This is a genomic window from Variovorax gossypii (genome assembly GCF_003965815.1).
GTDB lineage: Bacteria > Pseudomonadota > Gammaproteobacteria > Burkholderiales > Burkholderiaceae_C > Variovorax > Variovorax gossypii.
Map to the genome: position 1 here is coordinate 113276 of NZ_RXOE01000002.1, position 55486 is coordinate 168761.

Sequence of the window (55486 nt, forward strand, 5' to 3'; positions counted from 1 at the left end):
GGCTCGCGCGTCAACAGCGTCGTGATCTCCACGACGCAACCGGTGCGCGCCGCCACTGGCGAGGCGCCGGCCACCCGTTTCTGACGCCTTCCTGGCGCGCCGCAGTCGCGTGATCCCCGATCGATGCCGCAGGCGCCAAAACGCTAGGAAGCGCCGCCGCCCAGCACGCCGGCGAACATGCCGGTGTCGACATTGCCGCCGCTCACGCAAATGCCCACCGTCTTGCCGCGCCAGCGTTCCTGCTGCTGGAGCGCGGCGGCCAGCGCGGCCGCGCCGGCGCCCTCGGCCACGTTGTGCGTGTCGCTGAAGAGGATGCGCATGGCCTGCGCGATCTCGTCGTCGGTGACGGTGACCACGTCGTCGGCCTCGCGCAGGATCACCTCCACCGACTCGGGCACCGGTACGCGGCAGGCCATGCCGTCGGCCAGCCGCGTGGTGACGGGCGACTCGACCGGCTTGCCGGCGCGGAAGGAATCGCGGTACGCGGTGGCATGCGCCGACACCACGCCGATGAGCTTCGTCGACACGCCGCAGTACGCGCGCGCCGCTGCCGCCGCGGCAAAGCCGGAGCCCAGGCCGATGGGCACGAACAGCACGTCGGGCGGCGTGCCGTCCTTCAGTGCGTCGAAGAACTCGACGTAGGCCGTCGACACGCCGCGCACCAGCTCGCGATGGAACGAGGGCACGCGGTGCAGGCCGTCGCGCTCGGCCAGCGCGGCTGCGTGCTCGGAGGCCGCCTGGAAGTCGTCGCCGTGCTCGACGAGCGTGACGCCGAGCGCGCGCATCGCGGCGTTCTTCTCGGTCGAATTGCCGTGCGGCACGACGATGGTCGCGGCCAGCCCGTGGCGGCGCGTGGCGAAGCCGACCGACTGGCCGTGGTTGCCGCGCGTGGCGCTGATGGCGTGGCGCACGCCGGGCTGCTCGCGCGCCAGGGTCTCGAAGTAGGTCAGGCCCCCGCGGATCTTGAAGGCGCCGGCCGGCGTGTGGTTCTCGTGCTTGGCCCACACGGTGGCGCCCAGGCGCTGCGACAGCAGGGGCCAGGCGTACTGCGGCGTGGGTGGCATGGCCGCGTGCACGGTGCGCTGCGCGGCTTCGATCTCTTCGCGGGTGAACTTCATCGGATGTCTCTCTCTTCTTGTCTTACTTGCGTTCGGTCAGCGCCACGCGCACGGCCAGTGCCGCGAGCACGCTGCCCATGACGTAGCGCTGCGCGCGCAGCCAACCCGCGCTCTGCGAGAGCACGGCCGTGATGCTCGCGGCCCCGACGATCATCACGGTGTTGACCACCGCGCTGGCCGTCATCTGCGCGATGCCCAGCTGCATGCTCTGCAGCAGCACCGAGCCGCGCTCGGGGTGGATGAACTGCGGGAAGAACGAGAGATAGAACATCGCCACCTTCGGGTTCAGCAGGTTCGTGAGAAAGCCCATGCGGAACAGCTTGCCCGGCGGATCGGCCGGCAGCGCGCGTGCCTCGAAGGGCGCGCTGCCGCCGGGCTTCACTGCCTGCCAGGCGAGCCACATCAGGTAGGCCGCGCCGGCGATGCGGATCGCGTCGAAGGCGATCGGCACGGCCAGCAGCAGCGCGGTGAGGCCGAGCGCCGCGGCGAGCAGGTGCACCAGGAATGCGAGCAGCACGCCGCCCAGCGAGATCAGTCCGGCGCGGCGGCCCTGGATCAGCGTGCGCGAGACGCAATAGATCATGTTCGGCCCCGGCGTGAGCGCCAGCAGCAGCGAGGCGAGGGCGAACAGGGCGATTTCGGTGAGGCTGAGCATGGTCTTCTTCCGGTTCCGGGTGTCAGAGTCCCTGGGATTCGAGCGTGACGGTGCCGCGCGGCGTGCCGAGCACGGCGACGAGGTTGGGCGGGCCCGCCTCGATCTCCATGCCGGTCATGCCGATGGCGGAGAACGCGGCGGCCAGCGCCGGCGCGCGCGGGTGCACCGCGCGCAGCGAACGCAGCACGAGGCCCGATGCGGGCATGGAGTCGGTGGGATGCACCGCGCCCCACTGGATCAGCGTGGGCAACGTGCCGTAGAACAGCCGCTGGCCGTCGTCGCGCACCGTGATCTGCCATTCGAGCCGGCCGGCCGGCGTGTCGCGCGAGGCTTCGAGCAGCTGGCCTCGGTCGATGTGCGCGTGCTCCTCGCGTGCGAGTGCGCGGGTTGCCGCGTGCGCGTCGGGCACGCGGGCGGCGAAATGGATCAGCCTCGGGCCGTGCCTCGCGAGCCCGGCCTGCAGCGCGGCGTCGTCCAGGTCGAACCATCGGCGAGTTCTTGGGCGCGAGGGCTCCTTGCCAGGCTCGATCGCGATGATTTCGGCGTAGGCGGCAGGAAAGGCGTCGCCCGAGATGTTCAGCAGGCGGTTGTGCGTGCCCATCAGCGGATGCGAGCCGCCCGGCGCCGGGGTGACGCCGAGCGTCCTCTCGCACCAGGACACGCCCTCCGCGAGCGAGGTGGCGGCGATCACGAGATGGTCGAGCTGCGCGTGCATGGTGCGATGCCCTCCTTCAGGGTGTCAGAGCGTGACGCTGCCGTCCACGCAGGTCACGGCGTCGCCGCCGACCCAGATCCGGCCTTCGGCGTCGCGCTCGATGTAGACGCGGCCCGCGCGGCCCAGGCACTGGCCCTGCGCCGCGAGGTAGCGCTCGGGCATGTGGCCGTCGGCGATCAGCCATTCGGCCAGGCTGGCGTTGAGGCTGCCGGTGACCGGGTCTTCCTGCACGCCGATGGGCTCGGCGAAGGCGCGCACTTCCAGGTCGATGCGGGTGCCGTCCTCGTTCGGCACCGCGGGCCGGTTGCCGAAGGCGCGCGCCTCGCGGTTCGAGCGGCCGATGAGCAGCGAGGTGTCGTGCGCCGCGGGCACGCCCGCCACGCCGGCCTTCACGCCCAGTTCCTTCAGCGCGCGGTGGTCGGGCTGCAGCGCCAGCACGGCGTCGGCGTCGTTCACCAGCAGGCCGAACCAGACCGGGCCGTTGTCGAGCACCTGCGCCGCGATCACCTGCTGTGCCTTCAACCCCAGTGCGCCTGCCACCTTGGCAAGCAGGGCGGGGCTGGGCGCGCTGCGCTTGAGCGGCGGCGCGGCGAAGGCGAGACGACTGCCGTCGCGACGCAGCGGCACGAGGCCCGCGCCGCATTGCTGCACGACCATGCCGGCCGCCTTGGGCTTGCCGCCGGCCTGCAGCCAGGCATGGCAGCTGCCGATGGTCGGGTGGCCGGCAAAGGGCAGCTCGCCGCCGGGCGTGAAGATGCGCACGCGGTAGTCGGCGGCCGGGTCGGTGGGCGGCAGCAGGAAGGTCGTTTCAGACAGGTTGGTCCATTGCGCGAAGCGCTGCATGGCGGCGTCGTCGAGGTCCTGGCCGTCGATCACCACCGCGAGCGGGTTGCCGTAGTAGGCGGTGGCGGTGAAGACGTCGACTTGCTTGAAGGGGCGGGATTTCATCGGGTTCATTCGAGAGTGAGATCGAGCACGCCGCGCGTGCCCGGGCGGGAAAGCAGTTCCGAATACCAGCGCTCGACGTTCGGCCACACCGGCCGGCGGTATTCGGCGCCGGGCAGGCCGAACCAGCGGTGCGTTTCGCAGCCCACTGGAATGTCTGCCATGGTGAAGCGCTGGCCGGCCATGTAGGGCTGGCGCGCGAGGTGGGCGTCGAGCATCGCGAACAGCGCTTCGCTGGCGCGCACCGAGGCTTCGCTGAGCGCCGGCTGGCGCTCCGAGGGCGGCGTGCGCACCCACTGGATGAAGGCGTCGCGGCTCGCGCGGTTGAGCGTGGTCTGCTGCCAGTCCATCCAGCGCTCGGCATCGAAGCGCGCGGGCAGTTCGGCCGGATAGAGGTTGCCGTGCGAATGCTTCGCGCAGAGGTAGCGCACGATCACGTTCGATTCCCACAGCGTCACGCGCTCGGCGCCTTCGCCGTCGTCGATGGTGGGCACCATCGCGTTCGGATTGAGCGCGAGGTATTCGGGCGTCTGCACCACGCCGAACTTGCCGCCGGCCTCGGTGCGCTGGAAGTCGAGCCCGAGCTCCTGCGCGCACCACACCACCTTGCGGACGTTGATCGAGCTGATGCGGCCCCAGATGTTGAGCATGGTTTGGTTCTTTCTTTCCTTGGTTCTTCGGCGACTCAGGCCCGCATGATGCGCGCGGTGCCCGACACGCGGATCGAGCTGCCCGGCGCGGGCGAAATGTCGGCATGCAGGCGCGACAGCATGCCCATGTCCTCGCCCTGCACCACGTCGATGGCACCGCCGTGCGGCCAGTCGATGTCGCGCAGGTAGCCGGCCAGCGCGGCCGTTGCGGCGCCGGTGGCGGGGTCCTCGTACACGCCGCCGGACGCGAAGGGGTTGCGCGTGTGCAGTCGCTGCGCGGTTTCGGCGAAGACCAGCACGATGGTCGTGAGCCCGGCGCGGGCCATCAGCGCGCGGCCGGCTTCCAGCTCGTAGTGCATCGCCGACAGCGCCGCGCGGCTCGCCAGGGCCAGCACCAGATGGTCGGCGCCCGCATGGGCGACGGCCGGCGGGATGCGCGGGTCCAGGTCCTGCGGCGAATAGCCGAACAGGGCCCGCGCTTCGGACAGCAGCTCGGGCGATGCGGCGGCGCTGCGCGTGGGCGGCGACTGCAGCGCGGCCTCGACCACGCTGCCGTTGCGCCGGCCTTCCACGGTGATCCGTGCCTGGTTGAGCACGAGCGGGAACACGCCGTCGCCTTGCTGCATTGCCAGCGCGGCACCCAGCGCGATCGTCGCGTGGCCGCAGAAGGGCACTTCGGATTGCGGCGCGAAGTAGCGCACGCGCCAGCTGCCAGCATCATCGGCGGGAGCGGCGAACGCGGTTTCCGAAAAGCCGACTTCCGCGGCAACGCTCTGCATCTGCGCCGCGGGCGGCAGCGTATCGGCGATAACGACGCCGGCGGGGTTGCCGCCCGTCTCTCCATCAGAGAAGGCTGCGATCTTCAGGACATTCATGTGAAAGCCTCTTCAGCGGGGCGAGGGGCGGTCGAGGAGCAGCAGGCGCACGGCCAGCCCCAGCATCACGACCGCCAGCAGGCTGCTCTGGAAGCGCGCCGCGCCGGGGCGGCTGTGCAGCCAGCGCCCGATCTGGCCGCTGCACGCGCCCAGCAGCGTGTTGAAGGCCAGCGCCGCCATCGACAGCACCACGCCGAGTTGCACCAACTGCAGCGGCACGCTGCCGCGCGAAGGGTCGACGAACTGCGGCAGGAACACCATGAAGAACAGCAGCGCCTTCGGATTGACGAGGTTGTTCAGCAGCGCCATGCGCACGATGCGGCCGAAGCCGGCGGGCTGGGCCTGCGCATCCATGCGAAGGCCGCCGCTGCGCAGGGCCTGCACCGCGAGCCACACCAGGTACAGCGCGCCCGCATAGCGCAGCACGTCGAACGACGGCGGCCAGGCCGCCACCAGCGCGGTGACGCCGGTGGCGGCGAACAGCGTGTGCACGAGGTCGGCCGCCGAGATGCCGATGGCCGCCGCGAAACCGCCGCGCGGACCATGGGCCACGCCGTGCGAGAGCACGAAAGCCATGTTCGGGCCCGGCGACAGGAACAGCGCCAGTACCGCGAGCAGGAAGAGCGAGAGCGTCGCGAGGCCGATCAAGGAAGGCTCCCGGTTGGTTTCAGACCTGCGCCACGGCCGGCGTCCTGTCGCCGAGCAGCGCCAGCTCTTCGCGCAGCGTCTGTGCGAGCGCTGCGATGGCGGTGTCGATCTCATCGACGCTGGCCGTCACGAACGACAGGCGCAGCGTGCGCGGATCGCCTTCGCCGGCGTAGAAGGGCGCACCGGGCACGAAGGCCACGTTGCGCTCCACGGCCTTGGGCAGCAGCTTCACGGTGTCCACGCCCTCGGGCAGGCGCGCCCACAGGAACATGCCGCCCTTGGGAGCGTTGAACTTCACGTCCATGCCGGCCATCTCGCGCTTGAGCGCGGCGATCATCGCGTCGCGCTGGCGCTTGTAGAGGGCGCGGATGGTGGGCACGTGGGTGTCGAGGAACCTGTCCTTCATCACGGCCGAGACCATGCGCTGCGTGAAGATCGGCGTGTGCAGGTCGACGGCCTGCTTGGCCTGCAGCAGCTTCGGGTAGATGGACTTGGGCGCCACCAGGAAGCCCAGGCGCAGGCCGGGGGCCAGCACCTTCGAGAACGAGCCGAGGTAGATCACGCCCTCGGGGTTGCGCGCGGCCAGCGGCAGCGGAGGGGCTTCGTCGAACCAGAGTTCGCCGTAGGGGTTGTCTTCCACGATGGGCAGGCCGGCGGCGGCAGCGGCGGCCGAGACGGCGGCGCGGCGCTCTTCCGTCATGGTGCGGCCGGTGGGGTTCTGGAAGTTGGGCAGCAGGTAGATGAAGCGGGCGTCCTTCGCCTTGGCCACGAGGTCGTCGACGATCACGCCCTCGTCGTCGCTGGCCACGCCCACGGGGTGCGGTTCCATCGGGCCGAAGGCCTGCAGCGCGCCGAGGTAGGTGGGCGTTTCGACCAGCACCTTGCTGCCCGGATCGATCAGCACCTTGGCCACGAGGTCGAGGCCCTGCTGCGAGCCGGTGGTGATGAGCACCTGCGAGGCATCGACGTCCCACGGCAGCATGTCGGCCACCGCCTGGCGCAGCGGCGCGTAGCCTTCGCTGGCTGCGTACTGCAGCGCGGCCTGGCCGTCGTTGTGCAGCACCTCGGCGCAGGCGTCGGCGAAAGCCTGGATCGGGAAGGTCTTGGGCGAGGGCAGGCCGCCGGCCAGGCTGATGATGCCGGGGCGCTCGGTGACTTTGAGGATTTCACGCAGCACCGAGGGATTCATCTTGGCGGCGCGGGCGGCGAGTTTCCAGTTCATGGCTTTCTTCTTTCAGGCGGTGAGGTGATGTTCGGATGAATAGAGGGTACAGGCGGGGCGGGATTCAGTCCGCCCGGATGTCGCCACGGTATGCGACATGGATTTTGTTGCCGTCCGGGTCGCGCAGGTAGGCGCCGTAATAGCCATGGCCGTAGCGTGGGCGGGGGCCCGGCGCGCCTTCGTCGCGGCCGCCGTGGCGCAGGGCCGCCTCGTGGGCGGCATTCACGGCAACGGCCGAGGCCGCGCGGAACGCGACCATGCTGCCGTTGCCGGCGCCGGCGGGTTCGCCGTCCAGCGGGATGTACACATAGAAGCGCGGCAGCGCCTGCCCGGGCGCGACCCAGCAGGCCGCCTCGGGGCCGCCGTCTGGCGCGACCGGGCGGCGCTCGAGACCCAGCGGGGCGAGCAGCGCGTCGTAGAAGGCGGCGGCGCGCGGCAGGTCGGTGCAGCCGACGGTGACGTGGCTGAACATCACCGGCTCCTTCCGGGGCCGACCGCTGCGGCCGGCAGCGGGGCCGCGGCCGGCGCGGCAGGCGGCTGCGAGAGGCGCTTGCCGATGACCACCGTGGCCACCACGGCCACGGCGAAGCCCAGCGTCACCACGTCGAGCGGCTCGCCCAGGATCGGGATCGACGCCAGGATCGACAGGAAAGGCTGCAGCAGCTGCGTCTGGCTCACGCGCAGCGCGCCGCCCAGGGCCAGGCCGCGGTACCAGGCGAAGAAGCCGATCCACATCGAGAACATGCCGACGTAGACGAAGCCCAGCCACGACGCGGTGGCCACGGGCTGCGTCGGCCACAGCGCGAGCGTGGCCGGCAGCGTGACCGGCAGCGCCATCACGCACACCCAGCAGATCACGCGCTCGGCGCCCAGCGAGGGCGTGACCTGCGCACCGTAGATGTAGCCCAGCGAAGCGGCGATGACTGCGCCGACCAGCAGCAGGTCGGCCCATTCGAAGCCGAAGCCGTGTCCGCTCTGGCTCGCGCGCAGCACCGAGAACACCACCACCAGCAGGCTGCCCGCGATGGCGCAGAGCCAGAAACCCAGCCGCGCGCGCTGGTGCAGCACCCAGGCCGCGACGGCGGCCGTGACCAGCGGCAGCAGCGCAGTCACCACCGCCGCATGGCTGGCCGTGACCACGCGCAGCGCGTACGCCAGCAGCAGCGGGAACCCGATGGCATTGCCCAGCACAGCCATGCCCAGCGGCTTCCACTGGTGCGGAGCAGGGCGCGGCGAGCGCGTGACCAAGAGGAAGACGGCCGACAGCACGCCCGCCAGCGCCGCGCGGCCCAGGGTGACGAACCACGGCGACAGCTGCGGTGCATCCTGCGAGCCGGTGGCCAGGCGCGTCATCGGCAGCGTGACGGCGAACATCGCCACGCCGAGGACGCCCAGCCACATGCCGAGCGTTTCGTCCTTCACGTCGAGCTTCATACGCCCACCATCCACCAGGCGGTGAGTACGAGCACGAGGCCCATTGCGCGGTTGAACCACAGCAGCCGGGAGCCCTTGGCGAGCCACTCGCGCAGCAGCGCACCGACCAGCGCATAGGCGAAGTTGCTGGCGAAGGCATAGGTCAGCATCACCGGCGCCACGATCGCGAAGCGGTGCAGCGCGTCGGGCTGCCCGGCGATCCAGCCGGCCACCAGCGTGAGCGCCAGCAGCCAGGCCTTGATGTTGACGAACTGCAGCATCACGCCCTGGCCGAAGCCGACCGAGAGGCTCTTGCCGTCGGCCCTGCCGAGCGTGGCGCTGCCGCTGAGCTTGTAGGCCAGCCACAGCAGGTAGCCGATGCCCAGCGCCTTGATGGCCAGCCGCAGCGACGGCACCGCCACCACCAGCGCGCCGATGCCGGCGGCGCAAAGCGCCAGCAGCAGCGTCCAGCCGACCGGCACCGCGACCACGAAGCGCATGGCGCGCGGCAGGCCGCCGTTGGCCGCCAGGGCGGTGGAGAGCGTGGTGTTGGGGCCGGGCGAGAAGCTCATCGCCGTGGCCAGCACCAGCAGCGCGGTGAATTCTTGCCAGTTCATGACACACACTCTAAACTTGAGACCATTACAGTTCCAGTACAGATGATCGAACAATCACCCAATCTGTATTGGTCATCCGTTCGACACAGAAGCCAGGGAAACCGGCACAGCCCGGACGACGAATGCTCACTCGCACCTCCACACAGTCGCTGACCGGGCAGCTGGCCGATCGCCTGGCAGAGCGCATCCGCACGCGGCTGCTGCCGCCCGGCGCGCGCCTGCCCTCGGTGCGTGAATGCGCGCGGCAGCAGGGCGTGAGCCCGTACACGGTGGTCGCCGCCTACGACCAGTTGCTGGCGCAGGGGCTGGTCGAGGCCCGGCGCCAGCGCGGCTTCTATGTGCGGGACTCGGCGCCGGTACAGGACGGCCGCCAGGGCAACGGCGCGGACGCCAACGGCGCGAGCGGCATGCCGGCGGCGATCGCGGTGCAGATGATGGCCTCTCGCGTGCCGGCGGATGCCAGTTCGCTCATCCGCAGCATGTTCCACCGCCCCAGCGACAAGCCGCAGCCGGGCATGGGCGTGTTTCCGCCCGACTGGATGGCGTCGACCTTCATGCCTACCGCCGTGCGGCGCATGACCAATACAGCCGCGCTGCAGGAGCTGTCGCTCCAGTACGGCGAGCCGGCCGGCGACATGAGCCTGCGGCGCAGCCTGTCGCAGAAGCTGGTGGGCATCAACGTGCCGGCCTCGCCGGACCAGATCGTGACCACCGTCGGCGCCACGCACGCGCTGGACATCGTGAGCCGCACGCTGCTGCGGGCGGGCGATCCGGTGATGGTCGAGGAGCCGGGCTGGGCGCTCGAGTTCGCCCGGCTGGAGGCGCTGGGCATGCGCATCCTGCCCGTGCCGCGCCGCGCCGACGGGCCCGACCTGGAGGTGATGGCGCAGTACTGCAAGCTGCACAGCCCCAAGCTCTTCGTCAGCGTGAGCGTGCTGCACAACCCCACGGGCTACAGCCTCACGCCGGGCAGCGCGCACCGCGTGCTCAAGCTGGCCAACGAGCACGACTTCCACATCGTCGAGGACGACACCTACAGCCACCTCGCGCCCGAGCACGCCACGCGGCTGAGCGCGCTCGACGGGCTGCAGCGCACCATCTACGTCAGCGGCTTCGCGAAGATCCTGGCGCCCAACTGGCGCATCGGCTTCCTGGCGGCGCCGCCCGCGCTGAAGGAGCGGCTGCTCGAGACCAAGCTGCTGGCCACGCTGACCTCGCCCACGCTGTTCGAGCGGGCCTTGTCGTGGTGCATCGACCAGGGGCAGCTGCGCCGGCACTCCGAGCGCGTACGCATCCGGCTCGACGGGGCGCGGGGGCGGGCGGTGAAGCTGGCCATGGCGCACGGCTGCACCTTCGCCTCGGAGCCGGCGGGGCTCTTCGGCTGGGTCGACACCGGCGTGGACACCGACGCGCTCACCCAGCGCATGCTCGACCAGGGCTACCTGCTGGCGCCGGGCTCGCTCTTCCACGCGCGCCGGCCGCCCAGCACGATGATGCGCATCAACTTCGCGACCTCCCAGGACGCGGCCTTCTGGAAGGTGTTCAGCAAGGTGCGAAGCGAGCTCTGACCCGGCTCGCCCCCAGGCTTCGCGTGCCTGGCGAGCGCAATGCCGGCGGCGCGGCAATGCCGGTTTCGCGATGCTCCGCGAAGGGGCAAATCCTCGTTGGGAAAAGGCGGCACGGAGGGTCAAACGCCGGAGGCTTGGAGTAAGCTGGCAGCACAAGAAAACCCATACCCAGCACCCAGGAGACCTCCCGCATGAGCAACGCCAGCAAGCCCTTCGACTTCAGCCAGTTCGTTCCCGGTTTCGACTTCCTGAAGAACCTCGCCGGCGGCGCGGCGGCGGGGAACGGGTCGATTCCCGGCATCGCGAGCTGGGTGGCTCCCACGCTGAGCGTGGAGGAGGTCGACAAGCGCATCCAGGAACTCAAGACGGTGCAGTACTGGCTCGAGCAGAACGGGCACGCACTCAAGGCCACCATCCAGGCGCTCGAGGTGCAGAAGATGACGCTTTCGACGCTGCGCGGCATGAACGTGCGGATGGAAGACATCGCCAGCGCGTTCACCAGGCAGGCGGCCGCGATGGCGCCTGCGCCGGCACCTGCGGCGGCAGCGGCCCCTGAGCCCGAACTCGAGGAGATCGAGGAAGAGGGCGAGGCGCCTGAAGAAGAAGCCCCGGCCCCCAGCAAGCCGCGCCGCAAGCCGGCCGCGGCCAAGGCGAAGGCCGGGTCGGCCGACGGCGCAGGCGTGGTCGATCCGATGCAATGGTGGGGCTCGCTCACCGAACAGTTCCAGCAGATCGCCAGCACGGCGCTGCAGGACGCGGCCCAGCTGAAGGTGCCGGCCATGGCCCAGCCGCTGGCCGACGCGGTCGGCTCGGTCATCGGCAAGCCGGCGGCCCGCAAGCCCGCCGCCGCTGCGAAGAAGGCCGCGGCACCGGCCGCGAAGAAAAGGACGTCGACCGCCGCGCGCAAGCGAACCTCCGCGCGACGCTGACGTCATACACACATCCATTTCTTGAAGAACGGGTTGGCACGCATCATGAAGTTGTTTCCCTCCGGCCATGCCACCCATCCGCAATGGCGAATGGCGGCGGGCCTCGTGCTCGCCCAGCTGCGGGCGCAGATGGCGCTGCCCGACTACGCCTCGTCGCCGACGCTGGGCCTGCTCTACATCACCGACCACTACGCCAGCGACGCGCAGGACATCCTCGACCACCTGAGCGCCGAGCTGCCCGAGGTGACCGACTGGTCGGGCACCGTCGGCATCGGAGTGTCGGCCAACAACGCCGAGTACTTCGACGAACCCGGCATGACCCTCATGCTCTGCGCCCTGCCGAGCGACCAGTACCGCGTGTTCTCCGGCGTCGCGCCGCTGGGCAACTCCGAAATGAGCGGCTTCGAGGCGCATACGGCGCTGGTGCACGCCGACCCGGCCACGCCCGACCTGGCCGAACTCATCGGCGAGATGGCCGGGCGGACCGACACGGGCTACCTGTTCGGCGGCCTGTCTTCCGGGCGCGGCGGCGCGCTGCAGTTCGCCATCGGCGGCAACGGCAACATCCGCGGACATGGCGCGGCGGGCGGAGTCTTCTCGGGCGGCCTGTCGGGCGTGGTGTTCGGCGAGGGCGTGCGGCTGGTGTCGCGCGTCACCCAGGGCTGCCAGCCGCTGCGCTCGGGCGCGGTGCGCGAACGCGAGATCACCGAGGCCGACGGCAACCTGCTGCTGAAGCTCGACGGCGAGCCGGCGCTCGACGTGCTGCTGGCCGATCTGCAGGTGTCGCTCGAACGGCCACAGGAGGCCATCGACGCCGTGCGCAACACCCTGGTCGGCCTGGCCGACGCAGGCGCCGACGGCATCCGCCGCACCGGCGACCTGGGCGCCGACGTGCTCGTGCGCCACATCATCGGACTCGACCCCACGCGGCGCGGCATCGCGATTGCCGACACGGCCGAAGCCGGCATGCGGCTCACCTTCTGCCGCCGCAACGCGCAGGCAGCGCGCGCCGACCTGATGCGCATCTGCGCGGAGATTCGCGAGGAGCTGGAGCCCGAGGAGCAGACGCTGGCCACCGCCCGCGCCGTGGCGGCTGGTGAGGCCGAGGCCGCGCCGCATCCGGCAAGGCGCATCGCGGGGGCCGTGTACGTGAGCTGCTCCGGCCGCGGTGGGCCGCACTTCGGCGCGCCGGGGGCGGAGCTGCAGATCGTGCGGCATGCGCTGGGTGATGTGCCGCTGGTCGGCTTCTTCGCCGCTGGTGAGATCGCGCGGCACCATCTGTATGGGTATACCGGGGTGTTGACGGTTTTCACCGCCAACGACTGATTCCAGACCCGACGCGAAAAAACGACGGGCGGGTTTCCGACGGAAGCATGCGTCACTAGAATCCGCCCGCTTTCTTGAATCTCTGCTGCTGCAAGAAAGAGCCAGCCGCGCATCGTCAGTGATGCGCGGGCGATCTCTTTCGCCTCTCCACGCAAAGTGCGACGAGGCAGGAAGCCGACACGGCTTCCCCAATGGAACAGCAGCCATGAGCGACCTTCGTTTCTCCAGACTTCAGCGCGCCTTTTCGCGTGCTGGCATTGCCGTCGACTACCGCGACGGCGTTTATCACCTGCACCACGAGGCCTCGCAGGCCACGGTGCTCCTGCCACCCAGTCTTCCGCTGGAAGAAAAGGCGGTGAATCAGTTGCTGGCTTTTGCCAGCGTGCGCTCGCCCGACGGCGAGCGGGGCGTGTGCAAGGCCTGTGCGACGCCCGATTTCCATCCGGGCTCTGTCGCGCCTGTCGGCAGCGTTGTCGCGACCGATGCCGACTTCGTCATTCCCGCAGCGGTGGGTACCGACATCAACTGTGGCATGCGACTGCTGACCACCGGGCTCACGCTCGACCAGGTGGCGCCGCACAAGACGCGGCTGGTCGAGCGGCTCACGCGTAGCCTGCTCGACAACGGGCGCGACGTGCCGGTGCACACGGCGGCATTCAGGGCGCTGTTCGATGTGGGGCCGTCGGCATTCCTCGAAGCGGTTCAGGACGGCGGGCTATGGTCGGCGTGCGACCGCGACCGGATGCAGGCCGAACTCGATGCCTGCATCGGCCTGGCGACGTTCGGCGGCAGCGCGCGGCATGCGCCCGAGGCCTACACCGGCGTCCGCCACGAGGTGTTTCGTGACCCCTGCCTCGGCACGCCGGGCAGCGGCAATCACTTCGTGGAACTGCAAGTTGTCGACCATGTGATGGACCGTCACGAGGCCTATCGCGCCGGCCTGAAGGCGGGGGACGTGGTCGTGATGATCCACAGCGGCTCGCGCGACATCGGGTTCCATGTGGGCGGCCGCTGGATGGACCGTGCCCGCGACGAATGGCCCAAGGGCCTGCGCCATCCGAAAAGCGGCTTGTACGGCCTGGCGGGACCGCTGGCCGACGAATACCTGGAGGCCATGGGCGTGGCGGCGCGCTACGCATGGGCAAACCGGGTCGTCCTGGCCGAACTGGTACGCAAGGATTTCGCGGAATTGCTGGGTGCCACTTCGTCGAGGCTCGTCGTGGACGTGCCGCACAACGTCGTGCTGCGGGAACACGGCATGAATATCCACCGCAAGGGTGCGACGCCGGCGAACGCGGGCGATCTGGCGCTTATTCCCGGCTCCATGGGTGACTACTCGTACCTGGCGGCCGGACTGGGGCACGAAGACTGGCTCTGGTCGTGCAGCCATGGCGCTGGCCGGCGGATGCGCCGGCAGCAGGTGCGCGCGATGCGGCCGGCGCCCGCCGACGTGCAGGCAAGCTGGCAGTGCGTGACCTTGCGCGAGGAGCGGCGGATCGAGGAGGCGCCGCAGGCCTACAAGCCCATCGGCGAAGTGATCGACGCGCAGGAGCGCGCAGGCCTGATCCACTGCGCGGTGCGGCTCAGGCCCTGGATTACGTTCAAGGCGTGATTCAGGGCTTGCCGGTTCGTCAGCCCAGTGCGGGTTGCGGGATGCGCGGCTTGGGCGCAGGCATCCCCGTGAACGCGAAATCGACCTCCGGCTCCAGCCCGCTCACGATCCGCGCGATCGACTTGCCCGAGCCGCAGGCGTGCGTCCAGCCCAGGGTGCCGTGGCCGGTATTGAGGAACAGGTTCGGCAGCTTCGTCTTGCCGATCAGCGGGACGTTGCTCGGCGTGGCGGGACGCAGGCCGGTCCAGAACTGGGCTTGCGTGGTGTCGCCTGCGCCCGGGAACAGTTCCTCGACGCGGCGCACGATGGCTTCGCAGCGCACGCGGTTCAGGTCGCGGTCGTAGCCGTTGAGTTCGGCCGTGCCGGCAATGCGCAGGCGGTCGCCCGATGCCGAGGTGTAGCGCGAGAACACGAGCTTGAATTCGTCGTCGGTCAGCGAGACCTGGTGTGCCTTCGAGGCGTCCTTGACGGGCAGCGTCACCGAGTAGCCCTTGGCAGGGTAGATCGGCAGCCGGATGCCCAGCGGCGCGGCGTACAGCGGGCTCAGCGAGCCCATCGCCAGCACGAAGGCGTCGCCGCGGATGCGCTGGAAGCGACCTTCGCTGTCGGTGGCCTCGACGTGGTCGATGCTGCCGCCGGCCTCGCGCAGCGCGGTCACGGTGTGGCTCATCAGGAACTTCACGCCCGCGGCGGCGGCCAGGCCCACGAGCTCGCGGGCGAAGCGGTTGGCGTCGCCCGATTCGTCCTCGGCCGTGTAGGTGGCGCCGGCCAGCTTCGGACGGATGTGGGCGAGGGCGGGCTCGAGCTTCACGGCCTCGTCGGCCGAGATGACCAGGCGCTCGCAGCCCAGGGCGCGCATCTGTTCGGCGGGCTCGAGAGCACCGTCGAACTCCTTCTGCGTCGTGTAGAAGTGCAGGATGCCTTGCGTGCGCTGGTCGTAGTTGAGGCCGGTGTCGCGGCGCAACTGTTGCAACATCGAGCGGCTGTATGTGCCGAGACGCACGATCTGCTCGATGTTGTGACGGGTGCGCGCCGGCGTGCATTCGCGCAGGAACTGCAGGCCCCAGAGCCACTGGCGCATGTCGGCGCGCATGCGGAAGAGCAGCGGGGCGTCTTCCTTGCCCAGCCATTGCAGCACCTTCAGGGGGGCGCTTGGGTTGGCCCAGGGTTCGGCGTGGCTGACGGAGATCTGCCCGCCGTTGGCGAAGCTGGTTTCGGCAGCCGGGGTGGCCTGCCGGTCGATGACGGTCACTTCGTGGCCGAGTTGCTGGAGGTAGTAAGCCGAGGTCACGCCGAGCAGGCCGGCGCCGAGAACGATCACGCGCATTTCAAGTACCTTTGAGGTTGCAGCGCTTGAACGGCGGGCGGGTGAGTGCTATTTATTTAATAGCAAGCAACTGGACGACCGCTGTCCAAGTTGCCGCTCCCCCTGTCCTCGGTACCTGAGAGATTCATCTGTTGCACCTTCGCAACGGATTTGCTCCTTCGGTGCGCCACGTGAAGTGGCGGCTCTCCAGACGGCATTTCAATTGATGCAGTACTGACCCCTTGCCGAAATCTCCAAGACTTCGTCGGGCCGACCTGAGCGTTTATGGGAGTTTGCGCCTTCGGTAGGGCCACCAGAGTGGCCCGCTCTCCTGCAATGCGCAATTGTAAACACAGCGCAAAGAGATCGGTAACGTCTTGTGTTTTCGTCCATTGGCCCAATGGGATAATCGCGCGTTAACGTCCATTGCGACACGGCAATGACTTCCAACATTCAGGGGACCCCATGATCCTGGTTACAGGCGGCGCTGGCTTCATCGGCGCCAATTTCGTTCTCGACTGGATCGCGAACAGCGACGAGCCGGTCGTGAACCTCGACAAGCTGACTTATGCGGGCAACCTCGAGACGCTCGCGTCGCTCAAGGGCAATCCGAAGCACATCTTCGTTCAGGGCGACATCGGCGACAGCGCCCTCGTCGACCGCCTGCTGGCCGAGCACAAGCCGCGCGCGGTGGTGAACTTCGCCGCCGAGTCGCATGTCGACCGCTCGATCCACGGCCCCGAGGACTTCGTGCAGACCAACGTGCTCGGCACCTTCCGCCTGCTCGAGTCGGTGCGCGGCTTCTGGAGCGCGCTGCCGGCCGAACAGAAATCGGCCTTCCGCTTCCTGCACGTGTCGACCGACGAGGTCTACGGCTCGCTCTCCAAGACCGACCCGGCCTTCACCGAAGAGAACAAGTACGAGCCGAACAGTCCGTATTCGGCCAGCAAGGCTGCCAGCGACCACCTCGTGCGCGCCTGGCACCACACCTACGGCCTGCCGGTGCTGACCACCAACTGCTCGAACAACTACGGTCCGTTCCACTTCCCCGAGAAGCTGATCCCGCTGATGATCGTCAACGCGCTGGCCGGCAAGAACCTGCCTGTGTACGGCGACGGCATGCAGGTGCGCGACTGGCTCTACGTGAAGGACCACTGCAGCGCCATCCGCCGCGTGCTCGAGGCCGGCAAGCTCGGCGAGACCTACAACGTGGGTGGCTGGAACGAGAAGCCCAACATCGAGATCGTCAACACAGTTTGCGCGCTGCTCGACGAATTGCGCCCCCGCAACGACGGCAAGCCGTACAAGGAACAGATCACTTACGTCACGGACCGTCCCGGCCATGACCGCCGCTACGCCATCGACGCACGCAAGCTCGAAGCCGAGCTTGGCTGGAAGCCCGCCGAGACCTTCGACACCGGCATCCGCAAGACCGTCGAGTGGTACCTTGCGAACAGCGAGTGGGTGCGCAACGTGCAGAGCGGCGCCTACCGCGAGTGGGTCGAGAAGCAGTACGACAACAGCACGAAAGCCGCCGCATGAAGCTGCTGCTGCTGGGCAAGGGCGGACAGGTCGGTTGGGAGTTGCAGCGCAGCCTGGCGCCGCTTGGTGAGTTGGTCGCGCTCGATTTCGACAGCATCGATTTCCACGCCGACTTCAGCCGGCCGGAGGAGCTGGCCGATACGGTGCTGAAGGTCCGCCCCGACGTGATCGTCAATGCCGCGGCGCACACCGCGGTCGACAAGGCCGAGAGCGAACCCGAGTTCGCGCGCAAGCTCAACGCTACGTCACCTGGAGTCGTGGCCGAAGCGGCGCAGAAGATCGGCGCGCTGATGGTGCACTACTCGACCGACTATGTTTTCGACGGCAGTGGCACGAAGCCCTGGAAGGAAGACGATGCGACCGGTCCGCTCAGCGTGTACGGCCAGACCAAGCTCGAGGGCGAGCAGTTGGTTGCGCGGAACTGCGCGAAGCACCTGATCTTTCGCACGAGCTGGGTGTATGCAGCGCGCGGCGGCAACTTCGCCAAGACCATGCTGCGGCTGGCGAAGGAGCGCGACAAGCTGACCGTCATCGACGACCAGTTCGGGGCACCTACCGGTGCGGAACTGCTGGCAGACGTGACGGCGCATGCGATCCGGGCCACGTTGCAGGATTCATCGAAGGCGGGCCTGTATCACGCGATTGCTGGCGGCGAAACGACGTGGCACGGTTACGCACGCTTCGTACTCGAACTGGCGCAGCAGGCTGGCGTCGAACTCAAGGCCGGACCGAATGCCGTCGAGGCCGTGCCGACCAGCGCTTTCCCGACGCCGGCGAAGCGCCCGCACAATTCGCGCCTCGACATCACCAAGCTGCAGACCACTTTCGGCCTGCGCCTGCCGCCCTGGCAGGAAGGCGTCTCGCGCATGCTGCGCGAGATCCTTTGAACTTCACGAGAAGAAGAACATGACCAAGACGACGCAACGCAAGGGCATCATCCTGGCCGGCGGCTCGGGCACACGCCTGCACCCCGCGACCCTGGCGATCAGCAAGCAACTGCTGCCGGTGTACGACAAGCCGATGATCTACTACCCGCTCAGCACGCTCATGCTGGGCGGCATGCGCGACATCCTGATCATCAGCACGCCGCAGGACACGCCGCGCTTCCAGCAGCTGCTGGGCGATGGCAGCCAATGGGGCATCAACCTCCAGTACGAAGTGCAGCCCAACCCTGACGGGCTCGCGCAGGCCTTCATCATCGGTGACAAGTTCGTCGGCAACTCGCCGAGTGCGCTGGTCTTGGGCGACAACATTTTCTACGGCCATGATTTCGTGCACTTGCTGTCGGACGCCGACAGCAAGCAACGCGGCGCGACTGTGTTTGCGTACCATGTGCACGACCCGGAGCGCTACGGCGTGGTTGCGTTCGATGCGGCTGGAAAGGCCAACAGCATCGAGGAAAAACCGTCGAAACCAAAGAGCAGCTATGCGGTAACGGGCCTGTATTTTTACGACAACCAGGTCGTCGATATCGCCAAGTCAGTGAAACCGAGCGCGCGCGGCGAACTGGAGATCACGGCGGTGAACCAAGCGTATCTCGATCTAGGCCAGCTCAATGTGCAGATCATGCAGCGCGGCTACGCGTGGCTGGACACCGGCACTCACGAGAGTCTGCTCGAGGCCGGCCAGTTCATCGCGACGCTCGAGCATCGGCAGGGGTTGAAGATTGCCTGCCCAGAGGAAATCTCATGGCGCAACGGCTTCATCTCCAGTGAACAGCTCGAGAAGCTCGCGGCGCCGCTGGAGAAGAGTGGCTATGGCAAGTATCTGCGGCACCTGCTGAACGACGAGGTGCGGTCATGAAGGCCACACCGACAGCCATCCCCGATGTGCTGGTGATCGAACCCAAAGTGTTCGGCGACGCGCGGGGCTTCTTCTTCGAGAGCTTCAACCAGAAGGCCTTCGACGAAGCGGTCGGCCACCATGTCGATTTCGTTCAGGACAATCATTCGCGCTCCGTCAAGGGCGTGCTGCGCGGCTTGCACTATCAGATCCAGCAGCCGCAGGGCAAGCTGGTGCGGGTGGTGCGTGGCGAGGTGCTTGATGTGGCGGTGGACATCCGGCGCAAGTCGCCGACTTTCGGCAAATGGGTGTCGCAGGAGCTGAGCGAAGAAAACCACAAGCAATTGTGGGTGCCTGCGGGCTTCGCGCACGGATTCCTAGTGCTGAGCGATACCGCTGACTTCCTGTACAAGACCACAGACTATTACTCCCCGGCCCACGAACGCTGCATTGCCTGGAATGACCCGGCGATTGCTATTACCTGGCCCGACCTGCAGAGCGATTTCGTGTTGTCCGCCAAGGACCAGGTGGGCAAACGGCTGGCTGACGCCGAAGTATTTGAATGACGCTGAGCGCGGCGCGCTGGCACGAGCGTTTTTCGAGCGTTCTCTCCCATTATTCCCGTCTCATGCGGCTGCGCCTTGCGGCCCACATTCGTTCGGCCGGCTCCTGACGGCGGCGAAAATGAAGAACCGACCCTCTCGCATTTTTTCTAAGCGCCGCCAATGAATATCAGATCCACCGCTGTGTTTGCTTTGCTCCTAGTGAGCGTAGTGGCAACGGCGACAGGCTTGCAACATTTGAGTTGGCATTCGATCGCCGCTGTCCGTTGGGACGCGCTAAAGCCGTACGCCGTGGTGTTGGCAGGCGGCATGTTGTTTACCGAAATCGGGTCGCGCTGGCTCGGCATCCACCGGATTGCGGCCGGCGCGGTCGTGGCAACCGTCATCGCACTGGTTGCCGGCGCGGCCGGCGCATTGTTGGTAGTGGTATGGATCGGGCTTGCCAGCTACGTGGTGGGCTCAACCGCACTAACGCTGTGGAGCAAGCGCAGCGAAGTGCCCTCGACTCTCATCTCCGTGCTTGTAGGTGCCGTCGTCTATGGAGCGCTGATCGGTCTCGCCGCGCACCGGCCTGTCAACTACCCAGGCGTATACGCGATTGCGCTAGCTCTGCCGGTCGTCTTTGGTTGGCGGCAGGTTCGCACATTGCTTCTGTCGGTGCTTGCTTTCGCTCGCCGTAAATCAACATCGAGCCTCGATCTGTTGATCGTCGGAGTTGCACTGCTTCACTTCGTCGTCGGACTAATGCCGGAAACCGGACACGACGCTCTGGCATCGCACCTTTTTATCCCGGCGCACCTTGCTTCGCGTCACGCTTGGAGCTTTGACGTCAGCCTGTATGTGTGGGCGGTGATGCCAATGATGGGCGACTGGCTGTTCTCGCTGGGATACATGCTGGCGGGCGAAACGGGCGCTCGCCTCTTGAATGTCGGTTTTGTGTTGACCACGTGTTGTCTTGTGCGCGAACTCGTTTTTTGGGCGGGTGGTAGCCGGGCCGGTGCGAAGTGGGGCGCGCTTCTATTGCTTACCACGCCGCTGACGTTGCTTGAAAGCAGTAGCCTCTATATCGAATCCGTCTGGGCTGCTTTTGCGGTCGCAGGCGCGCTGTCCCTTTTCAGGGCGCTGCAGCGCGACGGACAGCGGCCTGCCGACATTCGCGCCGCCGCTATCCTGCTCGGCGGCGCGCTGGCCGCAAAAGCGATCACGTTGGCGATCCTCCCTGGATTGTTCATCGTTTTTCTGATGCGTTTTCGAGTATGGGCCACTAAGGCCTCGGTGGGGCTCTTCGCGCGTGCGTTGGGGCTCTTTGTCTTCGTGGGTTGCGTTCCATACCTGACCGCGTGGGTACTTACCAAGAATCCGCTGTTCCCTTATTTCAACGAGATTTTCCATTCGAAGCTTTGGCCTTTGGTCAACTTTCAGGACTCGCGTTGGAGTAGGGGCTTTAAATGGGACACCCTTTACCAAGTAACCTTTCATTCGGATGCCTTCCTGGAAAGCTGGCCGGGCGCGAGCGGCTTCCAATGGATGCTCCTCCTGCTGCCCGCTGTCGTGCTGGTTGCGGGTAAGGGAAGGTCGCGCGCTCTGGCGATTCTCTTGGCTGGCGCCGTCTCGGCAGTGGTGACGTTTCAGTCTATCGCCTACCTGCGCTACATCTTTCCGGCGGTCGTGCTGATGGTCGCGTTGATTGCCACCGCGTTCTCTCAGGAGGACAACACCTCTTTAATCGAGAAAAGAGTGCTTTGGGTTGCAGGCTCGGTTGTCATCTTGCTGAACCTCGTCTTTCTAAAATCAGCGACCCATTACGGTGACATAGTTGCGCAGCCACTGCTCAGTTCGGCTGGCAGGGAGGCGTTTCTACGTGAGCGACTACCCATCCGCAGTGCAGTGGACGTTGTGAATAAGCTCAACCTTGATGACGCTCCAGTCGCCATGTTTTCTTCACCGCTGGGGGCCGGCCTTCATTCAAATGCCTTGCATCCGAGCTGGTACAACCTTAACTTCGAGCGTGCAGTGAGCGATGCCGACACGGCTGGTGCTATGGCCAGGGCTGTAGTGCTGGCGGGCGGTGACTACCTCATTCTCGATGCAGGGTGGGGCGCGCCGACGCAGCGAAGGCTGATTGAAGACGCTAGCGATCTCGTGATCGCATTCGCTCCCATCGCAGTTCGTCGCGTCAAGGATCAGTATCGATTTGCGCAGGAACTGTTGCGCAACCCCGGTTTTGCTGCCGGCGATGGCTGGTCCCTGCCCGCCGATATTGCGGATGTGCGTGCGGGCTCGATCTCGGTCAACGTAACGACCGTGGCGACGCAGCAGGTCCCAGTCATCGCTGGGCGCCGATACAAGAACAGCGTGAAAAGCGCTTGCGGCAGGCAACCGACGCAGGGGCGCTTGCAGGTGAATTGGATGGATGCTGCCGGGCACTTCATTGGGACGAGTATTCAGGTTTTCGAATGCACCGCCGACGCCAAGACTTATTCCATGGAAGTCAGGGCTCCCCGAAACGCCGCCACTGCAGTCGTCTACGCGTCGGGCCAGACCGATGTTCCCGTTACCTTCAGTGAAGTATCTTTCAAGCAATGACTTCCACCAGCTACGAAACGCAGATGTCGAGCACCCGGATCGCGGTTGTGATCCCGTCCTACAAGGTCACCCGACACATCGCATCGCTGATTGCATCGATCCCGTCGTATGTCTGGAGAATTTATGTGGTGGACGACGCCTGTCCCGATCAGTCGGGCAACTTTGTCAAGGCGAACTGCACCGATCCGAGAATCGCCATCGTTTTCCATGAGGTCAACCAGGGCGTCGGCGGTGCAGTGATGACAGGTTACCGCGCGGCCATCAAGGACGGGGCCCAAGTCATCGTGAAGATCGATGGCGACGGCCAGATGGACCCGGCGCTGATCCCCAATTTTGTAGACCCCATTCTTTCGGGTGAGGCCGACTACACCAAGGGGAACCGGTTTTTCGACCTGGAGAAGGTCCGCACCATGCCCAAGGTTCGCCTCGTCGGCAATGCGGTTCTTTCGCTGATGACCAAGCTTTCGTCCGGCTACTGGGACCTGTTCGACCCGACCAATGGCTACACAGCCATTCATGCGCGTGTGGCCGAACACTTGCCCATGGAAAAATTGAGCCGCCGGTATTTTTTTGAAACCGATGTGCTTTTTCGGCTGAACACCTTGCGTGCAGTGGTCATGGATGTGCCAATGGAGGCGCAATACGGTGACGAAGTCAGCAATTTGAAAATTTCGAAAATCGTGACAGAGTTTCTCTTCAAGCACGCGAGAAATTTCATGAAGCGAATTGGCTACAACTACTACCTGCGCGACATGTCGCTGGGTTCGCTCGAATTGCCTGTTGGGCTTCTGCTATTTTGCGGCGGCGGTGTTTTCGGCATTTACCAGTGGACCAACTCCATGCGAGCCGGCGTTGAAACTTCGTCGGGTACAGTCATGCTGGCGGCGCTTCCCATCCTGATGGGAATTCAACTGATTCTCTCTTTTTTTGGCCAGGACATTGCCGCAGTTCCGCGCACGCCATTGCACAAGAAGATTTCACGACGCGCCCTATGACCGATTTTCCGGAAAATATTTAACGCAACAACGGACGAGGCGGTCAAATGATTAATGTCATGCTGACATTGCTGTTTGCAATGGTCATGGGTTCTGGGCAACTGGTGCTGTCCCAGGCATCGAAGGAAGTTTTTGCGTTGGGAGGATTGTCGGTCAATGCGTTGCTTACCAGTAAATGGCTGTGGCTCGGGATCTTCATCTATGGCTTTGCCATGATCTTCTGGGTTTATATCCTGTCGCGTTTCGATGTGAAGTACGCCTACCCTATTTCTTCGACCGCTATTTTCTTCACCGCCATTTTTCAGGCCATCATTCAGCGCAACATGCCCAGCGGGAGCTACTGGCTTGGCTTGGCGCTGGTCGTGGCGGGCCTCGTCGTTCTTTCGATCGACAAGAAAATCTGAGTGCAGGCGTCGCAATTCCAATGAACAAGATTCGACTGGAGGCGCTGCAGGCGGACGGACTCGACGAGCAGATCGCTGTCGGTGCCGCTGTGTATTCGACCCCCGAAGTCACCGACCGTGAGCACCTTCGCTGGAAGCATCTTGCCAACCCGGGCGGCGTGTCAACGAGCATCAGCGCCCGAAACCCGCAAGGTGAACTGGTGGGGCGTTCGTTCTTGCAGCCACGGCGCGTGTCACTGAGCGCCGCAGAGTCGTGCGCAGGGGCCACGGTCACCGATCTCGTGGTGAAACCTGAAGAGCGCAATGCCGCCACCATGATCTCGATGACCCGTGCGGTGCGTGCGCCCGAAGGCATCGACGTCGTTTTTCATACCTCGAACGAGGTGAGCGACATTTTCTATCGGAAGCTGTTCAAGTTCCCCGTGGCTTTTTCCTTGCAGGCCGTGGGCCTGCCGATTGGTGTTGCCGGTGCGATCGGGCGCTTCGTGTCGAACCGTGGGCTCGTCGCGTTCGGCAATTTCCTGGCGTCCCCCTGGCGGCTGCTGATCCGCGCGGCTACAGCTGTTGGCGCGCGGGGCACCGGCTTGGCGTTCGGCTTGGCCCCGCAAGAAGCCGAAAGGGCTGAGATATTCCGGCGTTTCCGGAACTTTGCAGGCCCTCACTTGGCGCGCGACGATGCATTCGTCGACTGGCGGTTTTCCAAAGGCACATTGTTCCGCGGCGACGTGAAATGGCTCTGCAAAAAGCAGGAATGCTTGGGCTATCTGGCATTCAAGCAGGTCGAGCTGGCCGGGCTGAAGATCATGGTCATCATGGACTCGGTGTTGTCGCGACCGTTGTCGGGCGGAGAGTCGACGCATCTGAAGTTGATGGCGGCATGTGTGGCGGCCGACGCTGGTTGCGATGCGGTGTTCACCATCGCGAACCTGCGCAACCCTGCCCTGAAGTGGATGCGCGGCTTTCCGTTCATTACCATCCCCGACCGCCATTTACCTCACCCGACACCGATATTCGTTCATGCCGGAGAGGGCAGACGCGGCGCCATGGAGCGGGCGGATCTGTTCTTTTCACTGGCAGACCTGGACTATTTTTAAACTGGAAGGAAGATCATGAGTGACTTGGCAAAACAGATCGTCGACGAGGCGATCCTCGAAGTGAACGCGGACCAGGACGCCGACGCGCAGATTGCGAACGAGCCGCACACCGCGTTGCTCAGCGAAGGCAGCAACGTCGACTCACTAGCGCTGGTGCGCCTGCTGCTGGCCGTCGAGCGGATCATCGAAGAGAAGACCGGCAAGGCCATCACGGTGGTGGACGACACTGCCTTCGAGACCGAGCAAAGCCCCTTCGCCACCGTCGGCACGCTGCTGCAGCACGTGACCCACCTGCTGGCTTGAGCATGCAGGACGGCCGCATTCTGATCACTGGCGCCAGCAGGGGCCTGGGCCGTGGGCTGGTCGAGCGGCTTCTCGTAGCCGGCGCAATCGTGTCGGGTTGCTCGCGGCAGCCGTCCGACATAGAGCACCCGAACTACACGCACTTTGTGGTCGACATCAGCGACGAGCCAAGCGTCGTCTCCATGTTCAAGGACATCGCGGCGCTCAAGGTGCCGTTGACGTTGCTGGTCAATAACGCGGGCGTTTCGCAGGTCAGCCTGGGCATTCTGACGCGGGCGGCCAATGCCGAGGCCATCATCCGCACCAACCTGCTCGGAACTTTTTTTGTTTCCCGAGAAGCGCTCAAACTGATGCAGCGTCAGAAGTACGGCCGCATCGTGAACTTCTCGTCCATCAACGTTCCGTTGGGAAGTGCCGGCAGTTCTCTCTACAACGCCAGCAAGGCAGGGGTGGAGGCTTTCTCGAGCGTGCTTGCGAGGGAGTGTGGCAACGCCGACATCACGATCAACACTCTAGGTCTGTCGCTCGTGAACAACTCCGGCATGCTCGAGGCACTCGGCGAAAAGGCCGTGTCCGACAAGCAGTCGAACATGCTGAAACCGAAGGTGCTCGAGGTGGACGAGATTCTTCACGTGGTGAATTTCTTCGCTTCTCCCCTGGCGCGCAATATGACGTGCCAGACCCTCTATTTCGGGGGGCTTTGATGATCGCCAGTACGAGCCACACCAGTAGCAGCACAGGTGTCGACAGTGTTTCGACTTTCACCAACGGTAAATGGCGGCAGAACTGCTATGTGATCGGCAACGAGCACCGTAAGGCGCTGATCGTCGATCCGGGCAGCGACCCCGAAGGCCTTCTTGCGCTCATCAACACGCTGGGTGTAACGCCGGTGGCCATTGTCAATACGCACGCGCATTACGATCACATTGGGGCGGTGGCGGTGGTGCAGGAAAAGTTCGGCATTCCGTTCTACCTGCACGGTGACGACGCCAAGCTGATGAAGCAGGCCAACATCTACAAGATACTGTTCGAGAGCAAGAGCAGCATCAAGGTGCCGGAGTTCGACCGGGATCTGGCCGAGCTGGAAGGCGACAAACTGGCACTCGACGGGTTCGTCGTGCGCATCGTGCGCACGCCGGGCCACACGCCCGGAAGCATCTGTCTGATCGTCGGCAACAATCTGTTCAGCGGCGATACGCTGTTGCCGGGAGCCCCCGGCAGGACCGATCTGCCAGGCGGCGATAAGAAAAAGCTGGCGCAAACGCTGGAAAGCCTGCGGCAGCTCGATGCGGGCTATCTGGTGCATCCGGGCCATGGCAAGCCGTTCGCCCTAGGCGAGTTCTGGAGGAAATTCGATGACAAGTAACGCCGGCGTCGGCATCGAGGGCATCGGCTACAGCCTCGGCGCCTTGACAGTGACCAACGCCCAGTTGCAGGCCGAGAACCCTCACTGGGACATGTCCAAGACCATCGAGAGAACCGGTGTGTCCTCCAGGCCGATCGCAGCCGAAGGAGAAACTGCGCTGGACCTCGCGGTGCAGGCAAGCGCCGATGTGTTCCGGCGCCTCGACATCGACGCGGCCGACGTCGACGCCCTGATCTTCTGCACGCAAACCCCGGACCATGTATTGCCGCCAAACTCCGTGCTACTGCATGGCAGGCTCGGTATGCTGCCCTCGGTCATGGCCTTCGACATCACGCATGCCTGCTCGGGATTCGTCTACGCGTTGGGCATTGCGCGCAGCCTCGTGATAAGCGGCACCGCACGCCGCGTGCTGGTCGTTACTGCAGATACCTATTCGCGCCTGGTACATCCGCTGGACCGGTCGATCCGGCCGTTGTTTGGCGACGGCGCCGCGGCCACGGTTGTTGCCGCACAGCAGCCGAAGTTGCGTGTGATCGACGCAAGCTTCGGCACGTCCGGCAAGAATGCCGAGCGCTTCATTGTGAAGAACGGAGGCGCCCGCCATGGGGCGACCGGCAGCGGTGCTCTCGTCGAGCCCGACCGCAGCGGCCGCATCTACAGCGACGATCACATCCGCATGGACGGCATCGGCCTGCTGAGCTTCTTCAACAATGCTGTGCCGACAGCGGTGCGCGACATGCTGGGCAAGCATGCGCTCGCCGTCTCCGACATCTCGCTGTTCGTTTTTCACCAGGCCAGTCGACTGGCGCTGGACGGCATCTCGCGTGCGCTGCAGATACCCGAGCAGAAGATGGTCGTCGACATGGAGGACACGGGCAATCTCGTTTCGGCCTCCATTCCCGTCGTACTGGCCAAGCTCATCGACAAGGGTATCGTTGCCGAAGGCCAGACCATCGTTCTTTGCGGTTTTGGCGTGGGGTTGTCCTGGGCCACCGTTCTTATTCAAGTTTGAAGGCCAGACCGTGAGTCAGATCCAATTCCTTCTCGACCGATTCGCGTCGAAGCCAGAAGCTCCCGCGGTTGTCTTCCGTGGCGCTTCCGTCAACTACGGCGAGCTGTCGTCCGCCATTGCGCAGCAGCAGCAAGCGCTGGAAGCCGCCGGCGTGCAGCCCGGCGTGCCGGTGATCCTGCGCGGTGACTATTCGGCATTGGCTGTGAGCATGTTGCTTGCACTCATCGAGCGTTGCTGCATCATCATTCCGCTGACGCCCGAAGCCTACGACAGTCTCGGCGCTTCGATCGACGACGTGGCGCCCGAATGGCTGATCGACGTGTCGACGACCGAGGCCAGCTTCGAGAGGCTCGCTGCAGGGCCGTTGCCCGAGCTGTACAAGATCGTGATCGAGCGTGCCGCGCCAGGCCTGGTGCTTTTCACTTCCGGCTCGTCGGGCAAGCCGAAGGCCGTGGTGCACGATTTCTCCAAGCTCATGGAGAAGTTCCATGCGGTTCGCCCTGCGATGATCACCCTGAATTTCCTGCTCTTCGATCACTGGGGTGGCCTCAATACGCTGCTGCATTGCCTGTCGAACCTGTGCCTAATCGTCGTGCCGGCCGGCCGCTCGCCCGAGCAGGTATGTGCCTTGGTGGCCGCACACCGCATCGAGCTACTACCTGCCACGCCGAGTTTCCTGAGCATGTTGTTGATCAGCAAGGCTTACCAGGGGCACGACCTTAGCTCGTTGAAGCTCATCACCTACGGCGCTGAGCCGATGCCCGAGACGACGCTGAAGAACCTGCGCAAGGTGTTCCCCGGCATCGAACTGCGCCAGACCTACGGCATGATCGAATTGGGCGTGCTGCGCGCCAAGTCGCGTTCGCCCGACTCGCTGTGGGTCAAGCTCGGCGGCGAAGGCTACAACGTGCGCGTGATCGACGGCATGCTGCAGATCCGTGCCGATTCGGCCATGCTGGGCTACATCAATGCCCCGAGCCCGTTCACCGAAGACGGCTTCCTCATGACGGGCGACCTGGTCGAAACCGACGGCGAATGGATCCGCGTTCTGGGACGGCAGTCCGACATCATCAATGTCGGCGGCCAGAAGGTGTATCCGGCCGAAGTCGAGACCGTGCTGCTCGATTGCCCCGAAGTGGCCGATGCCGTGGTGTACGGCGAGCCCAATCCGCTGCTGGGCAAGATCGTCTGCGCGCAAGTCATCCTGCGCGAGGGCTTCGATGAAGCGGAGGCGCGCAGCGGCATCCGCAAGCTGGGCAAGGAGCGGCTGCAGCCATTCATGATCCCGGCCAAGATCAAGTTCGTGAGCGAGATCGCCCAGTCGCACCGGCTCAAGCGCGTACGCGCCAAGTCTTGAGTGCGGACCGTCTTGGAATGAACGCGGGCACCGCACTTTTCCTCTTCGCGCACCAGGACGACGAGTTCGGTGTGTTCCAGAAAATCCTTGATGAGCGTGCCGCTGGCGCGCGGGTGGTCTGTGTGTTCATGACCACGGGCACCGTGGGGGGCGCGTCGCCCGAGGCGCGCAATCGCGAGTCGCTTGCCGTTCTGACAAAGCTCGGCGTCGGGTCCGGCGACGTGATCTTCGCGGGGCAGCAACTGAAGATCGACGACGGTGCACTGATGCATCGCCTTGACGATGCTGCAGACTGGTTGCGCAGCTGGATCGATGCCTGCCCGTTGCTGCATGGTCTGTATCTGCCAGCTTGGGAGGGCGGGCACCCGGACCATGATTCGTTGCATGCTGTAGGCGTCACTGTCGCGCGGCAGGCTGGGCTGCTGCACTTGGCAAGACAATCGTCCCTGTACAACGGCTACAAGCGTCCGGGGCCGCTGTTCAACGTCATGCGGCCGTTGCCCATGAATGGGCCGGTGGAGCCCGTCGCGGTTCCGTGGGGACACCGCATTGCGTTCATGCGACATTGCCTCAGCTACCCGACGCAGCGCAAGACTTGGATCGGCCTGTTTCCGTTCGTGCTGCTGCACTATGTGTTCGGTGGTCGAGATGCGATGCAGTCTGTCACTCCCGAGCGACTGGTTTCGAAGCCGCACGAGGGGGCGCTCTACTATGAGCGGCGGCAGTTCACGACGTGGCCGGCGCTGAGTGAGCGCATCGCAGCGTTCACTACGCGATCAAACGCCTGAAACCTTCGGCTCAGGGGCGCGGGCGCGTCTCCAACATGTTGATGGCACGTGTGACATCCGCCTCATCCGCAAAAGCCGATAGCGCTGGCTGCTGCACCTCGATGAATTGCACCGCGACCCACCGGGCATCCGAAGGTATGGCCGAGGTGATAGCCGACAGGCGCAAGCCCTCGCCCCAGCGCAAACGGTAAGACGACTCGAAATACGCTGCCATGCCGTTGCGCATCCAGGCGTCCATGAAGCTGTCGCCCACGAACAATGCCGGGTGCAGCAAGCCCTTGTTGCCAGGAGCGACGTGGCTGACGTCGGTATAAGGCGCTGGGCCGGACACGCTGGTGAACCCCACTGGCCATTGCCATGATGGTGTCACGAAGAGTGACTTTTCGGACGGCGAGCGCAGCAGGGGCATGAAGCGGGCGATGCCGCCGCTGTAGGACTGTGTTTCGTAGCGCAGGGGATGCGTCCATGTGCTGTCTGCGAGGCCCTCGGCACGGCTCATCGCGTCGACGACGCCCTTGGCGACTGGGTAGGCTGCGGGGTCGTTCCAGTGAAAGTCGGTGCGATGGAAGATCGGCCGTGTTTTTTCGACTTCTTTCAGGATGGCCGTGCTGTCGATGAAGGTTACGTTGGGCACCTGCTTCAGCTTGTCGAGCAGGCCATCGATACGCCGCAGCGGTGGCCGCTCGGTAACCGAGACCGGCAACTTGTTGGGCAGAAACCGGTCGCCCAGCAGGTTGACGACCATTACCATACCGATGCCCTTTTGCTGGAGGGCTTCGGCATAGCGTCGCACGCCTTCGACCACGCCGGCCTCGTGGGTGCCGAGGTAGGTGTCGACGGCCGGTTTCTCGATGTCGAGTGTGCTGCGGTAGAAGAGGTAGCCGTCCCGGCCCACGTGAACTTTGTCGGACACGTGGAACAAGCGGTAGTCGACCGTGGCCTTGAGCCGGATCAGCAGCGCCCGAAACCCGAAGTGGTCCGAGAACCAGCTGTTGGCCTGCTGCAGGTAGCGGTCGGGGTGCGCCATGCTCGGCGGTGCCGCAAGCGTGCGCTGCTCGTCGATGGTCAGCTCCGGCAGCCATCGCGTGGCCATCTGCAGGCCCGGCAGCAGCGTCAGGGCTAGGAAGGCCAAGATGAAGATTTGGCGGGTCGCGGTAGAGCGCATCTCAGAAGCGAAAATAGATGAACGGATTGAATCCGTTGGCTGCGATCAGCATGGCCGAGTAGGCGAAGAGCACGAGGGCGCCCAGCGAAAGTACTGGCGCGGCAATCGAGTCGCCTGCACGTTGCCAGGCTGCGAGCCGCCAGTTTTCGGGTACCAGCACCGCCACGCTGCCGATCACCAGAAAGAGCAGCTTGTCGGGCGTAAGCACAGACCATGCGGCTGCTGGCGTCTCGGCCGCCGTCACGCCCGCCATGGCCATCAGGTAGTGCCCGGCCACGCCAGTCGACGGCGCCCTGAACAGCACCCAGCCGATCATCACCAGCAGCAGCGTAGTCAGCCAGCCGCTGAAGCCGCGCGGCGTCCAGCCGAATCGGTTCAGCGCCAGTCGCTCGATGACCAGCAGCACGCCATGAAACAGTCCCCACAGCAGGAAGGTGTAGGCCGCTCCGTGCCATAGGCCGCACAGAACGAACACGATGAGCAGATTGAGGTATGTACGCCCCGGTCCCACGCGGTTACCGCCCAGCGGGATGTAGAGATAGTCGCGGAACCAGCGCGACAGTGTCATGTGCCAGCGCCGCCAGAACTCCGTGATGCTGTGCGACCGATAGGGCTGGTTGAAGTTTTCCGGAAATTTGAACCCCAGCATCCGGCCCATGCCGATCGCCATGTCGGAGTAGCCCGAGAAGTCGAACAGGATCTGCAGCGTGTACGCCAGAATGCCGATCCAAGCGGCGGTAGTGCCGAGCTGGTCGGCCGGCAGCCCGAACATGCGATCGGCGACCACCCCCACGTTGTCCGCAACGACGATCTTCTTGGCCAGGCCAAGACAGAATCGCAGCAGCCCGGCATGCACGTCTTCCAGGCGAACGGGGCGGTGCTGGATACGGCTCACCAGTTCGCTGTAGCGCACGATAGGCCCGGCGATGAGCTGCGGGAACAGCGTGTGATACATGCCAAAGTCGATCAGCGTGGGCGCGGGCGGCGCGTCACGCCGGTAGATGTCGACGATGTACGAGATACCCTGGAATGTGAAGAACGAAATGCCCGCAGGCAGAACGATGTCGCTGAGCGTCCATGACGCGGGCATCTGGAGTACGGCGGCCGCGTCCAGCGTCGCGCGCTGCATGAAGTTCCAGTACTTGTAGTAGATCAGCGGCACCAGATTGGCGACCACGCCGACCGCGAGCAAGGCGCGAGCACGACCGTCGGCGGGCATGCGGTAGAGCGCGTTGCCGATGATCGCGTTGACGACCACCGACCCCAGCAGAACCACCGACACCAGCCCAGCGTCCACGAAATAGAACGCAAAGCTCGCCAGCATCAGGAACGCGTTGCGCGTGCGTGCGGGGAGAACGAAATACAGCAGGAACACGATCGGCATGAAGCCGAACAGGAAGCCGGGCGAACTGAAGGTCACTTTGCGCTCTAGCCCTTGAACATGCGACGCACTGCACGCAGCGGCCTGGTGATGCGCCAAGACAGCGAGCCCGCCATCTGGCGATGAGCTTCTTCGATCTGGGCCAATGCTGCCACCCGCTGCTGGCTTTCCTTCAAAAGCACGTCGCGCTCCGAAAGCACGCTGGCCGCGTGACGATGGTCCTTTTGCAGGGTGCTCAGCTCCTTGTCGACATTGGCGAGTTGGGTGAGCACGCGCTCGACGTCCTCCACCTTGGAGGCCAGCTCCCGGCGCGTGCTTTCGAGTTCCCAGCGACGCAGCACGGACTCGCCCAGGCTAGAGAAGACCTCCTTCACCGCGTTGACGCCGGCTTGATCCCTGGGCAGGTCAAGCAGCTTGCGCACTTCCGCCGGTTGGTGGAGGCCGACGGCCAGCACGCCCAGGCCTGCCGAATGATCGAACTCGAAGCCGGGATATTGCTTCGTGACCTCGGCCCAGTATTTCCAGACGCCGAAGTCGCGCTCGCGCACGTTGGTGTCGTGGAACAGCACGATGGCGCGGTCCGACAGTTTGGGCAGCCAGCTCTCGAAGTCGTGCTTCACGGCCTCGTAGGTATGCAGCCCGTCGATATGCAGCAGGTCGACCGAGCCATCCTCGAAGTAGGTCGTGGCCTCGTCGAAGGTCATGCGCATGAGACGCGAAAAACCCGCGAAATGCCTGTCATTGAACGCAGCCAAGTCGTTGTAGACGCTGTCGCCATAAAAGCCTGCGTGCTCGTCGCCCTGCCAAGTGTCGACCGCATAGCACTTGGTGTTGAGGCCCTCGTTCTGGACAGTCTGGCAGAAGGCCGCGTACGACATACCGAAGTGCGAGCCCAGTTCTACTAAGCTGCGAGGCTGCTGCACGGCGGTGAGCCATGCGCCGAAGGGCACATGCCCGGTCCAGCCGCTGGAGACCAGGCGAAGCGGGCGGATGAACATGGCCAGGTTCGGCTGGATGGCGTCGAGGATCATGGTTTGGGCTGTCGGAATGGCGAAAAAAGCTCTCGATTGTGCAGCACTGAGCCTTGTGGCTATCGCGGTGCAATGCGCGATCGTTCTTGTTCAAGCAGCGGTCGCCGAGAGGTGGCGGCAGAATGCGTATGTCTTCATTTTCGAAGAGCGCAGTCAGCACCGCAAGCCGCGCAGCCTGCTGCCTGTATTTACTTGGGTCAAGTTATGAAACACCAACGAGAGCTAACCGTTGGAGCTAGCAAGGTAGGCATAGGACGGTTTACCTATGGCTTCGAGAACGTAGTCATTAGGGAATGGGGTGAGGGGGCATCACTGCGTATTGGTAGCTTTTGCTCGCTCGCGGCCAGCATCACCATTTTTCTGGGGGGGAATCACCGGACCGAATGGGTTTCGACGTTTCCGTTCGGCCACATTTTCGCCGATGAACTCGGCGGTGAAGGTATCGAGGGGCACCCAGCAACACGTGGAGGCGTAGAGATAGGAAGCGATGTCTGGATTGGTCATGGCGTCACCATCATGTCGGGGATCACGATCGGTGACGGCGCAGTTTTGGCCGCAAACTCGAACGTAGTAAGAAACGTAGGGGCCTACGAAATTGTGGGCGGCAACCCGGCAAAGCTACTGAAATCTCGATTCTCGCCAGAGATCCGCGATGCGCTGCTCGCTTTACGGTGGTGGGACGAGTCGGCCGAAACCATCCGCAGGATGGTCCCATACCTATGTGCAACCCCGAATGACGATCAACTGGCCGAACTTTTTCGACTCAAGGAAGAGGGCGCGAAAGGCGTTGTTCTTGCCGATCCATCCGCAACTCCATTCATTGAGATTAAGGTCCCGGATGTGCAGCCACATGCCGTACGTTCGTCGCTTGGATCTCTGGTTCACAGAGTGCGGCAAGCGATCGCCGGGCGAAGCTAGAAAAAGCGAGTCGGCGGTGAGGCCGCGCCGTTTGAGCCTCTCTTTGAAGGCGCGGAGCTCCCGCGACACACATCCATCGCATGCTGCTTGCAGACAGTTTCTGCCGGCATCGACTTCTGACAATTTCAAAGCAGAAAACGGTCATTGAATGTTCCACTATGATTTTTTCGTGTGTGTTCGCCAGTGGGACTGGTCCGCTATTGACTTGACTGGGTGACTTTCACTGAAAAGGTTGTAGAGGGCCCGGTAAGCTACTACGTCGAATGACTCGGCCAAGTGTGGCAGAAATGCCCATTGCTCGTGTTTCAGGCTAGGCCCCGAAAAGTTGGGGTGGATCATTGCGGCACAATTACGCAGTACGTTTTCCATATAGAGAAATCTCCAACTACCCATGAAGAAAATCGCAGTTGTCACCGGTATCACTGGTCAGGATGGAGCCTACTTGGCCCAACTCCTGCTGAGCAAGGGCTATGTCGTGCACGGCACGTTCCGTCGCACCAGTTCGGTCAACTTCTGGCGGATGGAAGAGTTGGGCATTCAGGATCACCCCGACCTGAAGCTGGTCGAGCATGACCTAACCGACCTCGGCAGTTCGCTCACTCTCATCAAGGAAGCCAAGCCGCACGAGGTCTACAACCTTGCCGCTCAGAGCTTTGTCGGCGTGAGCTTCAACCAGCCCGATGCAACCGCGCAGATCACTGGCATGGGCGCGCTGCATTTGCTGGAAGCCATTCGCCTGACCGATCGAAGCATTCGTTTCTACCAAGCCTCGACCTCCGAAATGTTCGGAAAGGTGCAAGCTATTCCGCAGGTCGAGGATACGCCGTTCTATCCGCGCAGCCCCTATGGTGTTGCCAAGTTGTTCGCCCACTGGATGACGATCAATTACCGCGAGAGCTATGACATCTTCGGCGCCAGCGGCATCCTGTTTAACCACGAAAGTCCGCTGCGCGGACGCGAGTTCGTCACTCGCAAGATCACTGATGCAGCGGCCAAGATCAGACTCGGCAAACTCGACGTCCTCGAACTTGGCAACTTGGGCGCTCAGCGTGATTGGGGCTTTGCTCAGGAGTATGTCGAAGGCATGTGGCGCATGTTGCAGGCCGACGAAGCCGATACTTTCATTCTTGCCACGAACCGTACCGAGACGGTGCGCCGTTTCGTCGATATGGCGTTCAAGGCTGCGGGATATGAGCTTCGCTTCGAGGGCGAAGAACACAACGAAGTCGGCATCGACATCGCCACTGGCAAAACGTTGGTGCGCGTGAACCCCAAGTTCTATCGGCCTGCCGAAGTCGAGCTGCTGATCGGCAATCCGGCGCGTGCCAAGGAAAAGCTTGGCTGGGAACCCAAAACCACGCTTGAGGAACTATGCGCGATGATGGTCGAGGCAGACCTGCGCCGCAACAAGTTGGGCTACTCGTTCTAACGGCGTAGTTGCCGATCTTGCCTCGTCGAGTTTTATCGGGCGAAGCGGGCGCACCAAGACGCCCACAGTGGAGAAGATTTGATTAACGAACTCAAGCAGGCCGTTCGGCTTTCCAAGAAGGCGCTTCGCGTCCTCGGCATCACCGCGGGGCATACCGCGGCGGATGTTCGCGCGATCAAGGAGGGTGCCCTTTTTGATGCGGACTTTTATCTCAACGAGTATCCCGTGGTGGCGGTCAGTGGCAAGGATCCGCTGACGCACTATCTGGTTCAGGGTTGGAAGAACGGCTTTGAACCGTCGCCCAACGTCTCGATGCGGACCTACTTGGCCCAGAACCCCGATCTGCGTGCCGTAAACCTGAACCCTCTCGTTCATTGGGTGCGTTTCGGCCGTGCCGAGGGACGTGTTTTGCCAAGGGCGCTCAGCTCGGAGGCCTTGTGGCCCGATGGTGATCGGCTTTTCGCTCTGCCTGACGACGTGATCCAGTACGAGCTGATCGCAGGTAAAGCCTATTTCGCAGGAGCCGGTTTCGATTTCGCGCAGCGTGAGGCTGGGGCGACCGTCGAGGCTGCGGCCAAAGCCATGGCTATGAAAAAGCCACGGCTGCAGGTGACGGCCATCTCGCCCAAAGTGTCGATCATCATTCCCGTCTACGGACAGACTCACTTCGTACTCAACTGCTTGGACTCGCTCGTCAGGTTGCATTCGAAGCATTCCGTCGAGATCATCGTGGCCGACGACACTTCGCCGGCAGCTTCCCGCGTCGATGTATTGAAGGCAATTCCATGGATTCGCTATGAGCGGCGTGCCGAGAACGGCGGGTTCCTTGAATGCTGCAACTCTGCAGTACAGCTGGCGAAGGGTGAAATCGTCGTTCTACTGAATAGCGACACCCGCGTGGTCGAAGGCTGGCTCGATGAGCTTATCGACGCCTTCACGCTCTTCCCCAAGGCCGGCATGGTCGGCTCAAAGCTTTTCAACGACGACGGCACGCTGCAGGAAGCGGGTGGAATCTTCTGGCGCGATGGTTCGGCGCATAACTACGGACGCGACCAGGACCCGAACCAGCCGCAGTACTGCTTTGCGCGTCAAGCCGATTTCATTTCCGGCGCATCGATCGCATTGCGAAAAACGGTGTGGAACGAACTCGGCGGCTTTGACCCCGAATACAAACCGGCCTACTGCGAGGACGCGGACCTGGCGTTTCGCCTGCGCCGTGCTGGCTACGAAGTCTGGTTCGTGCCGACGTCGCGTGCCATTCACTACGAAGGCATCACCCATGGGCGCGACACCACCAAGGGCATCAAGGCCTATCAGGTGACGAATCTCGAGAAGTTCGCCAAGCGCTTCAGCGTCGAGCTGAAGGCGCACCCGCAACCCGGAACGAGTTCGATGCGTGCGGCCAACTGGCGCGTGCACCGCAAGATTCTGGTGGTGGATGCGCTCACGCCAACCCCCGATCAAGACTCCGGCTCCATTGTGACCGACGAGGTAATGAGCGCATACAGGGAGTGCGGCTTCGGTGAGAGCTTCTTCCCGCAGCATTCACCCTACTGGTCGAAGAAGTACACCGGTGCATTGCAGCGGCGCGGCGTATGCTGCTACTACAAGCCCTACGCTGAGGAAATGAACGCGCTGCTCGATATCGACAGCCAGTTCGACTATGCGCTGTTGTATCGATACAACGTTGCGCACCCAGTCTACGCGATGCTACGCAAAAGGGCGCCCAGCACGCGCATCCTGTTTGCCAACGTTGATCTGCACTTCTTGCGCGAGACGCGTGCGGCCGAGACCTCGAACACGCCGGAGGCCTTGTTTTCCGCCAAGGTCACGAAGAAGCTGGAACTTGAGATGTTCACGCAGGCGGATGCCTCGTTCGTTCACACCGAGATCGAGCGCGACGTGATCCAGCAGTCGTTGCCGGCACCGCTGGGCAATATGGTCGTGTTGCCATGGATCGCCGACGTGTACCGTGACACGCCCGCCTTCGCCGGCCGTACGGATATCATGTTCTTGGGCAACTTCCCGCATGCGCCGAACGTCGATTCGATTCTCTACTTCGTCAAGTCGATCTGGCCTGCGCTGGAGAAGGACCTGCCGGCAGGGGCTCGGCTGCTCGTCGTAGGCAACAAGCCGCCACCCGAGGTGCTTGCCCTGGCGTCGGACCGAATTGTGGTCACGGGCTTCGTGGAAGAGTTGGGGCCGTATTTCCAGACTTCGCGTGTGTTCGTTGCGCCGCTGCGTTATGGAGCTGGCATCAAGGGCAAGCTTGTGACTGCATTGGCTCATGGCGTGCCCAGTGTGGCGACGGCAATTGCTGCAGAAGGCATTGCAGATCCGGGGGATGGTCATTTGTCCACAACGGACGACCCTCAGCAATTCGCCAGCGAGGTCTTGCGGCTTTATCGTGACGAGGCAGTGTGGCAGGTCATGCGCGAAGCTGGACTGTCTTATGTTGAAGAAAACTACTCGCGCCTCGCAACGTCGAAGATTTGCATGCGCGCGATGGAGGTGGCCGACGCGACCTGGTTGGCTAGGCAGGAACTCCGGTGTCGACGTTCGCTTGAACAGATCATGGCGGAGAACGGGGAGTTGGCTCCAGTGACGCCCTCCTAATGCGAACGGATGATTTTTCTCTATTGCCCACGATAAGCCCAATGAATAACAACAGGTCTCATGAGGGGCGTCACGTATCGGACGGAGAAGCGGATATGACCAAATCCGCAGCCTCGGAAATTGCAAGCGCTTCCGCATACGAAATCCTGCTCGAAGCGGCCAATCAACGTGCGGAAGCTGCGCTTGATCGTGAGCGCGCCATGCGCGCGTCCACGTCCTGGCGTGTTACGGCTCCGCTGCGCAAGGCTGCCTCTGTTGTGTCGCCGCAGGTCCGCGTTAATTTGCGGCGCATCGCCAAGGCTGCATGGTGGGTGATGACACCGTGGCGCATGCCTGCGCGGCTTCAGGCCATGCGGTTCCGGCCGCAAAAAGAGATTTCTCTTCAAGGCGGCTCGGATGCTTATGGCTCGTGGATTGCGACCAGCGAGCGCCGTTCACCCCAGGTTTCCCAAGATGTTGCTGTGCAGCATGTTTCATTTCTCCTGTCGGCAGGCACGAATGCAGAGAGGTTGAAGCAGACTTTGGGGTCGTTGCTTTCGCAGTCGGTTAGGCATTGGAGCGCCTTGGTGGCTGTTTCGGATGATGCGCCAGCCGACATTCAAGCGGCGCTTGACAGCCTGTCGAAAGACAAGCGCATTGTTTGTGTGCCTGTATCGGATAGCTCTCGTGTGTCCGGCTTGTCTGCGTGCCTTGCATCAGCTAGCGGTGATCTCATTGCCGTGCTGGACGTTGGCGACATATTGGCTGTCGGGGCGCTTAACGAATTGGCTCAGGCGCTTCGGCAGGCGCCGCACAGCGACATTCTTTACGGTGATGAAGATCAGCTTTCCAAGGAGGGCTTGCGTCAGGCTCCATACTTCAAGCCGGGTTGGTCTCCCGACCTGCTTTATGCGTTCAATTACTTCGGTCGTTTGACGCTGCTTCGGCGTGAACTGGTTATTCGGGTAGGGGGAATTGACCCCGCCATGGGGGCTGGTGCCGAATGGGATCTCAACCTTCGAGCGAGCGCACAGGCCGGTGTCATCAAGCGCATTCCCAAGGTGCTTTGCCACAGAGGTAGCGAGGGAATGTCGGAGCGGCCTGCTCCTAGCTCTGACGCGGCAGCTGACCATCGCAAGGTCTTGCAGAGCCATTGGGCCCGAGTGGGCATCACTGCCGACGTGGAAACGCAGTCTGACGGTACGCAGCGTGCTGTTTGGGAAGTGCAAGCGCCGCCTCTCGTGTCGATCGTCATTCCAACCAAGGACAAAGTCGACTTGCTGAAGGTGTGCGTAGAAGGATTGTTGCAAGGCACTCGCTACGCAAACAAGGAAATCATTCTTGTAGACACGGGGTCCAGTGAAGAAGCCACTCTGGCGTACTACAGTGAGCTAAGTGCTTGTCCGGAAGTATCGATCGTTCATTTTGAAAAGAAATTCAACTACTCAGCGGCGTGCAATTTCGGTGCCGGATTTGCGCGTGGTGATTTGCTGCTATTTCTCAACAACGACATCGAGGTTGTTGTAGCGGATTGGTTGGCGGAGATGGTGCGATTCGCTCAGCGGCCGGGTGTGGGCGTAGTCGGTACTCAACTGCGGTATCCAACTGGTAAGTTGCAGCATGGTGGTGTCGGCGTGGGTGTGACGCTTTGTGGGCTGATGTATTCCGCTGATCCCAGTCACGCGTGGGGCATCTTTGGTTCGGCAGGCCATCCGCGCAACTGGATGGCGGTCATGGGGGCGTGTCAGATGGTGGTGCGCGAAGCCTTTGAGCGGGTGGGTGGCTTTGACGAAGCCTATGCCGTCGCCTTCAGCGATGTTGCGCTATGTCTTCAGGTTTGGCGTGCCGGATATCGAACGGCATATGCTCCACATGCTCGCCTGATTCATCACGAGGGCGCAACACGAGGATTTGTGAATCCGACCGAAGATCTTCAGCGCTTTGCCGATGATGTTCGCTTCCTGGGCATTGACGAGGATCCTTATTTGCATCCCGAATTGGATGCAAGTCAGCCGATTCCCTCATTGCGCATTGGTGATGCGCGGTCACCACGCGAAAGTTTGTTGATTGATGCGCGAGCGCTCGGCTCGATGCTGCTCCCGACCTTAAAGCTGGATCTCTTGGTGGATCGCACGAGCCTTGAGGCCGCGGGTATGCCGCGTGAAGATGTGTTATGGCTGCCACAGGCAACGCATGGTGTGATCGATATATGGTCTGCAGCGCGCTGGTGTTTGGACTTGTTGCGTACTTGCCCTGAAATTGGGCGGCGTTTTCCTACCGCCTTGTCGGACGGTGCAGGAGGGCAGTTCGCTCAGTGGATCGCGGGTGACGGCGGAGCTTCTCTGGGACTGTCAGCCAGTGCGAGGGCGTGGGTAACTCAATGCTTGGGTGGTCGCATCGGCGCGAGAGCGCGACAGGCTTACTTGTTCGATGAGGACATCAAAGACAAGCTGCCGCATGGTCTGCTGTCTGTTGGACAGTACGCATTGTTCAGGTGGTTCATGCGAGAGGGGCGCTACCTTGCGGGATTGAGGCTTGAGGAGATCTGGTGGCTCTTTCATGAGGCGCTTGAGCAACCGGCAGCCGAGCTGGTACGGGCATATGCTTTCTCGCCTGCCTGGCAGGCACTCTATCCGGATGGACTCACGATCTTCGGCCGCCGTGCGTTCGCTGGCTGGCTGGCTGCGACATATCGTGTGATGGATGGATGGATTGATCCGGCATGCTGGCCAGTGGACATGAGCCCTGCGCGCCAGATCCGCTCAGCCTACTGGGCGCGAAAAGATTGGCGCTTGCTTCATCCTCGTGCATTCGATGACCAGAGCCACGCGGCCGCGTTGATCGAATGGCTGTCGACTCCGGCTGCAGCACAGCCTCCCGATGTTGTTGAGTGGTGTGGTGCTCTCGATGTGGCGCAGGTCACCGCCGAGCTCATTGAACCGGGATTGAACGTGATCGGCCATTTTGCCTATCCTTCTGGCCTGCGAGTATCGATCGAGGCCATGGTCGACGGCTTGCAAAGAGTAGGCGTGGGAACGTCACTGCGCGACCTGAAGACTGACCGCAAGGATGACCCCCTGCATGCGGATTTTCAAGGGTTCGAAGATTTCGAAACCACGCTGATCCATGTGCAGCCAGAACCGTTTTTCGACAAGGCCTACAGCCGCAGCGATCTACTCGAGCGCTCGCCACGCACTTATCGCATTGGCTATTGGTACTGGGAGTTTGACGTCATTCCGGACTTTTGGCTTCCGCATCTTGAAAACGCTGACGAGGTCTGGACTGCTACGGAGTTTATTGCGCGTGGCCTTCGCGCCAAGACGTCTAAACCAGTTCACACGCTCTTCCCTGGTGTGAAACTCAGCCCATTTGAGCGGCGATCGCGAAGCTATTTTGGTCTTGAGGCAACGCCATATACATTTTTGTTCACGTTCCACATGATGAGTGTGATGGAGCGCAAGAACCCGCTTGGCTTGATACGCGCGTTTGCAGCCGCCTTCAGGCAGGATGAGCCTGTGCAACTGGTACTCAAGACCTCATTTGGAGACCGTCACCTGGAGCAGTTCCAAGCACTGGAGAATGCGGCAGCCAAAGTCCGGAACGTGAAGATCATCAACGAGGTCTACAGCCCCAATGATGTCCTCGCGTTGATGGAAGCTTGTGATGTTTATGTGTCTCTACATCGCAGTGAGGGCCTGGGACTGACGATGGCGGAGGCCATGTTGATGGGCAAGCCCGTCATCGCTACCAATTTCTCGGGCAACGTCGACTTCATGGACGACAGCAATAGCTTGCTTGTGCCCTATGAGTTGGTGAAGCTTGGCAAGCCTATCCCGCCCTATGATGCCGAACTCGAATGGGCTGAGCCATCGACAGAGCACGCCGCGCGGTTCATGCGGCGCCTCTACGATGACCAAGCATGGGGGCGTGACCTTGGTGCTCGCGCCAAGGCGAGTGCTGAAGTCAATCTCTCGCTTGAGGCTGCAGGTCGAAGGTTCAAGGCTCGCCTTGAGGAGATCGAGGCGGCTCGGCGCGCAGCGCGCTGAGCCTGCGCTGGAAGAGTGCTACTGCTCGACGATCCGCCCGTGCTCGAGGTGGATCACCCGGTTGCACTCCTTGGCGATGAGCTCCGGCGAGTGCGATGCAAGCACCAGGATGCCGGACTTCGAAACCACGTCCCGCATCCGCTTCTCGGCCTTCTCGGTGAACTCGGCATCGCCCACCGACAGCCATTCATCCATGAGCAGGATGTCGGCCTCGACGCTCGTCGAGATCGAGAACGCGAGGCGCATCATCATGCCGGTCGAGTAGGTGCGCACCGGCATATTCACGTATTCGCCCAGGCCGCTGAATTCGCAGATGTCGGGCGTCAGGCGGTCGATTTCCTTCTTGCTCATGCCCATCACGAGGCCGCGCAGCATGATGTTTTCCACGCCCGTGGCGTCCATCTCGATGCCCAGCGAAGGGTCGATCAGGCTGGCCACCGTGCCCTGGCGCGCGAATTCGCCCGACGACGGCTCGTAGACCCCGGCAAGCGTGCGCAGCAGCGTCGACTTGCCCGCACCGTTGTGGCCGACCAGCCCGAGCCGGTCTCCGCTCTTCAGTTCGATGTTGATGCCGCTGAGCGCCTGCACCACCGTCACGCCGGTTTCCTTGCCGAAGCGGCCGCCGGTCACCGAGGCCGCGAGCGTCTTCTTGAGCGAGTTCGCGCCGGCTCCGTAGATCGGGAAGTTGACGGCGACGTTCTTGAGTGAAATGAATGCCATGGATCAGAGCCAGTAGACGACGCGGCGGCGGTACTTCGAGAACACGAAGACGGCAAGAATCAGGCACAGCGCCGTCCAGAACAGGATGCCGATCCAGCTGTGGATGTGCGCGGTGCCGCCCATCAGGGGCGTGCGAAGCAGGTCCAGCATCTGCGCGAAGGGGTTCCACAGCACGTACTTGGCGCGGCCGGGAAGGTTCTCGGGCAGCCAGAAGACGGGCGTGAGGAACATCAGCATCTGCATCACGCTGGTGATGATCTGGGTGACGTCGCGGTAGCGCGTGCAGATCAGCCCCAGCAGCAGACCGAGCGCATGCGCATTGAGGATCAGGACGGCGAAGGCCGGCAGGACCAGCAGCACGGACCACGACAGCGAGACGCCGGCCCAGATCGCCACCGGGATGTAGAGCACGATCTGGTGGGCGAACTGGATCAGGTTGCGCGCCAGGCTGCGCCAGACGAACAGGCTGATCGGGAAGTAGCCTTGCTTGAGGTAGTTGGACGAACCGATGAAGGCATTGCAGGCGTCGGTCACGATGCTGGAGAAGAAGCCCCAGAAGATGATGCCCAGCGCGAGGTGGGGGAAGAAGCGCGACAGCTCGGTCCCGAACAGGGAGCTGTACAGCGGTCCCATGCCGGCGATCATCACGCCCATGCTGAGGGTGAGCCACATCGGCCCGAGCATGGAGCGGCGATAGCGCAAGACGATGTCGAACCAGGCGAGGGTCCACCAGATGTCTGTGCGGCGGGTGCCCTGCCACCAGTCGGAAAGGGCGCTTCGATGAAGATTGGAGTGGACTTGACTCATGTACGGCCGTAGGTGTCTGCGAGACGGACGATGTCGTCTTCGCCCAGGTAGCCACCGCACTGCACCTCGATGAGCACCAGCTCTTCGTCGCCGGTGTTGCTCAGGCGGTGTTTTTCCCCGAGGGGAATGTAGCGATATTGGCCAGGGGAGGTCTTGTGCTCGACTTCTCCGATCTGCACGATGCCTTGGCCCTGCACTACCACCCAGTGCTCGGCACGCTGATGATGATATTGCAGTGACAGCGCTTCGCCGGGACGAACCGCGATGCGCTTGACCTTGTAACCTTCCTCTTCCTTGAGCGAGGCGTAGGTTCCCCATGGACGATGGACCACCGGCGGCAGGTGCACCGTGTCGTGCTTGCGGGCCTTGAGCACGTCGACGACCTTCTTCACTTTTTGAGCGCTGTCCTTGTGAAGTACCAGCAGAGCATCGGGAGTATCGACGATCACGAGGTCGCGGACGCCCACGGTCGCGACAACCTTCGGGCCATAGCTCTCGACCTGCACGTGCGTGCCTGTCGTGTCGAGGGCGACGACGTCGTCGGGGAGCGTGTTGCCGCTGGCATCCGGCGTCAGGGCATCGGACACCGCAGGCCAGGAGCCGACGTCGCTCCAGCTGAATTTGGCGGGCACCACGTGGACGTTAGAGGCATGTTCCAGCACCGCGTAATCGATGCTGATGTCAGGTTGGAGGCCGAATGCGTGCAGGTCGAAGTTGATCGAATCGCCGGAGGCCTTGGAAGTTTCCAGTGCATGTCTCGCCGCACGGATCACGTCGGGGGCATGTTTCTCGAGCGCTGCGATGATGGTGTCCGCCGTGAAAGCGAACATCCCGCTGTTCCAGTAGTAGCGGCCCGTAGCGAGGTACTTCTGTGCGGTCTCGAGGTCGGGCTTTTCGACGAAGCGTTTGACCCCCTGGCTTTCGCGCGAGACGTTCTCGACCTCGATGTAGCCGAAGCCGGTGTTCGGACTGGTCGGGCTCACGCCAAACACCACAAGACTCCCTTCTTGTGCCAGGCGGAAGGCTTCAGTGGCACTGGCCACGAAAGCGTGCACGTCCGGAACCAGGTGGTCCGCGGAAAGGACGAGCATCACGGTGTCGCCGCTGAACTGACGTGCGCATTGCAGGGCTGCCAGGGCAATGGCCGGACCGGTGTTGCGCCCCTTGGGTTCAAGAAGGAAGGTGGTCGCCGGCGGATCGCTCATCTGCCCGAGCACGTCCTTCGTGAGGAACAGGTGGTCCTTGTTGGTCACGACCATCAGGTCGCCCGTGCCGCAGGCCTGGCCTCGCTCGATGGCTTGTTGAAGCAGCGTGGAGTCGCCGATCTTCATGAATGGCTTGGGAAAGGCTTGGCGCGAAGCAGGCCAGAGCCTGGAGCCGGCGCCTCCCGAGAGCACCACTGAGAGCAGCCTCATTCTTTTCCTTTTGCTTTGTAACTCGCGAATTTTACGGGTAGCCCCGTGGCCCTGTTTCCGGGGCGAAACAGCCCGGACCAGCCAGTTCGCCGGGTGGTTGCGAAGATAATCGCCTCCCGCATGGCCGCGACGCTTTGTCCTGGTGCCGCCCGGCTCGCCGGTATTTCTCTCACACGCCGCGCCCCACGGTGCTCGATTCCTCTATGAAATCTGTCTATCGATTCATCCTCGGCCTGGCCGGACTCTGGCAAGGACCCGGAATGATGGGGCGCGTGCAGCGGGCATGGCGAATGTTCAACAAGTCGGGCTGGCCGGGCATCCGCTGGGAGCTGGGACGGCGCTTCGGCGGCTACAACGACTACACGAAGTGGGTGCAGCGCTACGACACCCTGACGCCCGAGCTGCGCGAGAAGATCGCCCAGCGCGTCGCCGCCATGAAGGACCGGCCGCTGATTTCGGTCGTGATGCCCACCTACAACCCCAAACCGGCCTGGCTGCGTGAGGCCATCGAGTCGGTGCGCAGCCAGATCTACCCGAACTGGGAGCTCTGCATCGCGGACGACGCCTCGCCGTCGGCCGAGGTGCGCGAAATTCTCAAGTCGTACAGCGAGAGCGATCCGCGCATCAAGGTCTTATTCCGTCCGAAGAACGGCCATATCTCGGCGGCCTCCAACAGCGCGCTCGAACTGGTCTCCGGCCCCTGGGTCGCGCTCATGGACCACGACGACCTGCTGCCGGCCCACGCGCTCTTCTGGGTGGCCGACTGCATCGCGGCCCATCCTGACGTGAAGCTGATCTACTCGGACGAGGACAAGGTCGACGAAGGCGGCCACCGTTTCGGGCCCTACTTCAAGTCGGACTGGAACGTCGATCTCTTCCGCTCGCAGAACATGTTCAGCCACCTGGGCGTGCTCTCGACCGAACTCATGCGCTCCGTCGACGGCTTCCGCGTGGGCATGGAGGGCTCGCAGGACTGGGATCTCGTGCTGCGCTGCATGGAGCGTGTCGAACCGGGCCAGATCCGCCACATTCCGCGCGTTCTGTATCACTGGCGCGTGCACGTCGAAAGCACCGCCAAGTCGATGAATGCCAAGCCCTACGCAGCCATCGCGGGCGAGCGGGCGCTGAACGAGCACTTCGAGCGCACCGGCGTGCGAGCCACGGCCGAGCACCTCGATTTCGGCTACCGGGTGCATTACGCCTTGCCCGATGTCTTACCGTTGGTTTCCGTGATCATCCCGACGCGCAACGCGCTGCAGCTCACGCGGCAGTGCGTCCAGTCGATCCTGGAGAAGACCAGCTACTCGAACTACGAAATCATCATCGTCGACAACGGCTCCGACGATCCCGACACGCTGGCCTGGTTCAAACGCATCGCCGCCGAGAAGCCCAATGTCCGCGTGCTGCGCGACGACCGCGACTTCAACTACGCGGCGCTGAACAACGGTGCGGTGAGGGTGGCCAACGGCGAGTTCGTGGCGCTGGTCAACAACGACATCGAGGTCATCACGCCCGACTGGCTGAGCGAGATGGTGAGCCTTGCGCTGCAGCCGGGCGTGGGCGCCGTGGGCGCACGGCTGTGGTTCCCGAACAGGACGCTCCAGCATGCAGGCGTGATCCTCGGCGTGGGTGGCATTGCCGCCCATTCGCACCGTCGCATGCCGATGGGCCGCGAAGGCTATGCCGGCCGCGCGGCGCTGATCCAGTCGCTCTCGGCAGTCACGGCGGCCTGCCTCGTGATCCGCAAGAGCCACTACCTCGAGGTGGGCGGACTCGACGAGGTGAACCTGAAGGAGTCGTTCAACGACATCGACTTCTGCCTGCGGCTTCGCGAAGCGGGCCTGCGCAACGTCTGGACGCCCTATGCCGAGCTGTTCCACCACGAGTCCGCGACGCGTGCCAAGGACGTCTCGCCGCAGAAGCAGGCGCAGTTCCAGGAAGAGGCTGCCTACATGCACAAGCGCTGGGGCGACCTGATCCAGAACGACCCCGCCTACAGCCCCAACCTCATGCTGGCCCGCGAAGACTTCAGCTACGCTTGGCCGCCCCGCGTGGCGCCTGTCTGATCGGGACAGGATGGCACTCGAAGTCTCCGTCGCGCTCTGCACCCGCAACGGGGCGCGCTATCTCCCCGAGCAAATCCGGAGCATCTGCGAGCAGACGCCTTTGCCGCGGGAGATCGTGCTGTCCGACGACGGCTCCACCGACGACACGCTCGCCGTGGTGCGCGACACGCTCGCCCAGTGCGGCATGGCCGACCGCATCGTGCTGCGGGTGTTCAGCAACTCTCCGCCGCTGGGCGTCACGCGCAATTTCGAGCAGGCTGTGCGCGCCTGCAGCCACGATCTCATCGCGTTGTGCGATCAGGACGACGTCTGGCACCCCGGCCGGCTGGCGCGCATGGTGGCGCAGTTCGAGGCGCGGCCCGATCTGCTGCTGCTCCACACCGACGCGCGTCTCGTCGATGGCGACCTGAAGCCGCTGGGCTCCACGCTCTTCCACGCGCTCGAGGTGCGGCCCGCCGAGCTGGAGGCCATCGCGAGCGGCGAGGCCTTCGGCGTGCTGCAGAGGCGCAACCTCGTGACGGGCGCGACGACGATGTTCCGCAAGACATTGCTCGATGCGGCGCTGCCGTTCGCGCCCGAGTGGGTGCACGACGAGTGGCTCGCCGCGGTGGCCGCGGCCACCGGCCGGATGGACGTGCTGCCCGAGCCGACCATCGACTACCGCCAGCACGGCAACAACCAGATCGGCGCGCGTCGGCTGACGCTGTCCGAGAAGGTGGCGAAGGCCTTCGTGGAGCGGGGCGACAAGCACGTGGCGCGGCTGCGCCGGGCCGAGGCGCTTCTGAAGCGCCTGGAGCAACTCGGTGAGCGGGTGCGGGCGGGTTGTCTGGATGCGCAGCGCGACAAGGTCGCGCACCAGCGGTTCCGGGCGGGGTTGCCGGCTGCACGTCCGCTGCGCCTGCTGCCGATCCTTCTGGAGGCTGCGCGCGGCCGCTATGCGCGATTCGGCCGCGGCAAGCAGGCCATCGTGCAGGACGTCTTCGAGCGCGGCTGAGCGTCTGCGCTGAACGGCTGGCTAGCGGCCTTGCAGCCGCAGGTAGCGCCAGAACGAGGCCGACAGCCATACCTTCAGCAGGCTGGTCACGTGCCAGTACAGGTATTTCCTGCTCCGATGGCTTTCGCGCTGCGCGTCGTGCCGGGCGAGCAGGTTCTCGCCCACCTGCAGCTTCCAGCCCGCGAGCCGGGTGCGGGCGCAGATGTCGAAGTCTTCGCCGTACATGAAGAACTTCTCGTCGAAGCCGCCGACCTGCCGGTAGGCCTCGCTGCGAAACAGCATGAACAGGCCTGGAATCCACGCCGGCACAGTCGGCCGCACGTAGCCGGGCTTCTTTCTTCCTACGATTTCCAGTGGCGTGAGCAGTGCCCGGTGCGGCTCCGGCTCGGTCTTGCCGGGCTCCAGGATGCGCGGCGTCAGCAGGCCGGCGTCGGCCTTGGCTTGTGCGAGCAGCGGCGACAGCACGTCGTTGTCGAAGCGGATGTCCGGATTCAGCACCAGGAACCAGTCCGTGTCGCAGCGCTCGAACGCCTGGTTGTGATTGGCGCCGAAGCCCTTGGGGCTTGCGTTCTCGATCCGCTCCACCTCGAAACCCCAGCTGCGGCCGGCAAGCACGTCGGCCTCGGGAATGTTCAATGTAAGCAAAACCTTGTCGATGACGGCGCGGCTGTGTCTGTCCAGCTGCTCCAGCAGCGGCAGCACCAGCGCGAGCTGGCCGTGGCTCACGATCGAAATGGTGACGGGGTGGCGGGAGGAGGGGGGCGTGGGCATGGTCTAATTTCGCCCGGGAATTCTAGGGTTCCCCAACCCCCACACATGATTGCTCTGATCGTCATCAGTTTCTTCGTCGCCGCCTTCTCGGTCCAGGTGTTCATGCGACGTGCGCGGCGGCATGCCCGCCTCTACGGCGCCGACATGCCCCAGCGCTTCCACAAGGGCCACGTGCCGCGCCTGGGCGGTGCGGGCATCCTGCTGGGCATGGGGGCGGCCTGGCTGGCCGCCGGCATCACCGGCACCGATCCGTTCAATGTCTCGTGGCCGGTCACGACCTCGATGCTCACGCTGGTGTGCATCCTGCCGGCGGTGCTGGGCGGCATCGTCGAAGACGTCACCCAGCGCGTGAAGGTGCGCTACCGGCTGGGCCTGACCATCGGTTCGGCGCTGCTGGTGTGCTGGCTGCTGGGTCTGGGCGTGGCGCGCACCGGCTTCGAGACGGTCGACGGCTGGCTGGCGATGGTTCCCTATGCCACCGTGCTCTTCGCGGCGCTGGCCATCGGCGGCCTGCCGCATGCCTTCAACATCATCGACGGCTACAACGGGCTCGCGGGCACCGTGGCCGTGCTGGTCTGCCTGGCGATCTCCCACGTGGCGCTGCAGGTCGGCGACCGGCAACTGGCCGCCATGGTGATCTGCCTGGTCGGCGCCACCTTCGGCTTCCTGGTGTGGAACTACCCGCGCGGCAAGATCTTCGCCGGCGACGGCGGGGCCTACGTCTGGGGCATGGTGATCGCCGTGGCCTGCGTGACGCTGGTGCAGCGCCACCGCGTGGTGTCGCCCTGGTTCCCGATGCTGCTGCTGATCTACCCGGTGTGGGAGACGCTGTTCTCCATCTACCGCAAGCTGGCGCGCGGCCAGTCGCCCGGCACCGCCGACGCGCTGCACTTCCACCAACTGATCTTCCGCCGCATCGTGCGCGTGGCCTTCGCGGACGACGAGGCCCGGCAGCTGCTGGCGCGCAACAACCGTACCTCGCCGTATCTCTGGATGTTCGCGGCCCTGTCGGTGGTGCCGGCGGTGCTGTTCTGGAACAACACCATCGTGCTGATGTTCTTCTGCCTGCTGTTCGTCACCACCTACGTGGGCGCCTATCTGATGATCGTGCGCTTCAAGGTCCCACGTTGGCTGCGACCCTGACGACATCTTTCTTTGCGAGAATTTCTCCCGTCCTTCGCTTTGGAGCCTGACCGCCCATGACCGACCCCGTCCTCAACATCCCCCCGCGCGACAAGGCCGAGATCCTGGCCCAGGCGCTGCCGTACATCCGCAAGTTCCACGGCAAGACCATCGTCATCAAGTACGGCGGCAACGCCATGACCGACCCTGCGCTGCAGGCCGACTTCGCCGAAGACGTGGTGCTGCTCAAGCTGGTTGGCATGAATCCGGTGGTGGTGCACGGCGGTGGTCCGCAGATCGAGGCGGCACTCAACCGCCTGGGCAAGAAAGGCAGCTTCATCCAGGGCATGCGCGTGACCGATGCCGAGACCATGGAAGTCGTCGAATGGGTGCTGGCCGGCGAGGTGCAGCAGGACATCGTGGGCCTGATCAACCAGGCCGGCGGCAAGGCCGTGGGCCTGACCGGTCGCGACGGCGGCCTGATCCGCGCGCAGAAGCTCAAGATGGCCGACCGCAACGATCCCAACCTGCACCATGACGTGGGCCAGGTCGGCGACATCGTCTCCATCGACCCCAGCGTGGTCAAGGCGCTGCAGGACGACGCCTTCATCCCGGTGGTCAGCCCGATCGGCTTCGGCGAGGAGAACGAGAGCTACAACATCAACGCCGACGTCGTCGCCGGCAAGCTCGCCACCGTGCTCAAGGCCGAGAAGCTCATGCTCCTGACCAACACGCCCGGTGTGCTCGACAAGGACGGCAAGCTGCTCACCAACCTCAGCGCGCGCGAAATCGACGACCTGTTCGCCGACGGCACCATCTCCGGCGGCATGCTGCCGAAGATCGAAGGCGCGCTCGACGCGGCCAAGAGCGGCGTGAACGCGGTGCACATCATCGACGGACGGGTGCCGCACGCGATGCTGCTGGAAATCCTGACCGACCAGGCTTACGGGACGATGATCCGCGCCCGCTGACGGGCCGGGTGGGCGCGTGCTTACTGCGCTGTGCGAGAATCAATTGATTACATCTTTGCACGCGCTCCCATGCAGAACGAAGAGACGACAGGTGCTTCCGGCGTAGACACGCCGACGGAAACGTCCACCCCTCCGGTGCGCAAGCGCCCGAAGCCGGGAGAGCGGCGCGTGCAGATCCTGCAGGCGCTGGCCGCGATGCTCGAGCAGCCCGGTGCCGAGCGCGTGACCACCGCCGCCCTGGCGGCACGGCTCGAGGTGAGCGAAGCCGCGCTGTATCGTCATTTCGCGAGCAAGGCCCAGATGTTCGAGGGGCTGATCGACTTCATCGAGCAGAGCGTCTTCACGCTGGTCAACCAGATCCTCGAGCGCGAGGGCGCCACCGGCGCCCAGCAGGCTGCCAAGATCCTCACGCTGCTCGTGCAGTTCGCCGAGCGCAATCCCGGCATGACGCGCGTCATGGTGGGCGATGCGCTGGTCTACGAGAACGAGCGCCTGCAGCAGCGCATGAACCAGTTCTTCGACAAGATCGAAGCCACGCTGCGCCAGGTGCTGCGCGGCGCCGCCGCGGCCGACGGCTCGGCCACGCCCAGCGTCGACGCGCAGGTGCGCGCCGCGGCGCTCACCGCCTTCGTGGTGGGGCAGCTGCAGCGCTTCGCGCGCTCGGGCTTCCGCCGCGCGCCGTCGGAGCACCTCGAAGCGACGATCGCGCTGATCGTCTGAGGGTACCCAGCACGGGGGCCGACCGGCTCGCCTCGAGCCTTCCAGCGGCGTAGCATCATCCACAGCCCTTGCCGCCGGCCCCCGGCGGCGAGCCTGTGTTTGCGCAGTTTCCTCCACGGAGGGCGCATGAGCCATGGCACGGTCGGTGATCTGGTGGAGCCCCGCTTGTCGCGGGTGTCCGGGCATGCCCGGTGACGATGCACGCGACAGCCTGCGGCCGACGCTGCAGACATTCCTCCTCACGGCGCTCGCGATGCTGGCCTTCGCCGCCAATTCGCTGCTGTGCAGGCTCGCCTTGCAGCACCGGGGCATCGACGCGGCGACCTTCGGCAGCGTCCGGCTCGTGGCGGGAGCGCTCGTGCTGGGGCTCATCGTGCGGTTCAGGACGCAGCCTCCGGTCTCGCCCGCCCGCGTCGACTGGCTGGCCGCCGTCATGCTGTTCGGCTACGTCGCGTTCTTCTCCTTCGCCTACCTCAGCCTGCCGGCGGGCACGGGCGCGCTGATCCTCTTCGGCGCGGTCCAGCTGACGATGTTCGGCGTGGGCCTGCGCTCAGGCGGCGAGCGTTTCGGGGCGCTCGCGTGGTTCGGCTTCGTGCTGGCGGCGGGCGGGCTGGTCTATCTCGTGTCCCCGGGCGTTGCCGCGCCGCCGCTTCTGGGGGCTGTGCTGATGGCTGTCGCGGGCGTCGCCTGGGGCGTGTATTCCCTGCGCGGGCGTGGCGTGGTCGATCCGCTGGCCGCCACGGCGCGCAACTTCACGCGGGCCGTGCCGCTCGCCCTGGCGCTCAGCCTGGTGTTCGCGGCCAGCGCCCGTGCGGATGGGGCCGGCATCTTGCTCGCCGTGATTTCCGGCGCGCTGACCTCGGGCCTCGGCTATGCCGTCTGGTACGCGGCGCTGAGCCGCCTGAGCGCGATGCGCGCGGCCACCGTGCAGCTGTCAGTTCCGCTCCTGGCCGCGTTCGGCGGCGTGCTGTTCCTGTCGGAGGCGATCACGCCGCGGCTGGCGGCGGCCTCCGTGGCGATCCTGGGCGGCATCGCGCTCGTGCTCAGCCAGAAGTCGCGAAGCGCCCGCCGTCCGTAGCCGGGGCTTTACGAAACCTGCACGCCCACCTTCGCTCCGGCCGCGACGATCTCGTTCCAGGTCGCATCGTCCACCCAGATCCCGTCCTTGCGCCGCGCCACGCGTGCCTTGCGCTCCGGCTCGCCCGCGATCTGCACTTCGTCGAAGCCCTGGCCGGGCGGGCTCTGCCGCAGCCAGCCGACGAACTCCCGGGCTTCCTCGTCGAAGGACTTCTGCGTGCCCAGCCGCGCCGGATCGATCAGCACCGTGAGCATGCCGTTGAGCACCGTGCGCGCCGTATCCGCCGGCCGGTGCCAGGTGCCGCCGCCGGTGAGCGCGCCGCCGAGCAGCTCGCAGGCCACCGCCATGCCGTAGCCCTTGTGCTCGCCGAAGGTCATGAGCGCGCCGAAGAGGCCGTTGCCCTGAGGCACCACGACCACGCCCGGGTCGTTGGTCGGCGCGCCGTTCTCGTCGATCAGGTAGCCGTCGGGCACGCGTTCGCCCTTGTTGTGCGCCACGCGCATCTTTCCCTGCGCCACGCGGCTGGTCGCGTAGTCGAGCACGAAGGGCTCTGCGCCCGAAAGCGGAATGCCGATGCAGCACGGATTGGTGCCGAAGCGCCCGTCGCCGCCGCCCCAGGGCGCGACCACCGGCCGCGACAGCACGTTGACGAAGTGCATGGCCACCAGCCCCTGCGCCGTCGCCATCTCCGCGAAGTGCCCGATGCGCCCCAGGTGGTGCGCATGCGCCAGCGTGAAGATGCAGCTGCCGTGCTGCTTCGCCCGCGCGATGCCCAGCTCCATTGCCTGCACGCCGACGATCTGCCCGTAGCCGTGCTGGCCGTCCAGGCCCATCAGCGTGCCGATGTCGAGGTTCACGCGCACCACGGCGTTCGGCTTCAGCCCGCCCTCGGCCACCGCGTCGACGTAGCGCGGCAGCATGCCCACGCCGTGCGAGTCGTGGCCGCTCAGGTTGGCCAGCACCAGGTTGGCCGCCACCTGCTGCGCCTCGGCGGGCGAGCTGCCGGCGGCTTCGAGGATGCGGGCGACGTTGGCCTGCAGCTCGTCTGCATTCAGTGTTCTGGACATGGATCAGGCTCCTTTGGCGTTCAGCGTGATGGCGTAGAGCGACGTGGTCGCGCAGATGAAGAGGCGGTTGCGCTTGGGGCCGCCGAAGCACACGTTGGCGACGCGCTCGGGCAGCAGGATCTTGCCCAGCAGCGTGCCGTCGGGGTGGTAGGCGTGCACGCCGTCGAGCGCGCTGGTCCAGATGCGGCCTTCGGTGTCGAGGCGGAAGCCGTCGAACAGGCCGCTGGTGCATTCGGCGAACACCTCGCCGCCATCCAGCCTTTTCGCATAAGGGCCGACTCTGAAGCGGCGGATGTGCCGCGGACCGTCCGGCGCATGGCTCGCGCCCGTGTCGGCGATGTACAGCAGCGTTCCGTCGGGTGAGAACGCCAGCCCGTTGGGCTTCACGAAGTCGTCGGCCATGCGCTCGACTTCGCCGCTGGCCGGGTCGATGCGATAGACATGGCAGGCGCCGATCTCGCTGTCCGCCTTCAGGCCTTCGTAGTCGGAGAGGATGCCGTAGCTCGGGTCGGTGAACCACACGGCACCGTCCGAATGCACAACCACGTCGTTGGGCGAGTTGAGCCGCTTGCCCTTCCAGTGCGAGGCCAGCACGGTGATCGTGCCGTCGTGCTCGGTGCGCGTCACGCGCCGCGTGAGGTGCTCGCAGCTGACGAGCCGGCCTTCGCGGTCGACCGTGTTGCCGTTCGTGTTGTTCGACGGCTCGCGGAAGGTGCCCACCGTGCCGTTGACCTCGTCGAAGCGCAGCATGCGGTTGTTCGGAATGTCCGACCACACCAGCGTGCGGTGCGCCGCGAACCACGCGGGGCCCTCGCACCAGCGCGCGCCGGTCCACAGGCGCTGCACGCGCTCGGGGCCCGGAATGCAGCCCTTGAAACGCGGGTCCAGTTGCTCGAAGCCGGTGCCTTCCAGGAAGCCGAAGGGGAGAGTCGCCATGCCGTTCCTCGTCGTCGATGGGTTCGTTCAGGTCACATCACCGCGCCGACCTGCCACGGCACGAATTCGTTCTGGCCGTAGCCATGCTGCTCGCTCTTCGAGTGCGCGCCCGAGGCGGTCGCGAGCACCAGCTCGAAGATGCGCTGGCCCATCTCCTGGATCGACGCCGTGCCGTCCACGATCTCGCCGCAGTTGATGTCCATGTCTTCTTCCTGCCGCTGCCACAGCGCCGAGTTGGTCGCGAGCTTGAGCGAGGGCGAGGGCGCGCAGCCATACGCCGAGCCGCGTCCGGTGGTGAAGCAGATCAGGTTGGCGCCGCCGGCCACCTGCCCGGTGGCGCTGACCGGGTCGTAGCCAGGCGTGTCCATGTAGACGAAGCCGTGCGCGGTGACGGGCTCGGCATATTCGTACACCGCCTCGAGATTGCTGGTGCCGCCCTTGGCGACCGCGCCAAGCGACTTCTCGAGGATGGTGGTGAGCCCGCCCGCCTTGTTGCCCGGCGAGGGGTTGTTGTTCATCTCGCCCTCGTTGATGGCGGTGTAGTGCTCCCACCACTTGATGCGGTCCACCAGCTTCTGGCCGACTTCGCGCTTCACCGCGCGGCGCGTGAGCAGGTGCTCGGCGCCGTACACCTCGGGCGTTTCGCTCAGGATGGCGGTGCCGCCGTGCGCCACCAGCAGGTCGACCGCCGCGCCCAGCGCCGGGTTGGCGCTGATGCCCGAGTAGCCGTCCGAGCCGCCGCACTGCAGCCCGATGGTGATGTGCGCCGCGCTGCAGGGCTCGCGCTTCACCGCGTTGGCGCGCGGCAGCATCTCGTTGATGAGCGCCACGCCCTTCTCGACCGTCTTGCGCGTGCCGCCGGT

General features: G+C 64.5%; 53 protein-coding genes and 2 riboswitches (2 of these 55 cut by a window edge). Of the genes, 30 read left to right on the forward strand and 23 right to left on the reverse strand.

All coding sequences use genetic code 11. From position 1 onward, the window contains the following. Nucleotides 1-84, forward strand: partial view of a hypothetical protein gene (locus EJP69_RS08215; protein WP_093207201.1) — the 3' portion only. The gene continues 264 nt to the left of window position 1, outside the view; 84 of the gene's 348 nt are visible here — the last part of the coding sequence; the start codon falls outside the window, past its left edge; the stop codon is at nt 82-84. Between the two features lie 59 nt (nt 85-143). Here EJP69_RS08215 and EJP69_RS08220 read toward each other — a convergent pair whose 3' ends face one another. The 11 genes from EJP69_RS08220 to EJP69_RS08270 all read right to left on the reverse strand — a co-directional run bounded on the left by EJP69_RS08220 (nt 144) and on the right by EJP69_RS08270 (nt 8858). Continuing rightward, on the reverse strand, nt 144-1118 hold the full coding sequence (locus EJP69_RS08220) for a threonine dehydratase (protein WP_126469351.1): 975 nt from the start codon (nt 1116-1118) through the stop codon (nt 144-146). A gap of 22 nt (nt 1119-1140) precedes the next feature. Beyond that, nucleotides 1141-1773 carry a LysE family translocator gene (locus EJP69_RS08225; protein ID WP_093207206.1) on the reverse strand — a complete coding sequence of 211 codons (633 nt, stop codon included), beginning with the start codon at nt 1771-1773 and terminating at the stop codon, nt 1141-1143. Nucleotides 1774-1795: 22 nt separating this feature from the next. Next, the gene (locus tag EJP69_RS08230; RefSeq protein WP_126469352.1) at nt 1796-2488 is read right to left on the reverse strand and encodes a VOC family protein; all 693 of its coding nucleotides are present in this window, start codon (nt 2486-2488) and stop codon (nt 1796-1798) included. A gap of 24 nt (nt 2489-2512) precedes the next feature. Further along, nucleotides 2513-3436 carry a PhzF family phenazine biosynthesis protein gene (locus EJP69_RS08235; protein ID WP_176947376.1) on the reverse strand — a complete coding sequence of 308 codons (924 nt, stop codon included), beginning with the start codon at nt 3434-3436 and terminating at the stop codon, nt 2513-2515. 5 nt (nt 3437-3441) lie between these two features. Beyond that, nucleotides 3442-4083 (reverse strand): glutathione S-transferase family protein, encoded by a 642-nt coding sequence (locus EJP69_RS08240; RefSeq protein ID WP_126469353.1) that lies wholly within the window; start codon nt 4081-4083, stop codon nt 3442-3444. 35 nt (nt 4084-4118) lie between these two features. Next, nucleotides 4119-4958, reverse strand: a complete 840-nt coding sequence (locus EJP69_RS08245; protein WP_126469354.1) for a PhzF family phenazine biosynthesis protein — start codon at nt 4956-4958, stop codon at nt 4119-4121. Between the two features lie 12 nt (nt 4959-4970). Then, nucleotides 4971-5606 (reverse strand): LysE family translocator, encoded by a 636-nt coding sequence (locus EJP69_RS08250; RefSeq protein ID WP_126469355.1) that lies wholly within the window; start codon nt 5604-5606, stop codon nt 4971-4973. Between the two features lie 19 nt (nt 5607-5625). Then, nucleotides 5626-6828, reverse strand: coding sequence for an aminotransferase-like domain-containing protein (locus EJP69_RS08255; RefSeq protein WP_126469356.1), 1203 nt, complete (start codon nt 6826-6828; stop codon nt 5626-5628). A gap of 64 nt (nt 6829-6892) precedes the next feature. Then, nucleotides 6893-7300: a VOC family protein gene (locus EJP69_RS08260; protein WP_126469357.1), complete on the reverse strand. Its 408-nt coding sequence runs from the start codon at nt 7298-7300 to the stop codon at nt 6893-6895. Further along, entirely contained in the window at nt 7300-8262 is a 963-nt protein-coding gene (locus EJP69_RS08265; RefSeq protein WP_093207225.1) for a DMT family transporter, read from the reverse strand. Before EJP69_RS08265 ends, EJP69_RS08260 begins: the two co-directional genes overlap by 1 nt. Then, the gene (locus EJP69_RS08270) at nt 8259-8858 is read right to left on the reverse strand and encodes a LysE family translocator (RefSeq protein ID WP_093207227.1); all 600 of its coding nucleotides are present in this window, start codon (nt 8856-8858) and stop codon (nt 8259-8261) included. The genes EJP69_RS08265 and EJP69_RS08270 overlap by 4 nt, the downstream gene beginning before the upstream one ends. 122 nt (nt 8859-8980) lie before the next feature. Here EJP69_RS08270 and EJP69_RS08275 point away from each other — a divergent pair, with 122 nt between their 5' ends. The 4 genes from EJP69_RS08275 to EJP69_RS08290 all read left to right on the forward strand — a co-directional run bounded on the left by EJP69_RS08275 (nt 8981) and on the right by EJP69_RS08290 (nt 14293). Beyond that, a complete protein-coding gene (locus tag EJP69_RS08275) occupies nt 8981-10426 on the forward strand; it encodes an aminotransferase-like domain-containing protein (RefSeq protein ID WP_093207229.1) in 1446 nt (481 codons plus the stop codon). Between the two features lie 191 nt (nt 10427-10617). Beyond that, the gene (locus tag EJP69_RS08280) at nt 10618-11355 is read left to right on the forward strand and encodes a PhaM family polyhydroxyalkanoate granule multifunctional regulatory protein (RefSeq protein ID WP_126469358.1); all 738 of its coding nucleotides are present in this window, start codon (nt 10618-10620) and stop codon (nt 11353-11355) included. Between the two features lie 45 nt (nt 11356-11400). Beyond that, nucleotides 11401-12681 (forward strand): FIST signal transduction protein, encoded by a 1281-nt coding sequence (locus EJP69_RS08285; protein ID WP_093207469.1) that lies wholly within the window; start codon nt 11401-11403, stop codon nt 12679-12681. Nucleotides 12682-12886: 205 nt separating this feature from the next. Next, on the forward strand, nt 12887-14293 hold the full coding sequence (locus EJP69_RS08290) for an RtcB family protein (protein ID WP_126469359.1): 1407 nt from the start codon (nt 12887-12889) through the stop codon (nt 14291-14293). Between the two features lie 19 nt (nt 14294-14312). Here EJP69_RS08290 and EJP69_RS08295 read toward each other — a convergent pair whose 3' ends face one another. Then, entirely contained in the window at nt 14313-15620 is a 1308-nt protein-coding gene (locus EJP69_RS08295) for a D-amino acid dehydrogenase (RefSeq protein WP_126469360.1), read from the reverse strand. A 92-nt stretch (nt 15621-15712) separates the two neighbouring features. Beyond that, nucleotides 15713-15820, reverse strand: a riboswitch (glycine riboswitch). A gap of 34 nt (nt 15821-15854) precedes the next feature. Beyond that, a riboswitch (glycine riboswitch) is annotated at nt 15855-15943 on the reverse strand. 121 nt (nt 15944-16064) lie between these two features. On the opposite strand from EJP69_RS08295, the gene rfbB reads away from it, so the two are divergent. From rfbB to EJP69_RS08365, 14 genes are all read left to right on the forward strand, one after another. Beyond that, entirely contained in the window at nt 16065-17141 is a 1077-nt protein-coding gene (gene rfbB / locus EJP69_RS08300; protein WP_126469361.1) for a dTDP-glucose 4,6-dehydratase, read from the forward strand. Further along, the gene (gene rfbD / locus EJP69_RS08305) at nt 17138-18028 is read left to right on the forward strand and encodes a dTDP-4-dehydrorhamnose reductase (RefSeq protein WP_126469362.1); all 891 of its coding nucleotides are present in this window, start codon (nt 17138-17140) and stop codon (nt 18026-18028) included. Before rfbB ends, rfbD begins: the two co-directional genes overlap by 4 nt. A gap of 19 nt (nt 18029-18047) precedes the next feature. Next, nucleotides 18048-18944 carry a glucose-1-phosphate thymidylyltransferase RfbA gene (rfbA, locus tag EJP69_RS08310; RefSeq protein WP_126469363.1) on the forward strand — a complete coding sequence of 299 codons (897 nt, stop codon included), beginning with the start codon at nt 18048-18050 and terminating at the stop codon, nt 18942-18944. Then, the gene (gene rfbC / locus EJP69_RS08315; protein WP_126469364.1) at nt 18941-19489 is read left to right on the forward strand and encodes a dTDP-4-dehydrorhamnose 3,5-epimerase; all 549 of its coding nucleotides are present in this window, start codon (nt 18941-18943) and stop codon (nt 19487-19489) included. Before rfbA ends, rfbC begins: the two co-directional genes overlap by 4 nt. A gap of 159 nt (nt 19490-19648) precedes the next feature. After that, nucleotides 19649-22072 carry a glycosyl transferase gene (locus EJP69_RS08320; protein WP_126469365.1) on the forward strand — a complete coding sequence of 808 codons (2424 nt, stop codon included), beginning with the start codon at nt 19649-19651 and terminating at the stop codon, nt 22070-22072. Next, nucleotides 22069-23067: a glycosyltransferase gene (locus tag EJP69_RS08325; protein WP_240652087.1), complete on the forward strand. Its 999-nt coding sequence runs from the start codon at nt 22069-22071 to the stop codon at nt 23065-23067. The genes EJP69_RS08320 and EJP69_RS08325 overlap by 4 nt, the downstream gene beginning before the upstream one ends. Before the next feature lie 59 nt (nt 23068-23126). Continuing rightward, nucleotides 23127-23471 carry a DMT family transporter gene (locus tag EJP69_RS08330; protein ID WP_126469366.1) on the forward strand — a complete coding sequence of 115 codons (345 nt, stop codon included), beginning with the start codon at nt 23127-23129 and terminating at the stop codon, nt 23469-23471. A gap of 20 nt (nt 23472-23491) precedes the next feature. Next, nucleotides 23492-24565 carry a hypothetical protein gene (locus tag EJP69_RS08335; protein ID WP_126469367.1) on the forward strand — a complete coding sequence of 358 codons (1074 nt, stop codon included), beginning with the start codon at nt 23492-23494 and terminating at the stop codon, nt 24563-24565. 15 nt (nt 24566-24580) lie between these two features. Beyond that, nucleotides 24581-24868: a hypothetical protein gene (locus EJP69_RS08340; protein WP_126469368.1), complete on the forward strand. Its 288-nt coding sequence runs from the start codon at nt 24581-24583 to the stop codon at nt 24866-24868. Between the two features lie 2 nt (nt 24869-24870). Then, the gene (locus tag EJP69_RS08345; RefSeq protein WP_240652153.1) at nt 24871-25572 is read left to right on the forward strand and encodes an SDR family NAD(P)-dependent oxidoreductase; all 702 of its coding nucleotides are present in this window, start codon (nt 24871-24873) and stop codon (nt 25570-25572) included. Continuing rightward, nucleotides 25572-26234 carry an MBL fold metallo-hydrolase gene (locus tag EJP69_RS08350; RefSeq protein ID WP_126469370.1) on the forward strand — a complete coding sequence of 221 codons (663 nt, stop codon included), beginning with the start codon at nt 25572-25574 and terminating at the stop codon, nt 26232-26234. The genes EJP69_RS08345 and EJP69_RS08350 overlap by 1 nt, the downstream gene beginning before the upstream one ends. Further along, on the forward strand, nt 26224-27246 hold the full coding sequence (locus tag EJP69_RS08355) for a 3-oxoacyl-ACP synthase III family protein (RefSeq protein WP_126469371.1): 1023 nt from the start codon (nt 26224-26226) through the stop codon (nt 27244-27246). Before EJP69_RS08350 ends, EJP69_RS08355 begins: the two co-directional genes overlap by 11 nt. A 10-nt stretch (nt 27247-27256) precedes the next feature. Beyond that, nucleotides 27257-28603, forward strand: coding sequence for a long-chain fatty acid--CoA ligase (locus EJP69_RS08360; RefSeq protein ID WP_206169302.1), 1347 nt, complete (start codon nt 27257-27259; stop codon nt 28601-28603). Nucleotides 28604-28620: 17 nt separating this feature from the next. After that, the gene (locus tag EJP69_RS08365; protein WP_126469372.1) at nt 28621-29391 is read left to right on the forward strand and encodes a PIG-L deacetylase family protein; all 771 of its coding nucleotides are present in this window, start codon (nt 28621-28623) and stop codon (nt 29389-29391) included. Nucleotides 29392-29401: 10 nt separating this feature from the next. On the opposite strand, the gene EJP69_RS08370 is transcribed toward EJP69_RS08365, so the two are convergent. The 3 genes from EJP69_RS08370 to EJP69_RS08380 are packed head-to-tail and all read right to left on the reverse strand — an operon-like array spanning nt 29402 to nt 32968. Beyond that, complete coding sequence (locus EJP69_RS08370; RefSeq protein ID WP_170217070.1) at nt 29402-30523, reverse strand: alginate O-acetyltransferase AlgX-related protein; 1122 nt, start codon at nt 30521-30523, stop codon at nt 29402-29404. Between the two features lie 34 nt (nt 30524-30557). Continuing rightward, nucleotides 30558-32036: an MBOAT family O-acyltransferase gene (locus EJP69_RS08375; protein WP_170217071.1), complete on the reverse strand. Its 1479-nt coding sequence runs from the start codon at nt 32034-32036 to the stop codon at nt 30558-30560. Then, nucleotides 31985-32968 carry a class I SAM-dependent methyltransferase gene (locus EJP69_RS08380; RefSeq protein WP_170217072.1) on the reverse strand — a complete coding sequence of 328 codons (984 nt, stop codon included), beginning with the start codon at nt 32966-32968 and terminating at the stop codon, nt 31985-31987. Before EJP69_RS08380 ends, EJP69_RS08375 begins: the two co-directional genes overlap by 52 nt. On the opposite strand from EJP69_RS08380, the gene EJP69_RS29430 reads away from it, so the two are divergent. Then, the gene (locus tag EJP69_RS29430; protein WP_170217073.1) at nt 32967-33176 is read left to right on the forward strand and encodes a hypothetical protein; all 210 of its coding nucleotides are present in this window, start codon (nt 32967-32969) and stop codon (nt 33174-33176) included. The genes EJP69_RS08380 and EJP69_RS29430 overlap by 2 nt on opposite strands. 101 nt (nt 33177-33277) lie before the next feature. Here the strand turns inward: EJP69_RS29430 and EJP69_RS29800 are convergent, their stop codons facing one another. Continuing rightward, a complete protein-coding gene (locus EJP69_RS29800) occupies nt 33278-33472 on the reverse strand; it encodes a hypothetical protein (RefSeq protein ID WP_240652088.1) in 195 nt (64 codons plus the stop codon). Nucleotides 33473-33484: 12 nt separating this feature from the next. On the opposite strand from EJP69_RS29800, the gene EJP69_RS29805 reads away from it, so the two are divergent. The 4 genes from EJP69_RS29805 (at nt 33485) to EJP69_RS08400 (ending at nt 41956) form a co-directional block, all read left to right on the forward strand. Then, on the forward strand, nt 33485-33886 hold the full coding sequence (locus tag EJP69_RS29805) for an LbetaH domain-containing protein (protein WP_240652089.1): 402 nt from the start codon (nt 33485-33487) through the stop codon (nt 33884-33886). Between the two features lie 391 nt (nt 33887-34277). Continuing rightward, on the forward strand, nt 34278-35315 hold the full coding sequence (gmd, locus tag EJP69_RS08390) for a GDP-mannose 4,6-dehydratase (RefSeq protein WP_126469377.1): 1038 nt from the start codon (nt 34278-34280) through the stop codon (nt 35313-35315). Nucleotides 35316-35393: 78 nt separating this feature from the next. Continuing rightward, nucleotides 35394-37931, forward strand: a complete 2538-nt coding sequence (locus tag EJP69_RS08395; protein ID WP_126469379.1) for a glycosyltransferase — start codon at nt 35394-35396, stop codon at nt 37929-37931. A gap of 95 nt (nt 37932-38026) precedes the next feature. Then, a complete protein-coding gene (locus EJP69_RS08400) occupies nt 38027-41956 on the forward strand; it encodes a glycosyltransferase (RefSeq protein WP_170217075.1) in 3930 nt (1309 codons plus the stop codon). Nucleotides 41957-41974: 18 nt separating this feature from the next. Here EJP69_RS08400 and EJP69_RS08405 read toward each other — a convergent pair whose 3' ends face one another. The 3 genes from EJP69_RS08405 to EJP69_RS08415 are packed head-to-tail and all read right to left on the reverse strand — an operon-like array spanning nt 41975 to nt 44898. Beyond that, nucleotides 41975-42676 carry an ABC transporter ATP-binding protein gene (locus EJP69_RS08405; RefSeq protein ID WP_093207291.1) on the reverse strand — a complete coding sequence of 234 codons (702 nt, stop codon included), beginning with the start codon at nt 42674-42676 and terminating at the stop codon, nt 41975-41977. 3 nt (nt 42677-42679) lie between these two features. Then, nucleotides 42680-43483: an ABC transporter permease gene (locus EJP69_RS08410; protein WP_126469383.1), complete on the reverse strand. Its 804-nt coding sequence runs from the start codon at nt 43481-43483 to the stop codon at nt 42680-42682. Beyond that, the gene (locus EJP69_RS08415) at nt 43480-44898 is read right to left on the reverse strand and encodes a mannose-1-phosphate guanylyltransferase/mannose-6-phosphate isomerase (RefSeq protein ID WP_126469385.1); all 1419 of its coding nucleotides are present in this window, start codon (nt 44896-44898) and stop codon (nt 43480-43482) included. The genes EJP69_RS08410 and EJP69_RS08415 overlap by 4 nt, the downstream gene beginning before the upstream one ends. Before the next feature lie 203 nt (nt 44899-45101). On the opposite strand from EJP69_RS08415, the gene EJP69_RS08420 reads away from it, so the two are divergent. After that, entirely contained in the window at nt 45102-46964 is a 1863-nt protein-coding gene (locus EJP69_RS08420) for a glycosyltransferase family 2 protein (protein WP_240652090.1), read from the forward strand. 10 nt (nt 46965-46974) lie between these two features. Continuing rightward, entirely contained in the window at nt 46975-47958 is a 984-nt protein-coding gene (locus EJP69_RS08425; protein WP_126469387.1) for a glycosyltransferase family 2 protein, read from the forward strand. A gap of 21 nt (nt 47959-47979) precedes the next feature. Here the strand turns inward: EJP69_RS08425 and EJP69_RS08430 are convergent, their stop codons facing one another. Continuing rightward, nucleotides 47980-48729, reverse strand: coding sequence for a glycosyltransferase family 2 protein (locus EJP69_RS08430; RefSeq protein ID WP_126469389.1), 750 nt, complete (start codon nt 48727-48729; stop codon nt 47980-47982). Between the two features lie 45 nt (nt 48730-48774). Here EJP69_RS08430 and EJP69_RS08435 point away from each other — a divergent pair, with 45 nt between their 5' ends. From EJP69_RS08435 to EJP69_RS08450, 4 genes are all read left to right on the forward strand, one after another. Further along, nucleotides 48775-49872 carry an MraY family glycosyltransferase gene (locus EJP69_RS08435; protein WP_093207307.1) on the forward strand — a complete coding sequence of 366 codons (1098 nt, stop codon included), beginning with the start codon at nt 48775-48777 and terminating at the stop codon, nt 49870-49872. 56 nt (nt 49873-49928) lie between these two features. Further along, nucleotides 49929-50822, forward strand: a complete 894-nt coding sequence (gene argB, locus EJP69_RS08440; RefSeq protein ID WP_093207312.1) for an acetylglutamate kinase — start codon at nt 49929-49931, stop codon at nt 50820-50822. Nucleotides 50823-50891: 69 nt separating this feature from the next. Continuing rightward, on the forward strand, nt 50892-51542 hold the full coding sequence (slmA, locus tag EJP69_RS08445) for a nucleoid occlusion factor SlmA (RefSeq protein ID WP_093207315.1): 651 nt from the start codon (nt 50892-50894) through the stop codon (nt 51540-51542). Between the two features lie 184 nt (nt 51543-51726). Beyond that, nucleotides 51727-52620: a DMT family transporter gene (locus EJP69_RS08450; protein WP_126469391.1), complete on the forward strand. Its 894-nt coding sequence runs from the start codon at nt 51727-51729 to the stop codon at nt 52618-52620. Nucleotides 52621-52628: 8 nt separating this feature from the next. Here the strand turns inward: EJP69_RS08450 and EJP69_RS08455 are convergent, their stop codons facing one another. The 3 genes in view from EJP69_RS08455 to EJP69_RS08465 are tightly spaced (at most 32 nt apart) and all read right to left on the reverse strand, a layout consistent with a single transcriptional unit that may run on beyond the window. Continuing rightward, nucleotides 52629-53687: a malate/lactate/ureidoglycolate dehydrogenase gene (locus tag EJP69_RS08455; RefSeq protein WP_126469393.1), complete on the reverse strand. Its 1059-nt coding sequence runs from the start codon at nt 53685-53687 to the stop codon at nt 52629-52631. A gap of 3 nt (nt 53688-53690) precedes the next feature. Further along, on the reverse strand, nt 53691-54623 hold the full coding sequence (locus EJP69_RS08460) for an SMP-30/gluconolactonase/LRE family protein (RefSeq protein ID WP_126469395.1): 933 nt from the start codon (nt 54621-54623) through the stop codon (nt 53691-53693). A gap of 32 nt (nt 54624-54655) precedes the next feature. Next, nucleotides 54656-55486, reverse strand: partial view of a UxaA family hydrolase gene (locus EJP69_RS08465; RefSeq protein WP_126469397.1) — the 3' portion only. Its footprint extends 696 nt past the window's final position; the window shows 831 of its 1527 coding nt (coding positions 697-1527); the start codon falls outside the window, past its right edge; its stop codon occupies nt 54656-54658.

Excerpts from the sequence above, each read along its gene's own strand:
- EJP69_RS08220 (WP_126469351.1), bottom strand. The coding sequence starts at position 1,118 with ATGAAGTTCACCCGCGAAGAGATCGAAGCCGCGCAGCGCACCGTGCAC.
- EJP69_RS08225 (WP_093207206.1), bottom strand. The coding sequence starts at position 1,773 with ATGCTCAGCCTCACCGAAATCGCCCTGTTCGCCCTCGCCTCGCTGCTG.
- EJP69_RS08230 (WP_126469352.1), bottom strand. The coding sequence starts at position 2,488 with ATGCACGCGCAGCTCGACCATCTCGTGATCGCCGCCACCTCGCTCGCG.
- EJP69_RS08235 (WP_176947376.1), bottom strand. The coding sequence starts at position 3,436 with ATGAAATCCCGCCCCTTCAAGCAAGTCGACGTCTTCACCGCCACCGCC.
- EJP69_RS08240 (WP_126469353.1), bottom strand. The coding sequence starts at position 4,083 with ATGCTCAACATCTGGGGCCGCATCAGCTCGATCAACGTCCGCAAGGTG.
- EJP69_RS08245 (WP_126469354.1), bottom strand. The coding sequence starts at position 4,958 with ATGAATGTCCTGAAGATCGCAGCCTTCTCTGATGGAGAGACGGGCGGC.
- EJP69_RS08255 (WP_126469356.1), bottom strand. The coding sequence starts at position 6,828 with ATGAACTGGAAACTCGCCGCCCGCGCCGCCAAGATGAATCCCTCGGTG.
- EJP69_RS08260 (WP_126469357.1), bottom strand. The coding sequence starts at position 7,300 with ATGTTCAGCCACGTCACCGTCGGCTGCACCGACCTGCCGCGCGCCGCC.
- EJP69_RS08265 (WP_093207225.1), bottom strand. The coding sequence starts at position 8,262 with ATGAAGCTCGACGTGAAGGACGAAACGCTCGGCATGTGGCTGGGCGTC.
- EJP69_RS08270 (WP_093207227.1), bottom strand. The coding sequence starts at position 8,858 with ATGAACTGGCAAGAATTCACCGCGCTGCTGGTGCTGGCCACGGCGATG.
- EJP69_RS08275 (WP_093207229.1), top strand. The coding sequence starts at position 8,981 with ATGCTCACTCGCACCTCCACACAGTCGCTGACCGGGCAGCTGGCCGAT.
- EJP69_RS08280 (WP_126469358.1), top strand. The coding sequence starts at position 10,618 with ATGAGCAACGCCAGCAAGCCCTTCGACTTCAGCCAGTTCGTTCCCGGT.
- EJP69_RS08285 (WP_093207469.1), top strand. The coding sequence starts at position 11,401 with ATGAAGTTGTTTCCCTCCGGCCATGCCACCCATCCGCAATGGCGAATG.
- EJP69_RS08290 (WP_126469359.1), top strand. The coding sequence starts at position 12,887 with ATGAGCGACCTTCGTTTCTCCAGACTTCAGCGCGCCTTTTCGCGTGCT.
- EJP69_RS08295 (WP_126469360.1), bottom strand. The coding sequence starts at position 15,620 with ATGCGCGTGATCGTTCTCGGCGCCGGCCTGCTCGGCGTGACCTCGGCT.
- rfbB (WP_126469361.1), top strand. The coding sequence starts at position 16,065 with ATGATCCTGGTTACAGGCGGCGCTGGCTTCATCGGCGCCAATTTCGTT.
- rfbD (WP_126469362.1), top strand. The coding sequence starts at position 17,138 with ATGAAGCTGCTGCTGCTGGGCAAGGGCGGACAGGTCGGTTGGGAGTTG.
- rfbA (WP_126469363.1), top strand. The coding sequence starts at position 18,048 with ATGACCAAGACGACGCAACGCAAGGGCATCATCCTGGCCGGCGGCTCG.
- rfbC (WP_126469364.1), top strand. The coding sequence starts at position 18,941 with ATGAAGGCCACACCGACAGCCATCCCCGATGTGCTGGTGATCGAACCC.
- EJP69_RS08320 (WP_126469365.1), top strand. The coding sequence starts at position 19,649 with ATGAATATCAGATCCACCGCTGTGTTTGCTTTGCTCCTAGTGAGCGTA.
- EJP69_RS08325 (WP_240652087.1), top strand. The coding sequence starts at position 22,069 with ATGACTTCCACCAGCTACGAAACGCAGATGTCGAGCACCCGGATCGCG.
- EJP69_RS08330 (WP_126469366.1), top strand. The coding sequence starts at position 23,127 with ATGCTGACATTGCTGTTTGCAATGGTCATGGGTTCTGGGCAACTGGTG.
- EJP69_RS08335 (WP_126469367.1), top strand. The coding sequence starts at position 23,492 with ATGAACAAGATTCGACTGGAGGCGCTGCAGGCGGACGGACTCGACGAG.
- EJP69_RS08340 (WP_126469368.1), top strand. The coding sequence starts at position 24,581 with ATGAGTGACTTGGCAAAACAGATCGTCGACGAGGCGATCCTCGAAGTG.
- EJP69_RS08345 (WP_240652153.1), top strand. The coding sequence starts at position 24,871 with ATGCAGGACGGCCGCATTCTGATCACTGGCGCCAGCAGGGGCCTGGGC.
- EJP69_RS08350 (WP_126469370.1), top strand. The coding sequence starts at position 25,572 with ATGATCGCCAGTACGAGCCACACCAGTAGCAGCACAGGTGTCGACAGT.
- EJP69_RS08355 (WP_126469371.1), top strand. The coding sequence starts at position 26,224 with ATGACAAGTAACGCCGGCGTCGGCATCGAGGGCATCGGCTACAGCCTC.
- EJP69_RS08365 (WP_126469372.1), top strand. The coding sequence starts at position 28,621 with ATGAACGCGGGCACCGCACTTTTCCTCTTCGCGCACCAGGACGACGAG.
- EJP69_RS29430 (WP_170217073.1), top strand. The coding sequence starts at position 32,967 with ATGGTTTGGGCTGTCGGAATGGCGAAAAAAGCTCTCGATTGTGCAGCA.
- EJP69_RS08380 (WP_170217072.1), bottom strand. The coding sequence starts at position 32,968 with ATGATCCTCGACGCCATCCAGCCGAACCTGGCCATGTTCATCCGCCCG.
- EJP69_RS29800 (WP_240652088.1), bottom strand. The coding sequence starts at position 33,472 with ATGACCAATCCAGACATCGCTTCCTATCTCTACGCCTCCACGTGTTGC.
- EJP69_RS29805 (WP_240652089.1), top strand. The coding sequence starts at position 33,485 with ATGTCGGGGATCACGATCGGTGACGGCGCAGTTTTGGCCGCAAACTCG.
- gmd (WP_126469377.1), top strand. The coding sequence starts at position 34,278 with ATGAAGAAAATCGCAGTTGTCACCGGTATCACTGGTCAGGATGGAGCC.
- EJP69_RS08400 (WP_170217075.1), top strand. The coding sequence starts at position 38,027 with ATGACCAAATCCGCAGCCTCGGAAATTGCAAGCGCTTCCGCATACGAA.
- EJP69_RS08405 (WP_093207291.1), bottom strand. The coding sequence starts at position 42,676 with ATGGCATTCATTTCACTCAAGAACGTCGCCGTCAACTTCCCGATCTAC.
- EJP69_RS08410 (WP_126469383.1), bottom strand. The coding sequence starts at position 43,483 with ATGAGTCAAGTCCACTCCAATCTTCATCGAAGCGCCCTTTCCGACTGG.
- EJP69_RS08415 (WP_126469385.1), bottom strand. The coding sequence starts at position 44,898 with ATGAGGCTGCTCTCAGTGGTGCTCTCGGGAGGCGCCGGCTCCAGGCTC.
- EJP69_RS08420 (WP_240652090.1), top strand. The coding sequence starts at position 45,102 with ATGAAATCTGTCTATCGATTCATCCTCGGCCTGGCCGGACTCTGGCAA.
- EJP69_RS08425 (WP_126469387.1), top strand. The coding sequence starts at position 46,975 with ATGGCACTCGAAGTCTCCGTCGCGCTCTGCACCCGCAACGGGGCGCGC.
- EJP69_RS08430 (WP_126469389.1), bottom strand. The coding sequence starts at position 48,729 with ATGCCCACGCCCCCCTCCTCCCGCCACCCCGTCACCATTTCGATCGTG.
- EJP69_RS08435 (WP_093207307.1), top strand. The coding sequence starts at position 48,775 with ATGATTGCTCTGATCGTCATCAGTTTCTTCGTCGCCGCCTTCTCGGTC.
- argB (WP_093207312.1), top strand. The coding sequence starts at position 49,929 with ATGACCGACCCCGTCCTCAACATCCCCCCGCGCGACAAGGCCGAGATC.
- slmA (WP_093207315.1), top strand. The coding sequence starts at position 50,892 with ATGCAGAACGAAGAGACGACAGGTGCTTCCGGCGTAGACACGCCGACG.
- EJP69_RS08450 (WP_126469391.1), top strand. The coding sequence starts at position 51,727 with ATGCCCGGTGACGATGCACGCGACAGCCTGCGGCCGACGCTGCAGACA.
- EJP69_RS08455 (WP_126469393.1), bottom strand. The coding sequence starts at position 53,687 with ATGTCCAGAACACTGAATGCAGACGAGCTGCAGGCCAACGTCGCCCGC.
- EJP69_RS08460 (WP_126469395.1), bottom strand. The coding sequence starts at position 54,623 with ATGGCGACTCTCCCCTTCGGCTTCCTGGAAGGCACCGGCTTCGAGCAA.